Consider the following 56650-nt stretch of genomic DNA (forward strand, 5'->3'; position numbering starts at 1 on the left):
GAAAAGGCGATCTCGCCGGTCAGCGCGACATTGCCATCCTCGGCCCTGCGGCAGGCCGGATCGAGCCGGCCGCCTTGACCAAGCTGCTGCCAGCCGTCGGAGACGCCGACATAGCCGGCCGAGCACGCCTTCCACGGCAACGACGAGGCGAGCGCCAGGCAGGTGCCGCGTCCCGATGCAAACAGGACAGGCTGTCCTTCATGGTCGTCGATCCAGGCGGTGTTGCCCATGCCGGCGTTGACGAGGTGCGGTGCCAGCAGCGCGTAGACGCGGTAGTCGGCGGCCGCGCCTTTGAGCGGCGTGAACATGATCTCCTGCAGCAAGACGGGACGTTCCGGATCCGTCAGGATGCGCTTTTCGATCCTGTAGGTTCCATCGCTTGCGGTGTTGACCAGCCGGTAGGCAGGCACCCCGTCCGCCAGGGGTTCGATACTGTGTTCGGCGTCGCGTTTTTCTTCCGAGAAATAGCCGTCGCGTCCGGTGACGATCAGCCCCAGATCGCGGGTGCAGGCGCTATCGAGGCGCGGGTAGTAGATCTCGTTGAGGATACCGTGGCTGATGGTGAACCAGATCGGGCAGGCCGGTGAGAGCGCGGTGCCGACGCCGCTCTTGGCGCTCGACGTCCAGCGTGCCGGAATGCCGGGTGCACCCGGGGCAAGGTTCGTTGCCATTCAATCGGTCTCCAGTGCCATCCCTAGACCAGGAGTCGAACCGGTTTCAATGATTGCACCGCAAGTTGATCGCCGGCCATGGTTTGATGTTGACAGCTTGCCGCCTATCTGCATTTGTCTGATAATAGATAAAAAACAAGATTGTGAGCGTATCAACCAATACCCACCAGCCAGCCATTAACCACCAGTAAGACAGCAACTCACGGGAGGAGTATGACATGAGGAAAATATTCGCTTTGGGGGCTCTTGCGGCGATGCTCGCCGCAGGTACCGCGCTTGCCGATACCAGCGGCAAGAAAATCGCCTTCTCCAACAATTACGCCGGCAATTCCTGGCGGCAGGCGATGCTGGACAGCTACGCCATCGTTACCAAGAAGGCGGTTGCCGACAAGGTGGTCGGCGCCGCGGACGTCTTCACGACGGCCGACAAGGAAGTGCCGACGCAAGCAGCCCAGGTGCAGAACCTGATCCTGCAGGGCTATGACGCGATCGTCATCAACGCGGCGTCTCCGGATGCGCTCAACGGCGCCATCAAGCAGGCCTGCGACGCCGGCATCGTCGTCGTCTCCTTCGACGGTATCGTCACCGAACCCTGCGCCTACCGCGTCGTCGTCGACTTCAAGGACATGGGCAAGCAGGAAGTCGAGCAGATGGCCAAGTTCCAGCCCAAGGGCGGCAACCTGCTGGAAATCCGCGGCCTCGCCGGCACCTCGATCGACGATGCCATCCATGCCGGCATCCTCGAAGGCGTCGCTGCCCATCCCGAGTTCAAGATCGTCGGCTCGGTGACCGGCGACTGGGACCAGACCACGGCACAGAAAGCCGTAGCGACGATCCTGCCTTCGCTGCCGGATGTTGTCGGGGTCGTCGACCAGGGCGGTGACGGCTACGGCGCGGCGCAGGCTTTCGCCGCCGCCGGCAAGCCACGCCCGACCATCATCATGGGCAATCGCCAGGACGAGTTGCAGTGGTGGAAGGAGCAGAAGGAAAAGGACGGTTACAAGACCTGGTCGGCATCGATCGCACCGGGCGTATCGACGCTTGCCTTCTGGGTGGCGCAGCAGGTGCTCGACGGCCGCACCGACGTGCCGCACGACCTGCTGGTGCCCTATCTTGCCTTCACCCAGGACGATTTCGAGGCCGCGCTGCCGAAGATTCCGAAGGGCGGCGTCGCCAGCCACGAATACACGCAGGAAGACGCCATCGCGGCGATCAAGGCCAACATCAAGTGAGCATGGCACTATTGTTGCCGCCACGGATAACCGGGTATCGTTGAGGGATGCCGGAGGCCAATGCAGACATCATCAGGCCGGACGGCGCCGAAAAGCTTTTCGGCGCCGTCAGTTTGGACATCATAAGACTGGTCGGAGCCGAAAAACATTTCGGCGCCGTCAGGGCGCTCGCCGGTGTCGATTTCAGCGTTCGTGCCGGAGAATGCGTCGGTCTCGTCGGCCATAACGGCGCCGGAAAATCGACGCTCATGCATATGGTGGCGGGCACGCTTGCCCCCGACAGCGGGCAGATCGCGGTCCGCGGCGGTGTCGAGGCAAGTTATTCGGTGCCGCGCGCGCAGCAGCTCGGCATACGCTGTGTGTTCCAGGAGCTGTCGCTCTGCCCGAACCTCAGCGTCGCCGAGAACACGCGGATCAACCACGCGTCGCTGCATGGCTTCGGCTGGCGGCGCAAGGCGGCCGATCTGATCGCCGCCAAGCTCGACGAGATCTTCCCCGGCCACAGCATCTCGGCATCCGACATCGTCGGTGATCTTTCCATCACCAGCCGGCAGATGGTGGAGGTGGCGCGCGCCTTCACGGTCACGCAGGAGCCGCTCGAGCTGGTTATCCTCGACGAGCCGACATCCTCGCTCGACGCGCATACCGCCGGCCAGCTGCTGGCGTTCGTGCGCCGCTTCATCGCCGCCGGCAAGAGCTGCATCCTGATCTCGCATGTGTTGGGCGAAGTGCTCGGAAATGCCGACCGCATCGTGGTGATGCGCGACGGCAAGGTGGCCGCCGCCGGGCAGGCCGACGCCTTCGACCGCGACAGGCTGATGACGGCGATGGGCGGAGCGGAGGCGCGCGAGAAGACCGCCGCAGAGATTGCGAGCGGCAAGCCGGAGCCCGGCCCGCTGCGGGTCCGGGCGCGTCCGGCGCGACAGCAGGACGGCAACGAGCTTGTCGCCCGTGCAGGTGAAATCATCGGCCTTGCCGGACTTGCCGGGCATGGGCAGACCGATCTTTTGCTGGCTATCTTTGCTGCAGCTTCCCGTGCCAAGACCGGCATCGAGGTCACCGCGCCGGTGGCGCTGGTTGCCGGCGACCGCCAGTCGGACGGGATTTTTCCGCAATGGTCGATTGCCGAGAACATTGGCATCCGTTCGCTGGCGCGATTGCGCAACGGCCTCTTGATCTCGCCGCAGCGCGAAGCCGAGCTCGCCGAGTTGTGGCAGCGGAAAATCGGCATCCGTACGCCCGACATGAACAACAACATCTTCTCGCTGTCCGGCGGCAACCAGCAGAAGGCGCTGTTCGCGCGGGCGCTCGGCTCCGACGCCAAGATCGTGCTGATGGACGATCCGATGCGCGGCGTCGACATTGGCACCAAGCTTGAAGTCTACGACCTGGTGCGCGAGGAGGCTCGCCATGGCCGCACTTTCCTATGGTACACCACCGAAACCGAAGAGCTCGACAATTGCGACCACATCTATGTGTTCAAGAACGGCCGGATCGTCGCCAACCTTCGTCGCGACGAACTGACGGAGGAAAAGATCATCCAGTCGTCGTTCGGCGATGCGGCCTGAGATGACAGCGGTATCCGTCGAGAATGGGCTAAAATCTTCGGCTCGCGCCACCAGGCGGGCGCGCATGCTGCGCAGCCTGCTGCCGGCACTGTCGCTGGCGCTGGTGCTCATCGCCATCGCCTGGCTCAACCCGCGCGCCATCAGCTATTTCGGTTTCAGCCTGATGCTCAATCTGGCGATCCCGATCGCTCTGGCGACGATCGCGCAGATGTTCGTCATCGCCGGCAACGAGCTCGATCTGTCGATCGGCACCTTTGTCGGCTTCGTCGGCTGCGTGACGGCGACATGGCTGAAGGACGCGCCGCTGCTCGGCGTCGTGATCCTGCTCGGGTCGATCGGCGTCTACGCGCTGCTCGGCGCGCTGATCCATCTGCGCAACCTGCCCTCTATCGTGGTGACGCTCGGCATGAGTTTTGTCTGGCAGGGCATGGCCATCCTCATCCTGCCCAAGCCCGGCGGCAAGGCGCCGGACTGGCTGCTGGCGCTGATGGCCTTCAAGCCACCCTTCATTCCGTTCCCGATCATCGCGGCATTGCTGATCGCAGCCGTCGTCCACTTTGGCCTGATGCGTACCTCCTACGGCGTCATCCTGCGTGGATCGGGCGGCAATTCAGCCGCACTCAAGCGCGCCGGCTGGTCGCTGCTGCGCACCAAGATCGCGCTGTTTGCGCTGACCGGCCTGTTCGGCGTTTTGTCCGGCATGGCGCTGATCGGCATCACCACCTCGGCCGATGCCAATATCGGCAATGGCTACACGCTGCTTTCGATCGCCGGCGTCATCCTCGGCGGCGGCGAGTTCGTCGGCGGCCGGGTGTCGCCGATCGGCGCCGTCATCGGCGCGCTGACGCTGGCGCTGGCGGCATCGCCCCTCTTGACGTTCATGCACATTCCGCCCGACTGGCAGGTCGCCGCCAACGGCGCCATCCTGATCATCGTGCTGGCGGCGCGGGTGCTGATCAGCCGCAGGGAGAGGTGAGCATGGCATCGCTGCGGGCACTGCTCGCCAGACCCTGGATCTGGTCGTTCTTCGGGGCGCTGCTGGTGTGGCTGGCAACCATCGCCTTCACCGGCGGCTATGGCGGCGGCGGCATGATCACGGCGGCGCTGTCGCTCGCCGTCTTCACCGTCATCGTCGGCGTCGGGCAGATGTTCGTCATCACGCTCGGGCCGGGCAATGTCGACCTGTCGCTGCCGGCCAATATCGGCCTTGCCAGCGCCGTCGCCATGAAGGTCATGGACGGCAATGATGCGATGATCGCGGTCGGGCTGCTGGCCGCGCTGGCCTGCGGCATGGCGATCGGCGCCGTCAACTATCTGCTGATCTGGGCGCTGCGCATTCCGCCGATCATCGCGACGCTGTCGGCCAGCTTCGTCATCCAGTCGGTCGATATCAGCTATGGGCGGGGCCTGCAGATCAAGCCGCCGCCGGGCTTTGCCGACTTCACCAACTGGCAGGTGTTCGGCATCCCGGTGCTGGCGATCCTCACCGTGCTGTTCACCATCGGCGCCGGCATCGTTTTGCAGCGCATGATCTACGGACGCTCGGTGCTGGCGATCGGCCAGAACATCCGCGCTGCCTGGCTGGCCGGCGTCAATGTCGGCCGCACCCGCTTCCTCACCTACACGCTGTCGGGCGCGCTCGGCGGCCTCGACGGCGCACTGCTCGCCGGCTATTTCCGCGGCGCCAATGTCGATATCGGCAATGAGTATCTGCTGGCCTCGATCGCCGTCGTCGTCATCGGCGGCACGTCGGTGGCGGGCGGCAAGGCTAATGTGCCGGGGGTCTGGGGCGCGGCGCTGTTCCTGGTGCTGCTGTTGACCATGCTCAACACGTTCGGCGTCAGCGTCGGCGTCCGCCTGGTGCTGACCGGGCTGATCATCGTCGGCGTCATCACCGCCGCCGGTGGGCAGAAGGCGCTGCGCTAAGGCAAGGCCACCCGGCGGCGAGGGGATATCGATGCGGCCCGCAAAACACGTGGTTCCCATCCGCATGCCAGCGCTGTAAATCCCGTCGCGCTATTGGCCAACATCATTGCGTGAGGTTTGCGTGTCCGATTTCGTCAGCACTACAAGGCACGGCAACGTCGCGGTGGTGAGCATCGACAATCCGCCGGTCAACGCGCTGAGCTTCCATGTGCGCGAGCCGCTGATGCAGGCGCTCTTTTCCCTGCGCGACGAGCCGTCGGTCGGAGCAATCGTGATAGCATGCGCCGGGCGGACCTTCGTCGCCGGCGCCGACATCACCGAATTCGGCAAGCCGGCGCGGCAACCGGACCTGGGCGCCCTAGTCGCCATGCTGGAAACCATCGCCAAGCCGACGGTCGCGGCCATTCACGGCACTGCGCTCGGCGGCGGCCTGGAACTGGCGCTCGGCTGCCATTTCCGTGTTGCCGACCGAACGGCAAGGCTCGGCCTGCCGGAAGTCAAGCTCGGCCTGCTGCCGGGCGGCGGCGGCACGGTTCGCCTGCCGCGCCTGGTTGGTCCGCTGAAGGCACTCAACATGATCGTTTCGGGAACGCCTATCGGTGCGGCCGAGGCGCTCGCCGCCGGCCTGGTGGATGCCGTCTTCGATGGCGACCTGACCGCGCAAGCGGTGAGTTTCGCCAACGAAACGGCCGCGAAAGGCGGTCCGTTCACGCCGGTGCGCGACCGCAATGATCGCCTCGACCAGGCCGACTTGCCGGCGTTCGACAAGGAAGCGGCAGTGCTTGCCGGCAAAGCACGCGGCCTCGAGGCGCCGATCGCCTGTGCGCAGTCGGTTCGCAACGCCCTGACGCTGCCCTTCGACGAAGCGCTGGCGGCGGAGCGCGACCTGTTCGTCAAACTTGTCGCCGGGGACCAATCACGCGCGCAGCGGCATTTGTTCTTCGCTGAACGTGAGGCGGCAAAGATTGCCGGCAAGGACGTCGTCAGGCGCAAGATCGCCCGGGTCGGCGTCATCGGCGCCGGCACGATGGGCGGCGGCATCGCCATGGCGTTCGCCAACGGCGGCGTCGCCGTGACCTTGCTGGAAGCGACACACGAGGCCTTGCAGCGCGGGCTGGCGACGATCAACAAGAATTATGCCGTTTCCGTCATCCGCGGCTCGCTGAGCGAAGACGCCAAGCGCCAACGGCTTGGGTTGTTCAAGGGTTCCACCGACTATGCCGATCTTGCCGATTGCGACCTGATCGTCGAGGCCGTGTTCGAGGAGATGGCGGTCAAGAAGGATGTCTTCGGCAGGCTCGATGCCGTGGCCAAACCGGGCGCGATCCTCGCCACCAACACTTCCTATCTCGATGTCAACGAAATCGCCGCTTCGACGTCGCGGCCGCAAGATCTCCTCGGCATGCATTTCTTTTCGCCGGCTAACGTCATGAAGCTTTTGGAAATCGTCCGCGCCGACAAGACTTCGCCCGACGTGCTGGCGACCATCGTCGATCTGGCACGGCGGATCGGCAAGGTGCCGGTCGTCGTCGGCGTCTGCCACGGCTTCGTCGGCAACCGCATGCTGGCGGCGCGCGGTGCGGAACTGGAGACGCTTCTGCTGGAAGGCGCAATGCCGCGCCAGGTCGACCAGGTGTTCACCGATTTCGGCTGGCCGATGGGGCCGTTCGAGATGAGCGATCTCGCCGGCCTCGACATAGGCTGGCGCAACCGCAAGGCGAGTGGCCAGACGGCCGTGATCGCCGATGCGTTGTGCGAACAGGGACATTTCGGCCAGAAGACCGGCAGCGGCTTCTATCGCTACGAAGGCGGTTCGCGCACGCCGCTGCCCGATCCCGATGTCGAGGCGCTGATCCGCAACAAGGCTGCCGAGCGCGGTATTGCACCGCGCGCGATCGGCGCCGAGGAGATCATCGAGCGGACGCTCTATCCGATGATCAACGAGGGCGCCAAAATCCTCAAGGAAAAGATTGCCGCCCGCGCCTCCGATATCGACGTCGTCTGGGTCAACGGCTACGGCTTCCCGGTCGGCAAGGGCGGGCCGATGTTCTGGGCGAGCCTCGAAGGCGTGGACAAGATCATCCAGCGGCTGGATCACTGGCACCAGCAGACCGGCAAGGATGTCTTTCGAGTGGCACCCCGGCTCAGGCAAATGGCCGAAACCGGTTCCTGGGACGGCGCTGCCGGCTGAACTTGGGACTACCGAATCCGTGCGTCCATGATCTCGACAAAACGCGCGAACAGACCCGCCTGCGACTTTATCTTGAGCTTGCGGTAAATGTTGCGGCGATGAACTTTTACGGTTCCCGGCACGATGCGCATCGCCCTGGCAATCGATTCCGTGGAATGGCCCTGAAGCACCAGATCGACGACATGCTGTTCGCGCGGCGTGAGCGAAAGGCTCTTCCAGATGTGAGCACGTTCGAACTCACTGACCGGAGTAATCGCCTCGTCTTGCTTCGTCCCAACCGGTCCGTCAGCCGGAAGGGTAGGCCAGCGTAGCCTGACGAGGCTGATCACCGCAGGCGCCATGTCGCGCAGCAACCTGGCATCGGCGGTTCCGAACGGCCCCGAAGCGCGCAATCGCATTAGCGAGACCACCAGCGCGTCCTTTCCCGGCAGCGGCACGAAAAAGCCGACCTCCTCCGCAAGCCTGGTCTGGCTGTAATAGGAGCGGTAATATTCGCTGGCATAGAAGCGATCCGGCGCCAATTCGCGCATGCGCCAAAAGCCTTCCTTGCGCTCGACTGCCGCATGGTGGAACGGATCGAGCAGATAAGGCCCTTCCTGATAGAGCGCAACGAAGACGTGGCTTTCGGCCGGCGAGAATGTCTCGAACAGCAGCGGCGGGCGTGAGGCGCCGCGATAGCCGAAGATCACGCAATGATCGAAGCTGACATGCTGGCGGAGCCAGGCGACCATCGCCTTGCCGAAAAGCTCGCCGCTCGTCTCCCGCGTCGCTGCGATGAGCGCAGCGAGCCGGCTGTATTCATCGCTGCGTGAAACGCCCAATTCATACCCCTCCATACGAGAAAATAGACGAAATATACCACCTGGGAGGTATATACTAGCCGCCATTGGCTCTGATAGCGTTTCGAGACCAACTAGCCGCTGGAGCCCGCAGCTTTGACCGCAGTGCCCGACATCGAGTTTCGCGGGGTCACCAAACGCTACGGCAGCGTGATCGCGGTCAGCGGCATCGATCTTGCCATCCCGCCGTCTGCCTTTGTCGCGTTGCTCGGGCCGTCCGGCTGCGGCAAGACAACCTGTTTGCGCATGATCGGCGGTTTCGAACAGCCAAGCGAAGGTGTGGTATTCATCCGTGGCCGCGACATGGCCGGCACGCCGCCCTATCGGCGGCCGGTCAACATGGTGTTCCAGCAATATGCGTTGTTTCCGCATCTGGATGTGGCGGACAACGTCGCCTATGGCCTACGCCAGGCGCGGCCGCGCCTGTCGTCGCGGGAGATCAGCCTGAAGGCAGGCGAGGCGCTCGCCATGGTTCGGCTTGCGGGCTATGGACGCCGCAAGATCCATGAGCTTTCCGGCGGCCAGCAGCAGCGTGTCGCCCTGGCGCGGGCGCTGGTCAACAAGCCGGCGGTGCTGCTGCTCGACGAGCCCCTGGCGGCGCTCGACAAGAAGCTGCGCACCGACATGCAGATAGAGCTGCAGAACCTGCAGCGCGAGATCGGCATCACCTTCGTCCTGGTCACCCACGATCAGGAAGAGGCACTGTCGATGAGCGATTTCGTCTGCGTCATGAATGGCGGGCGCATCGTCCAGCTTGGGCAGCCGAGCGAAATCTACGACGAACCCGCCGACCTCTTCGTCGCCGATTTCGTCGGCAAGACCAATCTCTTGAGCGGCAAGGTCGTCGGGCTCTCGGGCAAGCTCGTCGAGATAGCGCTTGCCGACGGCACCGTCATCGCCGCGCGCAAGCGCACTTCGCTAGCCCAGGGCGAAGCCGTCTCGGTCAGCCTGCGTCCTGAATCCTTAAGTCTCGGCGCGCCCGGAAGCGGCCGGCTGAACGGGCTTGTCCGCAACCGGATCTTTCTCGGTTCCACCGCGGAATATGCAATCGAGGTCCAAGGCATCGGGACACTGCTCGCCAAGGCCGATCATCTGGTTGGCGGTGGAAATCTCTTCAAGCCGGGTGAACCCGTCGCCGTCGGCTTTACAGCCGGAACGCCGCTGGCGTTTCCGGAGAATAACGGGACCAACCAGAGGGAAAACAAAAATGTCGAAATCGTATCGTGACGGACTGCCGATAAGCCCTGAAAAATTCGTCGACCAGTTGATGCGCCTCAAGCGCGGTTCCATCGGCCGCCGCGAGTTCCTTGGCCTCACCGGCCTAGGCATCGCAACGGCAGTAATGGCCCGCGAACTCGGCATCATGCCGTCGCCAGCCTTCGCCCAGGAGGGGCTTGGCGACCGCATGTCGATTGCCACCTGGCCCAATTATCACGACCCGGCGACGTTCGAGAATTTCAAGGCCGAAACCGGCGTTGCCGTCGAGGTGAACGTGTTCGGGTCAAACGAGGAGATGCTGGCCAAGCTGCAGGCCGGCGCCTCGGGCTGGAGCCTTTTCGTTCCGACCAACTACACGATCTCGACTTACAAGAAGCTTGGCATCATCGAGGCGCTGGATATGGCCAAGCTTGCCAATTATGACGGCTCGCAAGAAGACCCGCGCTTCACTGGGGAAGGCACGATCGATGGCGTGACCTACGCGGTGCCGAAGAATTGGGGCACCACCGGCTTTGCCGTCAACACCAAGAAACTGACCAAGCCGATGACAAGCTGGAAGGAATTCTGGGACACGGCCATGGCGGAGGGCGACGGCCGGACCATGGTTCATGATTACCAGCTGACCACGATCGGCAACGCGCTGAAATATTTCGGCTTCTCGTTCAACTCGCTGAAGCCGGACGAACTCGCCAAGGCGGAGGAATTGCTGCTGAAGGTCAAGCCGCATCTGTTCGCGGTCTCCAGCGACTACCAGCCGTCGATGCGTGCCGGCGACGCCTGGATGACGATGTGCTGGACCAATGACGGGGCGCAGCTCCACCGCGACATCCCCGAAATCGCCTACGTGCTTGGCAAGGAAGGCGGCGAGATCTGGACCGACTTCTACGCAATACCCAAGGATGCGCCGAACAAGCCTGCCGGCTATGCCTTGCTCAACTATTTGATGAACCCGAAAGTCGCGGTCAAGGAGCACCTGGCCAACGGCGCGCCTTCCACCGATGCGCGGGTCAACGCGCTGCTGCCCAAGGAGGTGCTGGACAATCCGATCCTCTATCCGGCGGCGGATCTGCTGAAGCCGCTCGAATTCGGTGCGGCCGCAACGCTAACCGATCCGGGCCGGGCCGAATTGATGGCACGCTTCAAGTCGGCTTGAACCTGGCAGGCTACAGGCTCGATGCAGGCAACTCCCCGGCGGACAGATGTCCGCCGGCACCGGGGCGGTTTTTTCAATGCGCAGCAATGTCCTTCGTCACAATCTCCTGACCGCCCTGCTGCTCGGTCCAGCAACTGCGTGGCTGGTGGTGTTTTTAGTTTTGCCGTTCGTGGCGATTGCCGTTTTCAGCGTCGGCGAGCGGGCGCCGGAAGGCGGCTATCAGGCCGCTTTCACCTTGGCGCAGTTTGCCAATCTTCCGGCGCGGGCGACCGCCTTCTGGAACACCATGGTGCTGGCGCCGGCGGGCGCACTGGCCTGTCTTCTCGTTGCCTATCCGGTCGCCTATTACCTCGCTTTGCGCGCGCCGGAACGGTGGCGGCTGATCCTGCTGGCGCTTGTCGTCATCCCGTTCTGGACCAGCCTGCTGATGCGAACCTATGCCTGGATGTATGTGCTTGGCGGGCGCGGCATCCCAGCTCTCCTGGCCTATGTCGGGATGGAGGACGTGCGGCTGATCAACACGCCGGGAGCGGTTCTGCTCGGCATCGTCTATGGTTATCTGCCGCTGATGATCCTGCCGATCTATGTCAGCCTCGAGCGGCTCGACCGCCGGCTGCTGGAGGCCTCCGCCGATCTCGGCGCGACGCCGATCTCGACATTCCTCGGCGTGACGCTGCGGCTGTCGCTGCCAGGTGTGATGACCGGCTTCTCGCTGGTCATGATCCTGCTGCTCGGCGAATATCTGATCCCGACGCTACTCGGCGGCGGCAAGGTCTTCTTCATCGGCAACGCGCTGGTCGATCTGTTCCTGCAATCGCGCAATTGGCCATTCGGATCGGCAATCGCCATCACACTTGTGGCGGTTTCAGTGGTCGTGCTGCTTGCCGCGAACCGCATTTCGATCCGGCTTTCGGGTGCCCGCCGGGTGGACCTGATCTGATGCGTGCCTTCGTCGTTGCGGTCTTTGCCTTTCTCTACCTGCCGATCGCGCTGGTAGTGCTGTTTTCGTTCAACGCCGGCCACCACGCCAGCGAGTTCATTGGCTTCTCGGTGCAATGGTACGGCAAGGCACTAGCAAACCCGTTCCTGGTCGAAGCGCTGAAGAACAGCCTGTTCATCGCCACGACCAGCGCCTTGCTGGCGGCGCTGTGCGGCACGGCCGCCGCGGTTGGCCTGGCGCGTGTCGGGGCGCGGACGCGAGCCGTGTTCGATGCGCTTTTGGGTGCTGCGATCGTCGTTCCTGGTGTCGTCATCGGCATCTCGACGCTGGTCGCGCTGGTCCAGCTATTCGGGGTGGTCAACCCGTTTGTCGCTTCGCTGTGGCCGAACGACCAGCCACCGCGCCTGGCGCTCGGCTATGGCTCGATCATCGCCGCGCACGGGCTGTTTTCGATGGCGCTGGTGGCGATGATTGTCGGCACGCGCCTCGGCAGCCTCGACCGCAATCTGGTCGAGGCCTCGAGCGATCTTTACGCCACCCCGCTGACGACGTTCCGCAGCATCGTGTTGCCGCAGATCATGCCGGCGGTGATCGCCGGCTTCCTGCTCGCCTTCACATTCTCCTTCGACGATTTCATCGTCGCGTTCTTCGTCGCCGGCGCACAGACGACGTTGCCGATCTATGTCTTCGCCTCGATCCGGCGCGGGGTCACGCCGGAGATCAATGCCATCGCGACGATCGTGCTCGTCGCCTCCGTTCTGCTCGTGGTGCTTGCCCAATGGCAACTGCGGCAACGAAAACCATCACACTGAAAGATAAAAAACATGATTCTGAGAGATCGCATCGCCGTGGTGACGGGTGCCGGGTCGGGGATCGGGCGTGCCGGCGCCATGATGATGGCCAGGGAAGGTGCGCTCGTGGTGATCGCCGACAGGGACCAGGCGGCGGGGGAAGCAACCGCCTCCGACATTCGTGCGGCGGGCGGTCGGGCCGAGGCCGTCGCCACCGACGTCGGCGAGGATGCGGCGGTCGAGCAGCTCATTGCGAGAACGCTGGGCCGGCATCGGCGGATCGACATCCTGCACAATCATGCCGGGATCCAGGTCGGCGGCACGCTGACCGAAGTCGGCGCCGACGGCATGGATGCCTCCTGGCGGATCAATGTGCGGGCGCAGTTCCTGGCGGCCAGGCTGGTCATGCCGTCGATGATCGCGCAAGGCGGCGGGGTGATCCTGAATACCGCCTCAAATTCGGGTGTGTTCTACGACCGCGAAATGATCGCCTACGCAACGTCAAAACATGCAGTGGTGGCGATGACCCGGCAGATGTCGCTCGACTATGCCAAACACAATGTCCGCATCAACGCGCTGTGCCCCGGCTGGGTCGATACGCCCTTCAACGAGCCGTTCATCGCGCAGATGGGCGGGCGGGCGGCGATCGAGAACTATGTCCGCACCAAAATTCCCATGCAGCGCTGGGCCAGCGCGGAGGAAATCGCCGAAGCGATCCTGTTCCTCGTCTCCGACCGCTCGTCCTTCATGACCGGCCAGGCGCTGGTGATCGACGGTGGAGAAAGCATCGGCTGATCCGCCGCTCCCGGCGGGCGGCAGCTGAAATTCTCTTTGGCCTAACGGCCGGCGGCGAGATGTGCTTTCGTCTCAAGGAGAATGCGGCCAACATGGCTGGGTCGGGAGCAGAAATCATCAGCGCAACCGGGAAGGCTGTATAATGGCCGAGGCCTATATCTGCGACTACATCCGCACGCCGATCGGACGCTTCGGCGGTTCGTTGTCGGCGGTCCGTGCCGACGATCTCGGCGCTATACCTCTGAAGGCGCTGGTCGAGCGCAATCCAAACATCGACTGGGCTGCCATCGACGACATCGTCTATGGCTGCGCCAACCAGGCCGGCGAGGACAACCGCAATGTGGCGCGCATGGCGCTGCTGCTGGCCGGCCTGCCGAAGGAGGTTTCGGGCTCGACCGTCAACCGTCTCTGCGGTTCGGGCATGGATGCGGTGATGATTGCTGCCCGCGCCATCAAGGCCGGCGAGGCGGAGCTGATGATATCAGGCGGCGTCGAATCGATGAGCCGCGCTCCGTTCGTGCTGCCGAAGGCAGAGACCGCCTTTTCGCGCAATGCCGAGATTTACGACACCACGATCGGCTGGCGCTTCATCAATCCGCTGATGAAGAAGCAATACGGCGTCGATTCGATGCCGGAGACCGGCGAGAACGTGGCGGAAGAGTTCGCTGTCTCCCGCGCCGACCAGGACGCATTTGCCGTGCGCAGCCAGGACAAGGCTGTAGCCGCACAAGCCAATGGCCGGCTGGCAAAGGAAATCACGCCGGTGACGATCGCGCAGCGCAAGGGCGATCCGGTCGTTGTCGACAGAGATGAGCATCCCCGCGGGGGCACGTCGATCGAAGCGTTGGCCAAGTTGCCGACGCCGTTCCGGCAAGGCGGCACGGTTACGGCCGGCAATGCCTCGGGCGTCAATGACGGCGCCGCGGCGCTGATCGTCGCCTCGGAAGCAGCCGCGAAAAGATACGGGTTGACGCCGATCGCCCGTATCCTCGGCGGTGCCACCGCCGGCGTCGCTCCGCGCATCATGGGCATCGGTCCGGTGCCGGCCACGCAGAAGCTGTGTGCCCGGCTCGGCCTGAAGCCACAACAGTTCGATGTCGTCGAGCTCAACGAGGCCTTCGCCTCGCAAGGCATCGCCGTGCTGCGCCAGCTCGGCATTGCCGAGGATGCGGAGCACGTCAACCCGAATGGCGGTGCCATCGCGCTCGGTCATCCGCTCGGCATGTCCGGCGCGCGCATCACCGGCACGGCGGCGCTGGAGCTGCGCGAACGCAGCGCCCGCTATGCACTTGCCACCATGTGCATCGGCGTTGGCCAGGGCATCGCCGTGGCGCTGGAGCGATTGTGAGCAAGCGTCGATTTGCCGGGCCATTTAATGGCGCGTTCCGCCCACTCAAATTTGACCATGTGGACAAAAGCCGGGCACCGTTCCATAGTTCCTTCGCCGATATTCCAGAGAAGAGAGCCGGCTCGACACGGCGCCAATCAGAGGGGCATGCAATGGACAACGGGAAGAGCAGAATCCAATCGAAACGCGAAGAGCTTTCGCGCCGCAACGTGCTGGAGCTGGGCGCGCTCGGCCTGGCGGCGGCGATGCTGCCGGGCAGCGCCTTTGCCAAGACCAAGAAGCTGAAAGTGGCGGCGATCTTCGCCACGCCGATCGAGGAGCCGTGGGACAACCAGATCCATGTTGCCCTGCAGAAGGCCGAGAAGGAACTCGGCATCGAATACAAATGGTCGGAGAAGGTGCAGACGGCCGATTTCAGCCGCGTCATGCGCGAATATGCGCAGGGCGGCTATGAGCTGGTGCTGGGCGATGCCTTCGCCGCCGAGCGCGAATCGCGCAGGACCGCCAAGCAGTTCCCGAAGACCGCCTTCCTGTTCGGCTCCGGCGCCGGGCCGGCCGAGCCGAATTTCGGCGTCTTCGACAACTGGATTCACGAGCCGGCCTATCTGTCCGGGATGATCGCCGGAAAAATGTCGAAATCGGGCACGGTCGGCGCCGTCGCGGCGATGGGCATTCCGGAAGTGAACCGGCTGGTCAACGCCTTCTTTGCCGGCGCCAGGGAGGTCAATCCCGACATCAAGAAGAAGGTCGCCTTCATCGGCTCGTTCTTCGATCCGCCAAAAGCAAAGGAAGCGGCCGTCGCCCAGATCGACGCCGGCGTCGACGTCATCTATGCCGAGCGCTTCGGCGTCATCGAAGCGGCGGCGGAGAAGAAGATCCTCGCCATCTCCAACATGTCGGACCAGTCGAGCCTCGGCCCCGACACCGTGATCACCGGGCCGGTCTGGGACATGTATCCGACCGTCGAGCAGGCGATCAAGCTGGTCAAGGCCGGCGTCTTCACCGCGCAGGATTACGGCGATTTCTCGCGCATGGCCAAGGGCGGCTCGTACCTCGCGCCCTACCACAAGTTCGACAAGACGCTGCCGGCCGAGGTCAAGGAACTGGTCGAGAAGAAGAAGGCGGAGATCCTCGACGGCAATTTCCGCGTCGACGTCGATGAGAATACGCCGGTCTCGGACTGAGCGCTGTCTTTTGGGGGTCTGGCGCTTGTCGCACCCCCCTCTGGCCTGCCGGCCATCTCCCCCTCAAGGGGGGAGATTAGCAGCTTCGCCGACAGCACCTCTTCTTCAGCGCTGACGATTTGCGAAAGCCGAAGTGACATCCGATCTCCCCCTTGAGGGGGAGATGGCCGGCAGGCCAGAGGGGGGTGCAGCGCATTCCCGTCGATCAAAGCTGAACCGTAAAGCCAATTCCGATCGGGAGCACCCTTGTCAACGCCTGCCCCTCTTATTGAAATGCGCGGCATCTCCAAGAGCTTTGGCGCCGTCAAGGCGAACGAGGCCGTCGATCTCAGCGTCGCGCCGGGTGAAATCCTCGGGCTGCTCGGCGAAAACGGCGCCGGCAAGACGACGCTGATGAACGTGCTGTTCGGCGCCTATGCGCCCGATGCCGGCGAGATCCTGGTGCAGGGCCGGTCGGTGGCGATCAACAGTTCGGCCGATGCGCTGGCCGTCGGCATCGGCATGGTGCACCAGCATTTTCATCTCGCACCACGGCTTTCGGTGCTGGAGAACCTCTTGATCGGCATTCCCGGCAGATCGGGCCGGATCGACCGCGCCGGCGGGCTGGCGCGGCTCGCCGAGATCGGCCGCCAGCACGGGCTGACGCTCGACCCGGACCTCCCCGTCTCGGCGCTGTCGGTCGGCGAGCAACAGCGGCTCGAAATCGTCAAGGCGCTGTTTCGCGGCGCAAGGCTGCTGATCCTCGACGAGCCGACGGCGGTGTTGGCACCAACCGAGGTCGACGGGCTGTTTTCGGCGCTGCGCTCGATGGCGGCACAAGGGCTCGGCATCATTTTCATCTCGCATAAGCTCAACGAGGTGCGAGCGCTGACGCATCGCTGCGTCGTGCTCCGGCATGGGCGCGTTGCCGGCCGCGTCGATGCGCCGGCCAGCACCACGTCCTCGGAGATGGCGCGGCTGATGTGCGGCCACGAGATCGTGCCTCCGGCCAGAGGACCGTCGATGCCGGGTGCGGCCGTGCTGACCCTCGACGGTATCTCGACATCGCATCATTCCGGCATGGCGCTGCGCGATGTTTCGCTGTCGGTTCGTGGCGGCGAGATCCTCGGCATCGCCGGCGTCTCCGGCAATGGCCAGCGCGCGCTTGCCGAGGTCATCTCCGGCGTGCGTGCGCCCGATGCCGGGAAGATGACCATAGCCGGCAAAACGGTTTCGCGGTTCTCGCCGAGCACAGTGCAGGCGCTCGGCCTCGGCCGCATCCCGGAAGACCGTATGACGACAGGGCTGGTCACCAATCTGCCGCTCGCCGATTCGATGGTGCTGCCGCGCATCGGCACGGCGGCGTTCAGCCGCAACGGCCTGCTCAAGCCGGATGGGATCCGCGCCTTCGCCGAGGCACAGATCAAAGCCTACGATATACGTTGCCCCGGGCCGATGACGCGCGCCGGGGCGCTTTCCGGCGGCAATCTGCAGAAGGCGCTTTTGGCGCGCGAACTCGCCTTCGATCCGAAGGTGCTGATCGTTTCGCAGCCGACTCGCGGCCTCGACATCGGCGCCGCGCGCTTCATCCACGAAAAATTCCTCGACATGCGCGCCAAGGGCTGCGGCATCATCGTCATCGGCGAGGATCTGGAAGAGTTGCTGATGCTCTCGGATCGTATCGCGGTGATGTATGAAGGCCGCATCGTCGGCACGCTGAACAGCGCCGACGCCAGCATCGCCAGACTCGGGTTGATGATGACCGGAGCGGAGGGCCATGCCTGATGTTCCGTCTCGAGGCCCGCACCTCAACGCCCGCCTGGTTCAATCTGGCGCTGCCGCTGCTCGCTATCGGCGCGACGCTGATCCTGTGCAGCGGCCTCATCGCACTGGCCGGCGCCGGCGTCGTCGAGGCTTATGGCGTTATGTTTTCGGCGTCTTTGGGCGACAGCTACGCCATCACCGAAACGCTGGTGCGTGCCGCGCCGATGATCTTCACCGGGCTGGCCGTGGCAGTCGCCTTCCGCGCCAAATTCTGGAACATCGGCGCCGAAGGGCAATTGCTGGCTGGTGCGGCGGCGAGCTGTGCCGTCGGTGCAATCCCGATGCCGGGGCCGCTCGCCATGCTGCTGATGGCGCTGGCGGGCGCTGCCGCCGGCGCGGCCGTCGCCCTGATCCCCGCCACGCTGAGGGTAAAATTCAGGGTCGATGACGTGGTCAGCTCACTGCTGCTCAACTCGGTCATTTTCTATGCACTGATGGCGCTGATCGAGGGGCCATGGAAGGACAGTTTCAGCGGCTACCCGATCTCGCCGCCGATCGAGGATACGGCCAATTTTCCGGTGCTGCTCGAAGGCACACGGCTGCATCTCGGCGTCGTCGCGGCGCTGGTCGCGGCACCGGTCATCTGGTTCGTGGTCGCGCGCACCACGCTCGGCTTCCGCATCAGGGTCACCGGCGAAAACCCGGAAGCGGCGCGCTATGGCGGCATCAATGTCGAGCGGGTGCTGATTTCGACGGCGCTGCTGTCTGGCGCATTGGCCGGCCTTGCCGGCGTCGGCGAGGTCGGCGGCGTGCATTTCCAGGTGATGAGCGACATCTCGCCGGGCTATGGCTATTCCGGCATCGTCGTCGCCATGCTGGCGAGGCTCAATCCGCTCGGCGTGGTGCCGGCGGCGATCTTCCTTGCCGCCGTCATGACCGGCGCCGAGGCGATGTCGAGGGCCACCGGCGTTCCGGCCTTCCTCAGCGATGTTATTCAGGGAACCGCATTGCTTGCCATGCTGGTGGCGCTGCTGTTCACCGCCTATCGCCTCCGTCGCGTGGGAATAGCCAAATGAGCGTGGTGCTGGAGCAGATATTCCAGGTCGGCTTCCTGGCCGCCATCATCCGCATCGCCACGCCCCTGGCCTTCGCAACGCTGGGCGAAATGTTCTCCGAGCGCGCCGGGGTGCTCAATCTCGGCATCGAAGGCATCATGCTTTTGTCGGCGATGACCGGCTTCACCGCGGCGAGCCTCAGCGGCAGCCTTTGGCTTGGCGTGCTCGCGGCGGTGCTGACCGGGGCGCTGATGGGCGCCGTGCACGCGCTGTTCACTGTAGCGCTCGGCCTCAGCCAGCATGTCTGCGGCATCGGCGTGACGCTGTTCTCGTCGGGCCTTGCCTATTTCCTCTACCGGCTGATCTTCGGACAGCAATCGGTGCCACCGAACATCAAGGGGTTCGAGACGCTGCCGATCCCGATCCTGTCCGACATACCGGTGCTTGGGCCGGCGGTGTTCAACCAGTTTTCGCTGGTCTACATGGCGATGCTGGCCATACCGCTGGCCGCCTTCGTGCTCTACCGCACGCCTTGGGGCCTAGCGGTGCGCATGGTCGGCGAAAACCCGCGTGCCGCCGATTCTGCCGGCGTCAGCGTCATTGCAACACGCTTCCAGGCGGTGATCCTCGGCGGTGCCTTGATGGGACTGGCCGGTGCCTTCCTGTCGATGGCGCAATTCAACGCCTTCACCTTCGGCGTGGTTTCGGGGCGTGGCTGGGTGGCAATCGCGCTCGTCGTTTTCGGCCGCTGGGATCCGTGGCGATCGGCAGGCGCGGCACTGCTGTTTGCCTTCGTTGACGCCTTGCAGTTGCGTATGCAGGCGAGCGGGCTTGGCCATATCCCCTACGAGGCCTTCCTGATGCTGCCGTTCATCTTCACCATCGTCGCTATGGCGGTGATGTCGCGCAATGCGGTGGCCCCGTCGGCGCTGCTCAAGCCGTTCCGGCGCGAAGAGCGGTAGCGGCGCTTCGCCTTTCATATCGCGGTGAAGCCGTTATCGACGAACAGATGGGCGCCGTTGACGAAGCTGGCCTCGTCGCTGGCCAGGAACAGGGCTGCCTTCGCGACCTCTTCCGGCTCGCCGATCCGCCCTTGCTGCGCCGCCATTGCCGCGTCGGAGACATCGACGCCGAGTTTGTCGAGATCGGCGACCTCGCGCAGGCCATGCGGTGTCCTGATGAAGCCTGGACAGACCGCATTGCAGCGGATGTTGCGGTCGCGGAACTCGACGGCGATGGCACGCGCGAACATATGGCAGGCGCCCTTGGTGGTGTCGTAAAGCACCTCCATCGGCGTCGCCGCCACCGCGGAGATCGACGAGGTGCAGACGATGGACCCGCCGCCGGCGGCGATCATGCCGGGCAACACAGCACGCGTCATCAGGAACATCGAACGCACATTGACGGCATGCAGCCAGTCCCATTCCTGCAGCGTGGTCTCCAGGAAGGGTTTGATGACGAGGGTGCCGGCGTGGTTGAACAGAACCGTGACCGGGCCGAATTTTTCCGTCGCGCCCTTCACCGCCGCTTCGACCTGCGCCTCATCCGATACGTCGGCGACCCAGTGTTCGGCGACATGGCCGCGTTGCCTGATTGCCGCTGCGGTGGCCGCCGCCGCTTCGCCGTTGCGGTCGACGATCGCCACCTTGGCGCCCTCGGCCGCGAAAAGCTCCGAGGCCGCACCGCCCATTCCTGTCGCGCCACCCGAAATGATGGCGACCTTGCCGGCCAGTCTTGTCCCCATGGTTTGCTCCCTGCTGCCTTGCCGTGACGTCGCGGCTTTCCGCTGAAGCGATGCTATCCCTCATCCATTGGATGGCCAAGGAGCCACAGACACATGGACCTGACGTTTCCTGCCGTCACCCCGGCATGCCGCAAAAGGCAGCGCTAAGCAGTAAAAGCACTAACTTGTCCGCCGTTTGGAGAAAATTGTTCTAAGGATCGCGCGAAAATAGCACTCGACAAAGTCTACTGATTTTATAGATTAAGCGCCGAGACGGAGGTCGATATGTCCTATAGCCAGAACGCTCAGACTGCCCGCAAAGGCCAAAGGCTGGGTTCCGACCAGGTGTGGCGGCCGGCCTATGCCGGTGCTTTCGCCTATCTCGTCTTTGCCCTTGCGTTTGTATTCACCGGGGCAGTGGTACTGGGGCTGATCCCCTGATTGTCAAGGCTCTGATCATCGAGGCTTCCTCGGGATAGCGGCCTGCCGTTTGCAGAAATTCCGGAGTTGATGAACCGAATGCCGGTGTGCATTTGCGCGCCCTGATTCCAACGTGATGGAGGAGATGGCAATGCCGATCGAGTTCACGCATGTTCCCGGTAAGATCCACGCTGCCGACGCCAGCTTTTTCTATGACTTTGTCGAGACCGCGACGAAGCTGTCACTGATCGAGGATGCTGGATTCCAGAGGATCGTCATCGACGACCAGGCCGGGCTGCTGACCAATATGGACCTTGCCGCCCAGACGCTGGACCGGACCTCGTCCCTGGAGGTCGTGCTCACGCATTGGGCAGGCGTGATCGAACCAACCGTGGCGGCGCGACAACTCGCTGCCCTCGACGCGAGAAGCGGTGGCCGGCTGTCGCTCAGGATGCTCAGCGAGCCGCTGAGCGACGACGATGCCGAGGCACGTCCGGCCGGCCACACAGTGGTCTGGCAACGCATTGATGAATATCTGGTGCTGCTGAAGCGGTTGTGGTCGAACGACAGGCCGTTCGACCATGAAGGCACCTTTTACAGCATCAAAGGCGGCTATGTGCCGCGCAAGGGGCCGCATGGTGCCGATGTGACCATCCGCATGGGCGGGCAGTCGGGCACTGCGCTCAGGGTCGCGGGCAGGCATGCGGACGTGTTCGAGCTGGCGCCTGGCTCGCTTGCAGAAATTCACCAGTCAATGGAGCGCGTACGCGGCGCTGCTGCCGAACACGGCCGGGCCGGCAAGCTGCGTTTCGCGCTTCCCGTCCGAATCCGTTCGGAAGACAAATCGGCCGCTTCCTGCCAGAAGGCGCTCGAACTTGCCGGGCCGCCGGCGCAGGTCGCGCTGTCGCTGCTTTCCTACGCCGCTTTGGGGATCAAGGAGTTCATGATCGTCGGCGTCGACAGGCCACGCGAGATTGCGACCGCCGGCCGCGAGGCGATCGCGCTCTTGCGCAATTCACTGGCACGGCGCGAGGCCGATGTCCCTCAGCCGGGGGCGTTTGTGTCACGCGCGACACAGGGCGCGCGAGCCGGCTGCTGAACCGTCGTCCCGCGCCTTGGTGACGGGTCTACCACCATTCCTGGAAAGCCGCGTGAGCCGCCCTGGCCAGCGTCGGTATTTCCTGATCGGGAACGGAGCTGTAGGGCCAGAGCAATCGCGGCCCGAGCGGCGCCCAGCCGCCAGCCGCCGCCATCGCCTTATCGAGTGCTGCATCACCGACATTGTAACGGGTGCGAAACGGTAGGACATGTACGGCCAGGAAGGCCTGTATGCGGGCCTCGAGTTCGGCAGCTGTGGCCATGTCGGTGCGGATCATCTGCCACCACTGCACCGCGCCCTTCGGGTTGAGGCAGGCAACGTTGGAGTAGCTGCCATGGGCTCCCCCGGCATAGCCTGTTGCCAGCGTGTGGCCGGGGACGAAGACGGAAAATCCGTCCAGTCTGCGGCGCGTGTCGGCATACCAGCCGGCGTCGCCGCCCGGCAGCTTGGCGCCGACCAGCGATGGCACGGCCGCACGCAGACTGGCGATGCCGTCGAGCGTCAGGCGGCGCTTGGCGTGCGGCGGGTTGTAGAGCACCAGCGGCGTTTCGGGCGCGGCCTCGCAGAGGCCGCCGGCAAAACGCATGATCTCGTCGTCACTGGGCGGCCACCAGTCGGGCAAGGTGAATTGAGCCGCCGTCGGGCGAAGTCCGGCGACCCGCGTCAGTCGCTCCAGCGCGACGCGCGGATTGGACTGGCTGATGCCGATCTGGAAAGGAAGGCGCGCGCGGCCGGCTATGGTTGCGACCAACTCACAAAGCCGGTCGAATTCGGGCTCGGTCTGGCAATGGAATTCGCAGGCCGTGCCATTGGAATAGACGCCGTCGACGCCTGAGGCGCAGAGCCGGGCGATCGTCTCTTCCGTCGCCTGCCAGTCGATCGCTCCGCGATCGTCGATGGCCAGCATCACCGCGCCCCAGATGCCGCGCGGTGCGTGTGCGGGCAAGCGGGCCAGATGGTCGTCGAGGTCAGCGTCCACCGGCGATCTCGTGTTCGCGGCGGGTTTCGTTCGACGCGAAGCCAGCCTCGATAATGGCGATGATCTTGCGCGCATAGATGCCGTCGACCGGCACCGGCGTGTCATCGGCAATGGCATCGCGCATTGCGCTCCATTCGCGCACCAGCGCGTTATGCATCCAGTTCGGCTCAAAGGACCCGGGCAGCTCGGTCCAGACCGTCTCGCGGCCAAGCATGGTGCCGCGGTCCATGTCGATGCGCAGCGTTCCCCGCTCGCAGACCAGATCCATGGCATAGGTGGTGGCGCCGGTGCGATAGCCGACGCTCTGCACCTGGCCGATGCCGCCGCCGGCGAAGCGCAATCCGAGCAGAGCGCTGTCGTCTGCTTCCTGGTCATGGAACTTGGCGCCGAGCATGCCGCTCACCGACACGACATCGTCATCCATCAGCCAGACCAGGCGATCGACCGCGTGGATGCCGGCCGTCAACAGCATGCCGCCGCCGGTCGCCTTGCGCAGATGCCAGTCGCGGCGATTGTGCTCCATCCACAGCTTGATGATCCAGCTCGATCCGGCGAGCGGCCGGCCGAGCTCGCCTTCCTCCAGAATTTGCCTGGCCGCCATGCAGGGCGGGGCGAAATGCATGAGGTGGGCGACCATCAGCTTGACGCCACCCTTGGCCACGGCGGCGTTGATCGCATCGCAGGCAGCCACCGTCGGCGCCATCGGTTTTTCGAGCAGGATATGCTTGCCGGCCTTTGCCGCGCCGATGGCCATTTCGGCATGGAGATGGTGCGGGCTGGCAATGAGGACCGCATCGACCTCCTTGTCGTCCAGCAGCCTTCGCCAGTCCGCGTAGCCGCGGCCGCCATGTTCAGCGGTGAATTGCTGCAGTGCGTCGGCATTTCCTCGAGAGGCGGCGGCGAGGCGAATACCGCCAACCTCACGGATTGCCCGCGCATGGGCTGCGCCGAAATCGCCGGCGCCGATAATTCCTATTCCAATCATGGTCCTGCCTTTTGATAAGCGGCGTCGATCAGCGACATCGCCGCAACATAATCCTCGATGGACACCGGCGGAGGCGCCTTTCTGGCCAGCCGGTCAAGCGTATCGCGCATGAACAGACGATAGCGCGTTGCCGGCAGTTCGACCGGCAAGTCGACGATTGCCGCGTCGTCGAGCGTTGCGCAGATAACATGGTCGCCATGATCGATGAGGGTGGCATTGGCACTGACGATGCGCCACTCGAAGTCACCGCCGGGGCGCATCGAAGCAAAGGTGTAACCGGCCTCGACGATGAACAGCGCGCCGGCCTCGTCTTCCAGCACCAGAAGTGCGTGATCCTCGACCGGGCCGGGATGGATGCGGTTCGCGATCGAAACGCCTTTCAGGCCGAGCTTGCCGGTTGCGAGGCTGAGTGCCGCGTCGACGCCGTGTATGCCGAGATTCCTCAACGCACCCCCGCCACCAACCGCCGGGTCGAGCACCCAGGCGACACCGTCGGCGATGTAGCGTTGCGGCGGGCCGTTGATCAGCCGGAACTGGCAATGCGCCACGGGGCCGGCGCGACCTTGCCGGCGCAGCCGTTCAAGGCCGGCAACGGCCGGCCCGAAACGGTTGGGCAGGGGAACAGCGACAAAAGCCTGGTACTGCCTGGCGAGGTCGCGCAGCGCCATCAGTTCCCTCGTATGGCTGGCCGCCGGCTTCTCCAGGATCAGCGGTATCCTTGCCGCGATGATCGCACGTGCCCGCGCCGGCACCATCGAAGGCTGCCCCATCAACAGGATCACATCCGGCCGGCTGGAGAGTATCTCCTTGAAATCTTCGATAAACGGCAGGTCGTGGTGCGCGGCGAACGCATGCGCTTGGCCAGGATTCTCGTCCCAGATACCGGCGATCTCCGCACCGTGAAAGCGTGCGGCGTCGAGGTGCATTTCGGCGTGCCAGTGGCTCGAGCCGGCGAGGATTATCTTCATTCGGAGGCAGCACGTTTGCTATGGGCTTGCAGGATATCCTACAAGTGGCTATACGACAAGCGGCGGGCAAGCTTCAGCGGATGATGAAAGCAGTGGGATGGCGGAACTGAAGTCGATCGAACCGTTGAGCAGACCACCGCTGCTGCACGTCACCGTGCAGGAAAGCCTCCGGGCCTATATCGAAAGCAACCAGCTCAAGGCCGGCGATCCCTTGCCGCCGGAGACGTTCCTGGCGCAGCGGCTCGGCGTCGGCCGCAACTCCGTGCGGGAGGCCATCAAGGCGCTGGAATCGATCGGCATCCTGGAGACGCGGCGCGGCATCGGCGTGTTCGTCAAGGAGTTCTCGTTCAAGCCGCTGCTGGATAATCTTGCCTACGGCTTGCAAGATTCGCTGCGCGATGTCGAAGAGCTGCGCGAAATCCGCCGCGTGCTGGAAACCGGCCTCATCGCCAAGACGATCGAGATGATCAGCGCCGAAGATATCGAAGCGCTGCGCCAGTTGACCGAGCGCATGCGGCAACGTGCCGAGCGCCATGAGAGCTTCGCCGAAGAGGACCAGCAATTCCATCAGCTGCTGTTCCGCTGCCAGAACAATCGCATGCTGAGCGCGCTGATCGACATCTTCTGGATGGCGTTCAACAAGGCCTCGAATTTCACCAATCTCGACAATCCGACGCCGCTGGCGACATGGCGCGACCATCACGAGATCGTCGAGGCTGTCGCCGCCAAGGATGTCGACCAGGCGCGTCGGCGGCTCGATGACCATTACCGGGGGATCCAGCAGGTTATCGCCAAAAACCGAGCAAGCTGAAGAACAACCTGACTATGCCAAGGGAGGAAACCATGCGCATCAGGACCATCGCATTCTCAGTCGCCGGGCTGCTGCTCGCCAGCATTGCCCCATTGACCAGTGTCCAGGCACAAAGCGCCAAGACCATTGCGGGCGGCTTCGACGTCGGTCCCGGCGGTTTTCCCAAGAACTTCAACCCGCTGGTGGCGACCGGCGGCTACACCTGGCTCAGCACCTATTTTGAACCGCTGGTCATCTACAATGCCGGGCTGGCCGATATCGAAGGCGACCTCGCCAAGGACTACAAGATCAGCGACGACCAGCTGAGCTATACGTTCAACCTGGTCAACGAGACCTGGCATGACGGCAAACCGTTCACCTCGAAGGACGTCAAGTTCACCCTCGAGCTTGCCAAGAACAAGGCCTCCGGCAGCCTGTTTGCGGCCCGCCTCGCCAACATCGCCTCGGTCGATGCCCCGGATGACCACACCGCAGTGGTGAAGCTATCGAAACCGAACGGCTCGTTTCTATCCATCCTCTCGCAGCTGATGATCCTGCCGGAGCATGCCCTGGCCGCTCTGCCGCCGGAATCGCTGGCGACAAGCACCTGGTGGTCGACCACTCCGGTCGGCACCGGCCCGTTCAAGTTCAAGCGCTACGTGACCGACCAATATGTCGAACTGGCAGCCGATGACGATTATCGCGGCGGCAAGCCGAAGGTAGACGTGCTCATCAACCGCTATTTCGAGTCGCCGGCGGCGGCCGTTGCCGCGCTCCGTGCCGGCGAAATCCAGTTCACTTATGTCGAGCCCGACGATGCGGCATCGTTCAAGAGCGACAGCAATTTCAAGGTGATCGAAGGTGCCTCGTACGTGGTCAACTATATCGGCCTGAACCAGAAGGTCGACCTGTTTAGGGATATCCGTGTCCGCCAGGCGATCATGTACGCGATCGATCGCAACGCCATCATCGACAGCCTCTACGGCGGTGCCGCCGAGCCAGCCAATTGCGGCTATGTCGCGCCGCATCTCGTTCCCGCAGGCCTCGAACCCTATGCCTACGATCCGGCAAAGGCCAAGGCGCTGCTGAGCGAGGCCGGCTGGGACAAGATCAACGGCGACAAGCCGATCACCTTGCTGACCTATTACGGCTCGCCGCAAGCGGCCAATGTGATGGCCGCTGTCCAGTCGATGCTGGCCGAGGTCGGCATCAATGTGGTGCCGCGGGTCGTCGATACGCCGACCTACAACGGCATCGTCTACAAGCAAGGCACGCCGGACTGGAACGCCTTTCCGATGGTCTATGCCGGCCTGCAGAACGGCCCCAACCCGGCCGGCCTCAATCCCGGCCTCAACAAGTCGCAGATCCCGCCGGCAGGCTTCAACACCATGCGCATCGAGTTCGACGATCTGAGCACCGCATTGGACGCCGCGCTAGGCCAAACCGATCCGGCCAAGCTCGATCAATCCTGGCAGGGGGTCTGCAAGGTCATGAACAAGGAGCTACCCTGGGCGACGTTGTGGGTGGCCAACCGCTATGGCGTAGCCTCCAACAAGCTGCATGACTTCGTCTGGACGCCGGCGCCGGGCGGCGGCCCCTACGCAGCTCACCCCGAGCGCTGGGACATCCAGTAAGAAACCCGCAACCAAGCGAGCAGGCGGGACCACTTTGGCGCCGCCTGCCACCGCCACGGAAAGCCCATGTTGAGCTTCATCGCCCGCCGCAGCGCCACAGGATTGCTGATGCTGGTCGCGCTCAGCGTCCTCATCTTCATCCTGTTGCGGCTGGCGCCGGGCGATCCGATCGACGCCTATATCAACCCATCGGTCCCCATGTCGGCTTCCGACCTCGAGGGCCTGCGCGAACGGCTCGGGCTCGATCGGCCGCTTCCCGTGCAATATCTCGCCTGGCTGCGCGCGGCGCTGAGCGGTGACTTCGGCTATTCGATCCAGCGCAGCGGCGTTGCCGTGCTGCCACTGGTCATGGAACGCATCGGCCCGACGGCGCTGCTGATGGGTACGGGCCTGGCGATCGCCATCGTGCTCGGCATTTCCGCCGGCATTTTCAGCGCGGTGCGCCGTAACGAACCATCCGACATCGCGCTGTCGGTGCTGTCGTTTATCGGTATCTCCAGCCCGGCTTTTCTGACAGCGCTGCTCGGTCTCTATTTCTTCTCGGTGCTGCTGCGCTGGGCGCCGTCCGGCGGCATGCAGACCGCGGGTGCGCCGTTCTCGGCGACGGATGTGCTTGCGCACCTCGTCCTGCCCGCCTGCCTGCTGTCCGTCGGCCATGCCGCGCTGATCATGCGTTACATGCGCGCCTCGCTGCTGGAAGTGCTCAACCAGGATTACGTGCGGACGGCGCGTGCCAAGGGCGTGCGCGAGTTCTGGGTTATCATCAAGCATGCAACCCGCAATGCGCTCTTGCCGGTCATTACCTTGATCGGCTCGACTGTCGGCATCGCCATCGGCGGCGCCATCTTCCTGGAAAGCGTGTTCAACTGGCCGGGCATGGGACTGCTTCTGGTCAACGCCGTCGGCACCCGCGATTACCCGGTGATCATGGGCGCTACCCTGGTGATCGGCGTTTGCGTCATCCTGGTCAACCTCTTGACCGACGTCGTTTATGCCGTCGTCGACCCGCGCATTCAGGTGGCATGATGGCAATCACGGCGCCAGATCCTACAGTTGACCCGACAGCCGTGCCGCAAACCAAAGGCCCGCTTCGCCGCGCGCTCGACCGCTTTTTTGAAAACCGCGCGGCGCGTGCCGGGCTTTTGATCGTCATCCCGATCCTGCTGGCGGTTTCGACGTATCCTTTGTGGTGGCCGTTCGGTCCTAACACCATCGACCTCCGAGCAATGAACAAGGCGCCGTCGGCCATTCATTGGCTGGGCAGCGACGGCGTCGGGCGCGACGTCATGGCCCGGCTGCTGCAAGGCGGACGGATCTCACTGCTGGTCGCCGTCTGCTCGGTCGCCATATCGACCGTCATCGGCTTCCTGGTCGGCGCCGTCGCCAGCTTTGGCGGGCGTCTTGTCGACGGCACGGTGATGCGCCTGGTCGACCTGGCGATGACGCTGCCGCCGGTGATCTTCCTGCTGGTGCTGGCTTCGATCGCCGGCACCGGCATCGCCCCGACCATCCTGGTGATCTCGCTGCTCTCCTGGCCGGTGCTGTCGCGCATGGTGCGCGCCCGGCTGCTCGAACTGCGCGAGCGCGATTTCGTCGTTGCCGCCCGCGGCATGGGCGCGGGGCTGCCGCATCTGCTGTTCCGGCATGGCCTGCCCAATTGCATCGATATCCTGGTCGTCTACGCCACCTTGCAGATCGCCAACGCCATCCTGCTCGAGGCCGGCCTGTCCTTCCTCGGCCTCGGCATCGCACCGCCCGAAGCCAGCTGGGGCAACATGCTCAATCTCGCCCGCTCCACCGTGGTGCTTGAAAATTACCCCTGGCAATGGATGTTCCCGGGCGCCGCACTGGTGCTCACCGTGCTCGCCATCAATTTCATCGGCGACGGCCTGCGCGACGCATTCGACCCCCGCTCCGATCTCAACTGACCTCAAAGGTTTATCAAAATGCCCCTGTTTACCGGCGTCGTGCCACCTGTCGTCACCCCGCTCAATGCCGATTTCAGCATCGACTTTCCGTCGTTCACCCGCACCATCGAGAACCTGCTCGACGGCGGTGTTCACGGGCTGTTCGTGCTCGGTTCGACCAGCGAGGTGGTCTTCCACGACGAGGCGGGCCGCAGGGCCGTCCTCGAGCACGCGGTCAAGGTCAATAACGGCCGGGTTCCGATCTTCGCCGGGGTCATCGACCCGACGACCGACCGCGTCATCAACCACGCCCGGATCGCCAGATCGGCCGGCGCCGACGCCATCGTCGTCACCGCGCCGTTTTATACCCGCACCAGCCAGCCGGAGATCGGCGACCACTTCCGCTATATCAAGGATGCGATCGACATTCCGGTCATCGCCTACGACATCCCGGTCTGTGTCCACGTCAAGCTGGAGCGCAAGACCATGGTCGGTCTCGCCAGGGAAGGCGCCATTGCGGGTATCAAGGATTCCAGCGGCGATGACGGCAATCTGCGTTACGTGCTCAAGGACATGGCCGACGATCCCAGTTTTTTCGGCATGACCGGTTCCGAGATCCTGGTCGACAGTGTGCTGGCGATGGGTGCGCATGGCGTCGTGCCGGGCCTCGCCAATGTCGACCCGCATGGTTATGTCAGGCTGTGGAAGCTGACGCAGGCGGGCCAGCATGCCGAAGCCCGCCTGGAGCAGGAGCGATTGTTGAAACTGTTCGAGATCGTCTGGATCTCGCTCGGCAGGACTAGCGCCGGCTCGGCCGGCGTCGGCGCCTTCAAGGCGGCGATGAAGAGCCTCGGCATCATCGCCTCGAACACCATGGCGCGGCCGCAACGCAGCCTGAACGAGGAAGAAACCGCGAAGGTCGACATGATCCTTCGCGACGTGGGGCTGCTCCGCTGAGTGTCGCGCCGATCCTCTCGATTTCCGGCCTGCGCGCGGTGTTCCGCATCGCGGGGCGCGACATCGCGGCGGTAACGGATGTCGACCTGACGATCGGCTCCGGCGAGACGGTGGCGCTCGTCGGCGAATCCGGGTCCGGTAAGTCCGTCACCAGCCTGTCGATCATCGGCCTGTTGCCGAAAAGGGTCGGACATATCGCCGAGGGGTCGATCGCGCTGCGGCGCAAGAACGGCACGGTCACCGAATTGACCAGCCTCGATGCCGAATCGCTGCGCAAGATACGCGGCAATGAGATCGGCATGGTGTTCCAGGAGCCGATGACCAGCCTCAACCCGGTCTACACGATCGGCGAGCAGATCGCCGAACCGATCCGCATCCATCTCGGCAAATCGCACCGCGAGGCAGAAGCAGATGCGGTGCGGCTGCTGGAACAGGTCGGCATTCCCGATCCGAAGCGGCGGGCGCGGCAATATCCGCACGAACTTTCGGGCGGGATGCGCCAGCGTGCCACCATTGCCATGGCCCTGTCCTGCGATCCTGGTTTGCTGATCGCCGACGAGCCGACAACCGCATTGGACGTCACCATCCAGGCCCAGATCCTCGATCTTTTGGCCGACCTGCAGGCGCAGCGCGGCATGGGCATCCTGTTCGTCACCCACAATCTCGGAGTCGTCGCCGAAATCGCCGACCGGGTGGCGGTGATGTATGCCGGGCGTATCGTCGAATCGGGTCCGGTGAGCGAGGTGTTCACCCGTCCGCGCCATCCCTATACGGCAGGGTTGATGCGCTCGGTGCCGCGGCTCGGCCAGGCCACGGCGCTGAAGGCGGCGGGAACGCCGCTGCCGACCATTGCCGGAAATGTTCCGTCGCTCGCCTTGCTGCCCATGGGCTGTTCCTTCGCGCCGCGTTGCCCGATGGCTATCCCTGCCTGCCGCGCCGCGGTCCCTCCATTGTTTGCGGCGACGCCGACCCAGCAAAGCCGCTGCCTGCGCTGGGAGGAACTCTGATGGCCGACGCCCCTTTCCTCGCTGTCAAAAACCTGACCAAGCATTTTGCGCCGACAGCGTTCTCGCGCGGACCCGTCGTAAGGGCGTTGGAGGATATTTCTTTCGATATCGGGCGTGGCCAGGTGGTCGGCCTGGTCGGCGAATCCGGCTCCGGCAAGACGACGATCGGCCGCTCGGTGCTGCGTCTTATCGAGCCGACATCCGGCCAAATCAACTATGACGGCACCGACATCACCAGGCTGGGTGCCGCCCAGTTGCGCCGCCAGCGCCGCAAGATGCAGTATATTTTCCAGGATCCCTTCGCCAGCCTGTCGCCGCGCATGACAATCGGGCAGATCCTCACCGAAGGCCTGGACATTCAAGGCATCGGCAAGAAGTCCGAGCGGCGGGCGAAGGCCGAGAAGGCACTTGCCGCGGTCGAGTTGCCGGTCGACGCCTATGACCGTTACGCCCATGAATTTTCGGGCGGCCAGCGCCAGCGCATCGGCATCGCCCGGGCGCTGACGCTCGAGCCGGAATTCATCGTTGCCGACGAGCCGGTCTCGGCACTCGACGTCTCGATCCAGGCGCAAATCATCAATCTGTTGCGCGACCTGCAGCTCCGGCTCGGCCTGACCATGCTGTTCATTTCGCACGATCTGGCTGTCGTCGAGTACATCTGCGACACGGTCATCGTGCTCTATCTCGGGCGCATCATGGAGGTTGCGCCGGCGGCCGAGCTTTATGCCCGGCCGCAGCATCCCTACACGCGCGCGCTGCTGTCAGCCATTCCGTCGCTCGATCCGCTGGCCAGGCAAAGCCGGCAGGTGCTCAAAGGCGATATTCCAAGCCCGGCAAACCCGCCGTCGGGCTGCGTTTTCCGAACCCGTTGCCCGTTCGCGCTGGAAGCTTGCGCCGGGGCTGTACCGCCGCTGAGGGCGACAGCCGAGGGCCATCTGAACGCCTGCATTCGCGACGACATCGCTTAGGTTTTCTGCCCTCGGCCTACGGGAGAACTTGGGCGAGATGGACAAGGTCGTCGGCCACAAAGTCCCAGCTCTCAAGAGGCGAGAGATCGGTCGTCTGCGCCGGGCCATGCTCTTTTGGCCGAGCAACAAAGGCGGTTCCGATACCGCACCTTCGTGCCGCGGCCAGGTCGTCATTGTGCGCGGCGATTAACACGGCCTCCGCAGGTCGCACCCCCAGGATCTCCACTGCGCGGAGATAAGCCTGCGGCGCAGGCTTGTAGGTGCCGAACACATCCGAGCCAAGGACGGTGTCCCAAGGCAGGCCGGCGCGCTTGGCCATATCCAGCAACAGCCGGGTATTGGCCCCTGATAAGGGCACGATGATGAAGCGTTCCTTTAGCCTCGCAAGGCCTTTCAGCGAATCGGGCCACGGCTCCAGCCGGTGCCAGGCGAGGTTGAGTTCCTCAAGTTCGGCGGTCGGCAGCTCGGATGGGGCCAGCCCGAACTGGACGAGGGTGGCGTCCAGATTCTCCCTGTTGATTACGTCAAGTGACACGAAAGGCCGCTGCCCCGTCCGCACCGCCTCGGTCGAGGCGTCATAGCGCGACGCCCACGCATCGGCGAATTCACCGGGATCGACCTGCTCTGCACCAACTCGCGCGAGGAAGGCGCCGGCCTCCCTTGCGATACCGCTGCGCCAATCAACGACGGTTCCCAGAACATCGAAGAATAGGACTCGAGTAGTGGTCATTGAGCTTTCCTCCGACCTCATTGAAACGTCGCCGACGCCAACCCATATGCAATGCGCGTCGGATGTTTCCTCCCATTCGTCCGGCGCGTTCCCCTCTGAAGGTTTTCGACCTTCACATCTGGCCGGGCTTTGCAGCCCGGCCTTTTTTTGCGGGTAAGTGAGCCAGCCGAGATCATGGCGCAGGTGTGCCCAGCGTATCGATGCGTTTCGCCAGCGCCGCGGGATCGCCAAGCACGCGCAGCGTCTTCAGCCGAGCTGTGCCGCCGGCAGCGATCGAGACGCCCGATGCCGGCACGCCAAGCGCCTTGGCTACCAGCCTTTCCAGCGCTCGATTGGCGGCTCCGTTTTCCGGCACGGCGCGGACGCGAGCCTTCAGATGGCTTCGTCCATCCGCCGATGTTTCGATGCCTTCCAGCCTGTCCATCGCTGATTTCGGCGTCAGCCGGACAAACAGGTCGATGCCGTCGGCGCGCGTGCGGAACGGCGCACTCATCGACGCCCTGGGCTCAGACGACCAGCGAAAGCACGGTGGTGAGCAGGAACTGCCGGATGAAGAACAGGATCAGCAGCAGGATGATCGGCGAGATGTCGATGCCGCCGAGGTCGGGCATGAAGCGGCGGATCGGCCGCAGCGCCGGCTCGGTCAGCCGATAGAGCATGTTGCTGATGGTGTCGACGAACTGGTTGCGGGAGTTGACGACGTTGAAGGCGTAGAGCCAGGAAAATATCGCCGAGGCGATGATGATCCACCAGTAAAGGTCAAGCGCCATGACAATGGTCTGAATGAGGGCGATCATGCCGGTCTCCGATTGTTGCCGACATGTAGCCACTGTAGGTGAAAGCGGCAAGAGCCGCCTTCTGCCGCATGGGCGAGGGCGCACGAACGGCCGAGCGGCATTTCGGCAGCAAGCGCAGCCTTGACAGGAAACCGCAGCGGCCGATAAAAGCCCCATCCGCTGGACGGGGCTGTAGCTCAGCTGGGAGAGCGCGTCGTTCGCAATGACGAGGTCAGGAGTTCGATCCTCCTCAGCTCCACCAGCGGATTTTTTCGGACCCTTTGCCTGGATGAATTCCAAGGAAATCCTCCTTGGATTCGCGGCGTCTCTCAGACGAAGCTCGCGAACGCATTGCAGGCCTCTGCCGGCTTGGCACTTATCGTTGCCGGGTGGATTCACATCGGCGACGTAAAGACCCTCTACACCAGTAGCGTATGCGGCCTATTGCCACTGCGCCTCGTCCTTGCCAGACTTGGTCCGTCTTCAAAACCGAGGGGAATTCACCATGACCAGCACGACAAGGCGTGATTTTGTAGGTCTTACAGGAATGGCAGCGACTACCCTGGCCGGTGCTGTTGCAACACGAGCTACCGCTGCGGAAAGCGACGTATCGCCATCGTTCGATGAGGTTCTTCAAGAGTACAATCAAAACAACACAGAAAGGACTAGATCAAAGCTGGCGATCTATGTGGTGCTTTCTCACCTGCACGCCAGTCTCGAGGAGGAATTTAGCGACCTTGGGCTAGAGCTGCCTTTAGGGAAAAAGGCCTTGCCATCGAACCTGCCGGCCAATTTCGCCGACGCGCAGGTTGCACCCCTTCCTTGGCTCTTCAAGCCCTCGGAAGTTACCGACCACGAACGAAACGGCTATGCGACGATTGCAATGCGAATGAACGCAGTGATGGCAAGACACACCGCCGACGTAAGTGTCGGGGTTTCGCATATCATGTCGCACAAGGGATAACCGCGACCTTGCCGGCGAGAACGGCACGTCAGGCGAGCACAACGCCGGCCGGCGATTTGTTGTTGCGGGCGAACCGATTACCTGTTTTGGCGAGGCGACTGCGCTGCGAGAGTCCTCACAATGGATAAATACTTCCGGGACGCGCCGCGCGAGATAGCAAAGCTCTCGGCACCCCGGCCAGTGGGAATTGTCAGCCGTCCGCGCGTAGTGGCGCTGCTTTCGCAGGCCCTCGACAGCGGTGCATGCTGGCTGGCGGCGCCTGGTGGATACGGCAAGACGACCGCGGTGATCGACTTTCTGGAACACGGCGGGCTGGAACAAGGCGGCCTGAAGCAAGGCGAATCGGCGTACAAGTGGTATCGGGTCGACACCGAGGACCAGGACGTTGCGCGCCTTTTCCACTATCTGACGCTGTCGCTCGACGGCAGGCATGCCGGCATGCCGGTCTTTGGTCCGGAATATGCCGACAATTCCGACGATTTCGCGCGGCTGTTCTTCCGCACCTATTTCTCGCGGCTTGATCCGGGCACGATCCTGGTCCTCGACGATCTGCATCGTGCCGATGCGCCAGGCTTTCGCCGGACGCTGGCGATCCTGTTGCGCGAACGCCCCAACACTGTCCGCTGCATCTGCACATCGCGGATGCTGCCTGAGGGCGACGTCGCCGACCTCGTGCTGTCGGGACAGTTGCCGGTGCTCAACCAAACGCTGCTGGAGTTTTCGCCTGGGGAGGCTCGCAACCTCGTCACCGCCCGCTCGCAATCGCCGTCCGAGGTCGGCGACATTTCGGAGGCGCGCGGCTGGGCGGTGGGCCTTCTCCTGCTGGCCAACGCCGGAATGTACTACCCGCTTTCGCAGACCGGCCTTGCCGGGGGCGCCGGCCTTCGGGAGATTGTCGGACGTTATTTCCTGCGCGACATCGCGCCGGAGGACCAGGATCTGCTTATCAGGCTCAACGTTCTGCCGGAGATCAGCACGGAGCTTGCCGATGCGTTTCTGGGCTCGCCGCAGGCTGCTCGCCTGCTGGTGCGGCTGCAGCATCGCCAGCTGCTGATCACGCGCGACGGTCCGGGCGGCGCCGCCTTCCAGCTGCATGACTTGTTGCGCGAATACCTTGCCGGCCTACTGGACCGGCGCGTGACGGAAGCGGACCGTTCCAGGCTGCGCGAGCAGGCAGCAAAGGTCCTGCACGAGGCAGACAAAACCGACGCGGCAATCGTGCTGGCGTTGCAGGCGGGCGCCTGGCCGCTGGCACGCCAGCTCATTCTGGAGTGCGCTAACGGCGTTCTCACGCAAGGGCGCAGGGCCAGCTTCGTCGAATGGTGCAACAGGCTGCCCCCCGAGCAGATGGACGGGTGGGTCCATTATTGGCTGGGCGTCGCCTTCGCATCGGACGATGCGAAGGCCGAACCGCACTTCTCCAAGGCATGGCAAGCATTCGAGAACACCGACATGCGCGGCCAATGCCTGACGGTCGCGCGAGCGGTCGTAGTCAAGACCGCCAGTTGGCGTACGCATGAGGGGCTGGCGGATTGGACGCGCCGAGCCTCACAGCTTCTTGCCAGGGGATTGCCGGAGTTGGATCCGGAGGAACTCATGATGGTCAGGCTCGGCATCCTGCGGGCCGTCGATTTCGCCGAACCTGGCGAATTCGACGCCCATGACGCGAAGCGCCTCGTGAATGATATCCAGCAGCGCCTGACACATCTGCCGATCGAGGATTCGGTCGAGTTGCGCCTGCTGGCAAGCGAAGCGCTCATCGACTACGCGACCTCGTCGGGGCAGCGCGACATTTTTGCCAATGCCGTGGACAGCGTTGCCGCCGATCTCGAACATCCGGATATCCCGCCGCTGGTGCTCGGCATGTGGCTGGTGTCCTTTGGCTCGGCCAGCGGCCGTTACTTCCCCTATTCGCGGCGCGGTTTTGTCTATGCCTCGGCCGAGGATGCGTTGCGACGCGCAACGGCGATAGGCGAGCAGCACGCCTTACGGGGCGTCGAGTTCAGCGCGCTCTATCAGCTTCAATTGCTGATGAAGCTTCACAACAGGTTCTCGGAATTCAATGCGCTCGTCTCCCGGCTGGGCGAGATCGCGGACAGCAGGTTCACAACCCAGGTCGCTGTAGTCGCCGACTGCCACGCGGCGATGCACACGCGCAACGGCGACTTCGTCAAGGCTTATCTCGACTGCGATGCCTTCATGGATGCGATCGAGCGGGCGAATGAGCCGATGATCGAACGCTGGCCGCATTACGTCACCAAATACCAGGTCCTGCTGGCCGATCGGCGTCCAGCGGAGGCCATTGCGCTACTCCAGGAGATCGTCGAAAGGCTGAGCGGCGGCCCTCGCCAGCGGGTCGAACTCAACATTCTGGCCGCTCGGGCCCTGGAGCAGAAGTGGAAAGGCGGCGCGTCCTATGGCACTCGTCTGGCTGAATTCATGGAGGTGTTGCGCCAGGTCAACCCCTCCGCAATCCTGCTCAACCTGCCGGACCTATTGGCCGATCTGGTCGCCGATGCGCTGGAGCGAAAGATCGACGTCGATCTCTGCCGCCGCGTCGTTCGGGCGCGATATCTGGTCCCGCCCGCTGGCCGACCCGTCCAGTGGCCTTGGCCGCTCAGGATCCACTTGATGGGAGGCTTCCGCCTCGAGATCGATGGTGCCGAGGTCGCGCCCGGTGCCAAACCTACCCGCGCTCTCGACATATTGCGCATTATCTGCCTGTCGAGGGATCAGGTCTGTTCGGTGGAAACCCTGCAGGATTGGCTCTGGCCCGACCTCGACGGCGACCAGGCCAAAGCGGCCTTGGAGCAGGCGCTGCATCGTCTGCGCAAATTGCTCGGGCAAGGCGAGCTCGTAACGCTGAGAGAGGGCCGTTTGCGGCTCGCTGCCGACAAGGTCTGGATCGATCTGCAGGATTGGGAAGACCGGCTGAAACCCGTTCTGTCGGGCCAAAGAGACAGCGCAATCGAGGAGCAGGAGAGACTGCTGGAAGGCTTTGTCGGCCCGCTTTTCTCGAATGGCCCGACGCCCGCCTGGTCGAACGCCGCGGCCGACCGGGTGCGGGACGGGTTGGTCGAGCTTGCCGTGCGGGTCGCCAAACACTGGCAGAGCCAAGGCAACGCAGATCGGGCACGCCAGGCGTGCCGGCGTGCGCTCGATTTCTACCCGGAATCGGCCAAACTCCATGGCACGCTCATCCAGGAGAGCCTCTCCAGAAACGACCATGCCGGCGCCATCGAGGATTACCGGCGCTATGAACGCGCGCTCGCTTCGACCGGCGATGACGAGCCCTCGCCTTTGCTGCGTTCGCTCGTGCGCCCGTTTCTCTAGACCGGTCATCGTTTCACCGAAACGCCGAACCGCTCTATCTCTTTATTTTTATTTTTGCGCAATTCCGGACGGAAAACCGTTCCACACTTTTCCTGGAATTGCTCTGGCGCAGCTCGGAACTCTGTAAGCCGTCCGTAAGTCGCGGTCTGGGAACCTCGGCTCGTCGATCAAAACCGATCGCCGGAGGCCTGAAGCCCCCGATACCAACACTCACAGGAAGGAAAAGGTCATGCCGTATACTGCCAGAGCAACTTCGAGAGTGCGTGCCGGTACCATCCGGGCTGGAGCCACAAGACTTTCCGACCAGCTCAGGATCGGGCCTTGGTCGCTCCTCTCGCCCGAAGCTGTCATACAGCAAAAGTACAACTCCCTTGGAGGCGCCGGCTTCGCCGAGATCGACAGGAAGGACACTGGAAAAGCCTGGTATCTCAAGAACGGCTCATGCATTTGTTACAACGATGCCATGCACGACGCCTTTGAGATCCATGGCGAAATCTACAGGAAGTGGATTGCGCTTGGCGGTCTCGCGTGGGGCATTCCCTGCACCGACGAAACCGGAACTCCCGACGGCGTCGGCCGATACAATCACTTCAACAACAATACCGCTTCGATCTACTGGACACCGAATACCGGTGCTCAAGCGATTTGGGGGGCAATTCGCGGCAAATGGGCAGCAATGGGCTGGGAGCGCTCGGTTCTCGGCTATCCGGTCACCGACGAAACCGGAACTCCCGACGGCGTCGGGCGCTACAACCATTTTGCCAATGCCGGCTCGATCTACTGGACACCGAACACAGGAGCCAACGTGGTGTACGGTGACATCCGCAAGAAGTGGGAGAGCCTGGGCTGGGAACAGTCATATCTGGGATATCCCACGACCGACGAGACCGAATTTGCCGATGGTGGCCGTGCCAATCTGTTTGAAAACGGCGGCATATACTGGTGGCCCGACACCGGCGCGATCGACCTTCGAGATGTCGTCGTCCACTATACCGGCCTCCATTGCTTCGGCGAGACCGACTGGGATCAGGGATCGAGTGCGGACGAACCCTATGTCATCGTCAGCGTGACAACGCCGCAGATCGCCGACACCAAGCGCAGCCAGGTCTATGGCGACGTCGATGCCGGAGATACAAGACCCGACCTTATGGAAATCTATCGAGGCAAGCCTTACGGCATCAATATCGGCACGGTGCTGATGGAAAACGATTTTGGCGACCCCAACAAATACAAGGACGAGGTGCAGAAGATCGTCATGGGCGTCCATACGGCGGGCACGCTCGCTTTGGGCCTCATTCCGGTGGCAGGACCTATCATTGCCGCGATAGCCGGCCCGGCCCTGGGATCCTTGATGCCATCGATCGGCGGCGCCATCAGCGATCTCTTCGATTGGGGCGATGACAGGATCGGGAGCGCGACAGTAACCATCTCCGCAAAACAGATGGTGTTGCTCGCGGCACGCACGAACAATACCACCTTCAGCGGGATTGGGTTCAAGGTGGAAACGCCCCTGATTTCCGGCGATGGGGCTTCCTACAAAGCCTATTTTGGCTTTGTGCCTGCCTAGGCCAATCGCCCTGGCAAAAAAGCTTGCCGGGACAATCAACTTACCAGCCCCGCCTTCCGTTGGCGGGGCTGCCAGTTCGCGACAGAGAGTTTCCGTAGCGGTCGTCGCAAGGTGCGGTCCGGATGCGGCAGCGGCCGATCAGCATAGCGGGCAAGCTGTCGTTGCCTAACCCCGCACAGCCCGTAGCGCCGCCATGAACGCGGCTCCTTCGGCCGGAACGATGGAGACCGCATTAAGTGCGGTCACCTCAACGACGCGGCCGCAGCCAACGAGGCCGAACGGGACCGGCGGAAACCGGATCAGGCGGTGCGCAACCCGCCGCCATGACAGCCGAGATCAATCAGGATGGAAAGAGAACGGTGACAAGAGCGGGCATGCATCACACCAGCCCGCGCTTGGCCATCATCGCTTCCGGGGAAGGCATCTTGCCGCGGAAGGCGGTGTAGAGTTCTTCCGGGTCCTTTGAACCGCCGGCGGCGTAGATGTTCTTGCGCAGCCGCTCGGCCAGCGCCGGATTGAAGGGATCGCCTGTTTCCTCGAAGGCGGCGAACGCGTCGGCGTCGAGCACTTCCGACCACATGTAGGAGTAATAGCCGGCAGAATAGCCATCGCCGGCGAAGATATGGCCGAAATGCGGGGTGCGGTGACGCATGGCAATGGTGTCAGGCATGTCGAGCTTTTCGAGCGTCTCGGCTTCGAAACGAAGCGCCTGTTCCGGTGCATCCGGCCGGGCGTGGTAGGCCATGTCGACCAACGCCGAGGCGGTGAACTCGACGGTGGCGAAGCCGGCGCCGAAGGTGCGTGCCGCCAGCATCTTGTCGACCAGCGCCTTTGGCATCGGCTTGCCGGTCTTAATATGCAGCGCATGCTTTTCCAGCACCGCCGGCACCGTCAGCCAGTGTTCATAGAGCTGCGACGGCAGCTCGACGAAATCGCGGCTGACCGAGGTGCCAGCGACCGATGGCCAGGTAACGTCGGTCAGCATGCCGTGCAGCGCGTGACCGAATTCGTGGAACAGGGTCTTGGCCTCGTCGACCGACAGCAAGGCTGCCTCGCCGGCCGGCGGCTTGGCGAAATTCATGATGTTGTAGATGACCGGCTTGGAGCCAGGACCAAGCTTGTAGCCGGATTTCAGCGCGCTCATCCATGCGCCGGAGCGCTTCGAGGGTCGCGCGAAATAATCGGCGAGGAACAGGCCGCGCTCGCTGCCGTCGGCATTCTTCACCACGAAAACACGGGCGTCCGGATGCCAGGTGGCAATGCCCTTCTTTTCTTCGAAAGAAATGCCGAACAATCGTGTTGCCACGTCGAAACAGGCGTCGATGATGCGGTCTAGCTGCAGATACGGCTTCAGCTCGGCCTCGTCGAAGGCGAATTTCTCTGCGCGCAGCTTCTCCTGATAGAAGCGCCAGTCCCAGGCAGCGAATTTCTCGTTGCTGCCGGCCTCGGCCGCCAGCCGCTGCAATTCGGCCTGGTCGCTTGCGGCCTTTTCCACCGCCTTTTCCCAGACCGGATCGAGCAGCGCGTGCACCGCCTCCGGCGTCTTGGCCATGGTATCGTCGAGCTTCAATGCGGCATAGGAAGGATAGCCGAGCAGCTTCGCCTTCTCGGCGCGCAGGCGCAGCATGTCGCGCACCACTTCCGTGTTGTCGGTAGCGCCGCCATTCTGGCCTCGCATGATGAAGGCGCGGAACGCTGTCTCGCGCAGGTCGCGGCGTTCTGAGAAGGTCGAGAACGGCTCGTAGATCGAACGCGACAAAGTGACGGCGTAGTGGCCCTTCTGGCCGCGCATCTCGGCGGCTTCCGCCATCGAGCTTTTCAGGAATTCCGGCAGGCCGGCAAGATCGGCCTCGTCGAGGAACAGCGCCCAGTCGCGCTCGTCGGCAAGCACGTTCTGGCCGAAATTGGTGCCGAGCGACGACAATTCCTCGTTGATCGAGGCGAGCCGCTTCTTGCCTTCGGCGTCGAGCCTGGCGCCGGAGCGGACGAAGTTTTTCCAGGTCTTTTCCAGTACGCGCAGCGTTTCGGCATCGAGCTTCAGAGTCTCGCGGCGTTGATAGAGATCGTCGATGCGGGCAAAGAGGCGCTCGTTCATCGAGATCGCCGAGAAATGCCGCGACATCTTCGGCGAAATGTCGCGCTCCAGCGCCTGGATTGCCTCGTTGGTGTGGGCGCCAGCGCGGCACCAGAAGATCGACGAGACATGGTCGAGAGCCTCGCCGGCGAGTTCGAGCGCGGCAAGTGTATTGTCGATGGTCGGCGTCCCGGTGTTGCCGGCAATCGCCTCGATCTCGGCCTCATGCGCCTTCAGGGCCGCGTCGAAGACCGGAGAAAAATCGCCGTCGCCGATGCGCGTGAAATCGGGCAGGCCGAGCGGCCCTTGCCATGCGGTCAGCGGATGGGCGGCGAGGTCGACGGTGGACGGCATGGGCAAACTTTCGCTGAGTGGCGGGAGAAGCGGATCGTCACCGATGTAAGGCGCCGGCCGGTTGCGCGCAACAGCGGGTCCCGTTCATGGTTCCGTCAGTAGCCGTCGCAGTTTTCGGCGATCGCGGCTTGCGAACTGGCGGTGATCTGGTCGTTGGCGACTGCAAAGGTCTCCTGCATCAGCATGTCGTTGCTGGGAAAATCATAGCAGGCGATCACAGTGGTGACGCCGCCCTCCGTCTTCTCGATCCGGTGGCGGATTTCGGCCCCGGCGACGGCGCCCTGCCACTCGGCGATCGAGGCGATGAATTCCTGCTTGCTTTGCACGACGCCGAGGTCGTCGAGCTTGATGCGGACGTTGTCGGCGAGCAGGTCCGACAATTCGGTGCGGTCGGCGATCAGTAGTGCCGAATACCAGCGGTCGATGATCGCGCTATCATCGGCGCGGGCGACAGTTATCGGGCACAGCAGTGCCGCCGCCGCGAACGCGATCCGAGCTCGCACCATGCCTCGTCTCCTACTCCGTCTCCGGCCGCTCGAAATCGCCGGTTTCCTTGTTCATCACCCAAAGCTCGCCGGTCGAAATATCGAACCAGGCACCGTGCAGCGACAGTCGCCCCTTGCCTTCGAGGATCGAAACACAAGGGAAGGTACGCAGATTGGCGATGGAATACCGGATCGAGATGCGCTCCAGCGCCGTCTGGCGCTCGGTCGCGGTCATGAAGGTGCTGGACGATACGGTCTCGGCCGCGGGCGCGATCAGGCTCATCCACTTGCCGATGAAATCGCCCGGCGACAAGGGTGCGGCCGTGGTGTCGAGTGCCGCGCGGATGCCGCCGCAGCGGCCGTGGCCCATCACCACGATGTTCTTGACCTTGAGGCTCTGCACGGCAAATTCGAGCGCCGCCGATGTCGAGTGGAACTGATCGTCTGGCGCATAGGGTGGCACCAGATTGCCGACATTGCGCAGCACGAACAGCTCGCCCGGCCCGGCATCGAAGATCGCTTCGGGCGCGGCCCGCGAATCGCAGCAGGCGACGATCATCGTTTCCGGTGCCTGGCCCTCTCGCGCCAGCGAGCGATAACGGCCGCTTTCGGTGAGATAGCGGCCGCTCATGAAACTGCGGTAGCCGGTGAGAAGATGCTCGGGAAGATGGGGCATGGGCAGCGGTGGGAGCCTTTCCGGGTTGAAGGCAGCTCGGTTCAATCCCGAAAGGCTCTAGCGCATCGGCCCGAAAATCGGAACCGATTTTCGGAAAGCGGGATGGCGTGGTTTCGACGTGCCAGCCCGTGTTTTGACACGGGTGAACGAACGCCGCCATTAATCGGCCTCAGAACCGCAGATTGGCGGTTCGACTATTCCGCGATGTCCAGCAGGGTCGATATCAGCAGCCGGCGCTCTTCGGCGGAGAGAATGTCCGAATCGAACAGGTTCATGCTGCGAAGCCCTTCGATGGCGAGATAGCAGACCAGTAGCGCTTTGAGGTTCGGCGTCTCCTGCTTCAGCCGCTCGAACAGCTGCCGCCTGAACGATTTTATCGGCGTCAGGAAATCGGGATCCTCGGCAATCGCCGAAAATATCCAGGATGCCGACGGTTTCGATTCCTCGGCATGCTCGGCCGACAGCTTGATGTAAGTTGCAAGCGGGCTTTCGCCGTTGACGCCGGCCGTGCGGGCGGACTCCAGGGCCTGCTCGAAGGCGCGCAGGTAATCCTCCACCAGCGCCTGCATCAATTTCGCCTTGGTCGGGAAATTGTAGAGAAGACCGCCCTTCGACACGCCGGCACGGCTGGCGACCGCATCCAGCGACAGGCTGCCAGGACCCGTCTCGCGCGCCACGGCGGCGGCGGCGGCGAGGATCTTCTCGCGCGAATTTGCTCTGCGGGCCTTCATCAAGCGTTCCCCATTCATTAGCTTAGGCGGAATTGACAAGACCGTCCAGACGGTACAGTAAGATCGCCGTCATTTGAAATTGGGACCAGGCACAGGTATGTGTTCCGGTCATCCGACCGTTATGCTGGGCCGTGGCCGAGGGACTGTTCGTGATCAAGCGCTTCATCATCGCCTTCATTCTGCTCGTGCTGGTGTGCGGCGGCATCGTCGGCTTCAACCTGTTTCGCGACAATGCGATCAAACAGTTCTTCGCCACCATGAAGCCGCCGGCCGCGACGGTGTCGACGGTCATCGTCAAACCGATGTCCTGGACGCCCGGCATCGAGGCGATCGGCACTGTCAGTGCCGTACGCGGTGTCGACCTCACGGTCGAAACCGCGGGCATCGTCAAGGACATCCTGTTCCATGCCAATCAGAAGGTCGCCGCCAACGCCGTGCTGCTGCAACTCGACGATGAAGTCGAGCGAGCCGACCTCGTCGCATCGAAGGCGCAAGCCACATCCGACCAGACCACGCTGATGCGCGCACTTGAGCTGCAGAAGCGCGGGGTGGGCACCGATGCTACGCTCGACACGGCGCAGGCAGCAGCATCGGTCTCCGCAGCGCAGGTAAACAAGCTGCAAGCGGTGCTCGACCAAAAGCAGTTGACGGCCCCTTTCAAGGGTACCGTCGGTATTCCGAAAATCGACCTTGGCCAGTATCTCACACCCGGCACCGCCGTGGTGACCTTGCAGGACATGGATACGATGCGTGTCGATTTCACCGTACCGGAGCAGCAGCTTCCGCAGCTGAAGATCGGACAGACGGTGCGGTTGGGCGTCGGCGGCGGCGACATGCCGTTCACCGGCAGCATCCGCGGCATCGATCCGAAGATCGACCCGACCAGCCGGCTGGTGACCGTGAGGGCGGAGGTCGGCAATCCCGAAGGCAAGCTGACGCCCGGCCAGTTCGTCCAGGTGCGCGTCGAACTGCCCGAGGAGAACGACGTGCTGGCGCTGCCGCAGACAGCGCTGACTTCCAGCCTGTACGGCGACTTCGTCTTCGTGGTGCGCCCGGCCAAATCCGCCGAAGCCAACGGCGCGGCGCCCGAGGCAAAGCCGGAAGAAAAGCCGGCTGCAGATGGTGCCAAGCCCGCGGCCGAAGCACCCGCGGCAAAACCCGACGAAAAGCCGGCTGCTACCCCAGCCAAACCGGCAGAGGAAGCCAAGCCGGCAGCGGAAGAACAGAAGCCGCAGCTCGTGCTCGCCCAGGTGTTCGTCAAGCCAGGCCGCCGCAACGCCGGCCTGGTCGAGATCCTGGAGGGCATCGCGCCCGGCGACCAAGTCGTTACCGCCGGCCAGAACCGGCTCTCCAACGGCATGTCCGTTGCCGTCGACAACACGATCGATCCGAGCAAGCCGGGCAACCAGCAGGCAGCCCAGCAATGAGCTTTTCCGACCTCTTCATCCGCCGCCCGGTCCTTTCGACCGTGCTTGCCTGCATGATCCTGCTTCTGGGTTTTCAGGGCATCTTCAACCTTTCGATCCGGCAGTATCCAGAGGTTGAAGAAACGGCCATCACCATCACCACGGCCTATCCCGGCGCCAGTGCCGACCTGATCCAGGGGTTCATTTCCGCGCCGATCGCGCGTGCCGTCGCGTCGACCGAAAACATCGATTATGTCACGTCGTCGAGCCGGCCGTCATCCAGCACCGTGACAGTGCAGATGAAGCTCGGCTCCGACCCCGACGTCGCGCTGAACGAAGTCTTGTCGAAGGTTCAGAGCGTTCGCGGCGATCTGCCGGACGAAACCAAAGACCCGGTGATCGTCAAGGGCACCGGCCAGCAGTTCGCGATGATGTACATCTCGATGCAGAACCCGAACATGACGCCGGAACAGCTCACCGAATATATCGAGCGCGTCGTACGGCCGCGTATCTCGACGGTCGAAGGTGTTGCCGACGTGCAGATTTTCGGCGCCGCCGAATATTCGATGCGCGTCTGGATCGACCCGATCAAACTGGCGGCGCGCGGCGTGACCGCGGCGGAAGTGCTGGCCGCCATCAACGAATCGAATTTCCTTTCCGCGCCCGGCGACACCGAAAACGAATATGTGGTTTCTTCGATCACCGTTCGCTCTACGCTGCAGACCCCGGAGGCTTTCGCCGCCCTTCCACTCCGGTCGAAGGACGGCAATGTGGTGAGATTGCGCGACGTGGCCCGCGTCGAACTCGCCGCGGCGAACACCGACACCAGGGTCAGCTTCAACGGCAAGCCCGGCATCTTTCTCGCTATCTTTCCGACGCCGGCCGCCAATCCGCTGACCACCGCGGCGGCAATCCACAAGATTGTGCCGACCATCCAGGAGACGCTGCCGCTCGGCATGACGATGGAGATCGTCTACGATTCAACCGAGCAGATCAGTGCGTCGATCGAGGAGGTGTTCAAGACCATCGGCGAGGCGGTCGCCATCGTCATCGTTGTTATCCTGCTCTTCCTCGGCTCGTTCCGCTCGGTGCTGATGCCGATCGTGACCATTCCGCTGTCGCTGATCGGCGTCTGTTTCCTGCTGTTTTCGGTGGGCTATTCGATCAATCTTTTGTCGCTGCTGGCCATGGTGCTGGCGATCGGACTTGTCGTCGACGATGCCATCGTGGTGGTGGAAAACATCCACCGCCACATGGAGGAAGACGGCTTGTCGCCGATGCAGGCGGCGTTCAACGGCATGCGCGAGATCTCGTCCGCCGTCGTCGCCATGACGATAACATTGGCCGCCGTGTTCGCGCCGCTGGCCTTCACCGGCGGCCTGACAGGCGCACTATTTCGCGAATTCGCGGTGACGCTTGCCGGCTCGGTGGTGCTTTCGGGTGTCGTCGCCCTCACCATCACACCGATGATGTCGGCACGTATCCTGAGGTCCGGCTCGCACAGCCGCTTCCAGCGCATTGTCGACAATACGTTCGGGCGCGTCGAACACATCTATGAGCGGCTCGTCACCGGTTCGTTGAACTATCGCCCGGTGACGCTGATGATCGTCCTCGCGCTGGTCGCCACGACCGGTTTCATGTTCACCAAGACCGCGAGCGAACTGGCGCCGGAAGAGGACCAGGGTTTCCTGCTTTCGCTGGTGACCGCGCCGCGGTACGCGACGTCGGACTATACCGAAACCTACGTCAATCAGATACTCGGCCTGGTCAAGGATCTGCCTGAGACGCGGGCACAGTTCTCGGCGGTCGCCTTCGGTGGTGGCCAGACGAACAGCGCTTTCGTCGGCTTTGCGTTCAAGGACTGGGCTGACCGCACGCGCAACTCGAAGGAAATCCAGCAAGACATTACGGGCCGCCTGAGCAAGGTGGCGGGCGTCGAAGCTTTCGTCTTCGCGCCGCCGACGCTGCCCGGCTCCGGCGGCGGCCTGCCGATAACGATGGTCGTGCGCTCGACCGGCGACGCCTCGCAGGTGTACGAGGCGGCCGAAGACATCAAGAACAAGGCGCAGGCCTCCGGCCGCTTCATCGTCGTGCAGAATTCGATGACCTTCGACGCGCCGCAAGTGACGGTGACGATCGACCGCGACCGCGCCGCCGCGCTCAACCTGCCGATAGCCGACATCGGCCGGACGCTGACGCTCCTGGTCGGTGGCGCCGAAGTGGCGCAATTCGACCGCGAATCCAACAGCTACGACATCATCCCGCAGGTGCCGCAGAGCTTTCGCGACAACCCTGAAAAACTGGGCGAGTATTTCGTGCGCAGCGTATCGGGCGAGATGGTGCCGCTCTCGGCGGTGGTGAAGATCTCGACCAACGCGTCGCCGGCCGCCATCGAGCAGTTCAACCAGCTCAACTCGGCGACGATCTCTGCCTTGCCGCGGCCCGGCATCACCACCGGGGATGGGCTACAGGCGATCGAGGACATTGCCAAGCAAAGCCTGCCCGACACCTTCTTCATCGACTATACCGGTCAATCGCGGCAGGAGAAGGAACAGGGCTACACGATCATCATCGCCTTCGCGGCGGCGGTGCTCGTCATCTATCTGGTGCTGGCGGCGCAATTCGAAAGTTTCCGCGATCCGCTGATCATCATGATGGCGGTGCCGCTGTCGATCTTCGGCGCGATCGTGCCGCTTAATGTCGGGCTCGGCACGCTCAACATCTACACCCAGGTCGGCTTGATCACGCTGATCGGCCTGATCACCAAGCACGGCATCCTTCTGGTCGAGTTCGCCAACCAGCAGCGTGAAATGCACGGCATGCGGCGGCGCGATGCGATCATCGCGTCGGCCAGGGTGCGGCTGCGGCCGATCCTGATGACGACGGCGGCGATGGCGCTCGGCGTGGTGCCGCTGATCATCTCCAGCGGCGCGGGTGCCGCGGCACGCTATTCGATGGGCCTGGTGATCTTCACCGGCATCCTGGTCGGAACCATGTTCACGCTGTTCGTGGTGCCGATGTTCTACACCTTCATCGCCAGCAAGGACCTGCCGCATCACGCCGAAAAGCCGGATCCGAAGCTGATGCCGGTAATGCCGGATTAGGCTGCGCTAATTTCCGGCCTTTTTTGAGAGCGACGAGAGCAGCATCGCTCATTTAACGATGACGATGCTGGTGTTGGCTGGGCCGAAGACCTCGACGAGCTGGTAGAAATCGGCGGCGTTGTCCGGATGCAGACGCACGCAGCCATGCGAGGCTGGCTGGCCGAGGCGCTTGATGGCGCTTGTCGCATGTACGGCGTAGCCGCCGCTGAAGAACACCGAATGCGGCATCGGGGCGTTGTCGTATTTCTTCGAATACCAAATTTCATGCATGCGGGTCGGCTTGAACGAACCGGTCGGCGTGACGTGCGTCCTGTCGCCGGTCGAGACCTTCCAGGCGAATGTCGGCCGGCCGTCGACCAGGATTTCCATGGTCTGCTGTGACAGTGATACCCGCGCGACGATCTTGTTGGCGGCGGCGTGGGCTGCGCCGTTGCCGGCACTGACAAGCAAGGCAGTACCGGTGATGACGGCGGCGGCGATGTTGATGAGCTTGGCGGAAATGGCAGTGCACATGATGTCTCCCCTATTCTGCCGGTCGGGACCGGCTCAATTCGATGACCGGCTTATCGGGGCGTCATGTTTCAAGCCGATTTCGCTAGATGCTCGTTTGTGTTTCGATTCTGTTTCCCCTGGTTAACAGAAAAGGTCCGCGCAAAGCAGCTTGCAGTTGCACGACGTCGTCATGACGGTGGCGTGTTTGCCTAGGCGGATCGGCCAAACCGCGGCGCGAATACGCGATTGCCTTTCGTTTGATAGGAAGTCACCTGACTCCGAAACCGAGCTGCAACAAAGCGCAGCCTCGGCGGCATGATCCGGATACAGCGAACAGGCAAAGTTGACCTAACGAAAACAGCGGTCAACGAACGATCGGAAGCCAACACTGTTTTCGCTACGGTCTGGATTGGTCTGGACAGTTTCCAGCCTGCGCGTCGACCGGCTCAAGCCCCTCTGGCGGGGGCGGCTTAGGGCCGTTGAGGATGCGCGGCGCCTCCGGCAACTTGCAGCCGAGAGGACCGAAGGCCCGCGCCGCAACGGGGGGCTCCGCTGGCGGCGCGGGCGCTTCGGGGGTTCCCCTGAAGTGCCCGTAAATTCCAATTTTGAGGAACGAACAGGATGAAAACGAAATTCGCCGCTTCCGTGCTTTCCGCCCTGCTCTACGTGCAGGGGCTGCTCGGCATTGCCGGCCTCGCCACCGTGCTGCTGAAGGAACGTGCCCATGCCGGCGAGGTCACCACGAACAGTGACATGCCGTCCGGCCCGTCGCTTCTCGTGGTGCGCTGAAGAGCATCGGACCCCAAAGTGGAAACCGGTTTTGGGAAAATCCGATGCTCAAGACAAAAGGGTGGCCGTTCTGCCTTCAATCGGCGAATTGCGTGGGCGGATCGAACCGGTAGCCCGCACCCCGTATGGTGGTGATGGTTTCGGTATCGAGCTTGCGGCGCAGCCGCACGATGCGCGAATCGATCGACCGATCGAAGGCTTCGGCATTTTCGGCGGGCGCGGCGGCGATGATGTCGTCCCGCGTCAGCACCTTGCGCGGGCTGGCCAGGAACAGCCTGAGCAGCGCCACCTGCCCGGGGGACAGCTGTTCTTCCGTGCCCGAGCGGTGCATGACGATGGCCGATCGGAGATCGACGGTCGCGTTCTCCAGCACGATCAGTTCCCCGGCGCTCCTGCCGCGCCGAGCCAGAAGGCCGCCGACGCGAGCGGCAAGCTCCCTGACATTGAGCGGGCTTTCGACGACGTCGGCGGCGCCGAGTTCGAGCGCCAGAACCTTGTCGACCAGATCGGCCGGGCGGCAGATCAGGATGAAATCCGGTCCACCTTCGCCGCCATGTCGCCTGAGCAGGTCGCGCCCCTCTGCCTGGCTGACGCTGTCGCCGACAACCACGACATCGATACCCTTTTCCGAAAGCAGCGATTCGGCCTCCCACGGCTGTCGCGCCGCGCGGACGTCATGACCGCGCCGCTCGAGATGATCGGCGAGATCGGTCGCAATTACTTCAGCGACGGAAACAAGCGCGATAACGGATCGTGCAGCCATGTTTTTCTACCCCGCATACGGCAACCCCAGAAGAGTGCTGGACATCATGTTTATACCCAATCTACTTTCCACTGAAAGCGGGAGCGAAAGCATCGTGCGGGCACGAATTGTCATTGTCGAGGACGAGCCCGACCTGAGGGATGCGGTCGCCGAGTATCTCGGCGCCAGCGGCTATGATGTGGCCACGGCCGAAAGTGCGGCGGCGGCGCGCGACCTTTTGGAAACCCAGTCCTTCCATCTGGCCATTCTCGACATCGCCATGCCGGGCGAGGACGGCCTGTCGCTCGGCCGCTGGATGCGGTCGAAAATGCCGATCGGCATCATCTATGCGACGGCCGCCGGTACCGCGCTCGACCGCATCGTCGGACTGGAGCTCGGCGCTGACGATTACATCGTCAAGCCTTACGAATTGCGCGAAGTGCTGGCCAGGGTGCGCAGCGTGCTGCGTCGCGTTCCTGAGCCGACCGAGCCACAAAAGGCCAAGACTGAAACATCCGGCGGCCGCCGGTCCGTGAGCTTCGGACCCTTTCACGCCGATCTCGACGGCAGGCTCGTCACCGGCGCCAACGGCGCGGTCATCGACATGGCCAAGAGCGAGTTCGACGTGCTGGAGGTGTTCCTGACGCGCGCCAACCGGCTGTTGACGCGGGCGGCGATCTCCGAGGCGATCGGTTTCGTCGAGGACCCGGAATCGTCCCGCGCGGTCGACATCCGCATCATGCGGCTGAGAAAGAAGATCGAAGCGGACCCGGCCAACCCGAAATTCCTGCGCACGGTGCGCGGCGAAGGCTATATCTTCTCGCTGCCGGCCGGTGAAAATAACTGAGGCCTGGCGGCTTGAGCAAGCCAAGGCCAGGAAATGACCATGACGGCTGAAACAGCACGCGCGGACACGCAGGGCGCCAGGCAGGGCGCGGCGATGGTGGCCGTGCATGTGGTTCGCCGCTTGCGCGAAGCCGGCGATTGGCAGCGCGAGATGGAAGGTATCCTCCAGACGCTTTGCGAAGCCATGGATTGTCACCGCGGCATCCTGTTTCGCCTGCGCGAACTGCCCGGCCAGGGTTTCGCCCAGTCGGTCGCCGCTTATTGGATCGCCCCCCGGTTTGGCGGTGAGCTGGCGTCACCTACCGTCATCGTGCAGTCGGTCGTCGATTCGGACCCATTGCTGGAACGGCTGGCGGAGGACGAGCGTCAAGGCAAGATCTTCGCCGGGCACACACGCGATCTCGAAGGCTTTCTGCGGACCGATTTCGAAAAGCAGAACATCAAGTCGTTCCTGTCGGTGTCGGTCTTTTCGCACGGCAATTTGTGGGGCACGCTGGCGGTCAACGATTGCGTCAACGAACGCGAATGGACCGACCAGGAAGAGGCGGCGCTGCACATGGTGGCACTCGCCATCGGCGATGCCATCGAACGATCGCCCTCCGACGCGCATGCCAGCGACGTCATTCGCCGCACCATGCTGCAGGCCTCGCTCGACGCCATCATCGTCATCGACGAGACCGGGTCGATCATCGAATTCAATCCGGCCGCCGAGAAGATGTTCGGCTATCGGCGCAGCGATATCCTCGGCAAGGACCTGCTCGACACGGTCGTGCCGGAATATTACCGCAAGGGCTATGCGTCCGGCGCCGAATATATGTCGGGCCGCGGCGCGCCGATGGTCGGCCAGCGGCTCGAAACGGTCACCCAGAACGCCGCCGGCGAGGTTTTTCCGATCGAGCTGACGGCAACCGAGATGCGGGTCGCCGATCGCCAGCTGATCTTCGGCTCTATCCGCGACCTGCGCGACAGATTGCGCGCCGAGGAGGAAATCAACCGCCAGCGCGAAAAACTGCACCAGAACGAGAAGATGGCGGCGATGGGCTCGCTGCTTGCCGGCGTTTCGCACGAGCTCAACAACCCGCTGGCCGTGGTCGTCGCCCAGTCGACGCTGCTGCATGAATTCGCCGCCGATCCGCAGACAAAGGTGCGCGCCGAAAAGGTGCGCGCCGCTGCCGAGCGCTGCGGCCGTATCGTCAAGAGCTTCCTGTCGATGGTCCGCCTGCACCCGGCCGCACAGGCCGAAACCGACCTCAACCAGGTGATCCGCGCCGCACTCGAAGTGACCGCCTATGGCGCACGGTCGAGCGGCATCATCATCGACACCGATTTCGCCAGCGGCCCGTTGCTGGCCATGGCAGATGCCGACCACGTGACGCAAGTGGCCGCCAACTTCCTCATCAACAGTCAGCACGCCTTGGCCGGCGTTGCCGGCGACCGCCGGATCAAGGTCCGGACGTTTCGCAGCGACCGCGGCAATCCCGGATTCTCGGTCGAGGACAACGGACCAGGCGTGCCGGAAGCGATACGCTCACGCATATTCGAATCCTATTTCACCACCAAGCCGGTCGGTGTCGGTACCGGCATCGGCCTGTCGATCTCGAAATCGATCATCGAGCGGCACAATGGCAATATCTGGTTCGAGGAGGTTTCGCCGAGAGGTGTGCGTTTTGTCGTGCACATGCCGGCGATCGCTGCTGGCGCCGCCGCCGCTAGCGACAGTCCGTCGCGGTCGAGCGGCTTGCGTCACGCGCTGATCATAGACGATGAGCCGGATGTCGCGGCGTCGCTGTCCGACATTCTGGAGTTGATGGGCATCAAGTCAAGGATCGTGCCGGCCTGGGTCTCGGCCGCCGCGACGCTGAGCGGCCATATCCCGCCGGACATCGTGTTTTCCGATTTGCGCATGCCCGGCACCAGCGGCATAGCCGCCTATCGCGAGCTACTCGCCGAAATGCCGGGTCTGGCGCGGCGCTTCGTGCTTGTCACCGGCGATCTGATCGGCGCGAAAGGCGAGATCGAGGCGCTGCCGGCGCCGCAGCGGCCGCCAATCCTCGAAAAACCGTTCAGCACGCTGGATGTGCGCGGCGTGCTCTCGGCCATTGCCGAGCAGGCGGCTCTGGGCGGCTAGACTCCGAGATCTCTCCCGGAAGAAAAAGGCTCCCGGCCGACATTGCGGCGGGAGCCTGACTGGAGTGCTGGAGGGCGCTCGCAAAAAGTCAAAAAACGTTCGGCGTATCGGCCAGTGGTGCGGCGTTGGCGATCATGCGGACCGGCCGTGCCTTGCCCGACTGGGCGGCGATGACGCGCAGGCAGTCCAGGCTCTCGGCGCCCCAGGCCTGCCCCTTGCAGGCAAAATCGATCTCCGGCGCCGGCAGGCGCGCCGTCTTGGTGGTGGTCGTCGCGCCATCGATGAGGTTGGCCGGCGGGTTCAGTGAGGCGAAGGCCGGACCGACGGTCGGCGTCAACGCCATGCCGGCAAATGCGGCAGCCGCCAGCAGCATGAACATCGCCATTGGATGATCACTGGCGCGCTGGCGCAGCGCCAGCTTCGGGCGCCGGTGGTTACGCTGGGAACCCTGCTGGCGAAGGTCGGTATCGGTGATCTGGATTTTCGTACGCATCGTCGTTTCCTTCGGTCTTCTTCTTTTCTCTGTTGAAACGAACCTAATCGCACCTTGTAACCGGCCAACGATGATGAATTAACGATTGTGTAACCGGCATGAAACCAAGCCCGCGGCCATTCCTGGGCAAACCGATCCGGCGTAGCTGGCAGCACCGGTGGCATTCTCTGCTCGTTTTCCGCTACCCACGGCACCAGATCCACGTCGCCTTTCCAGGCCCACGGAGCGTCGGGCGCTCAACAAGTGTAAGGGGATTAACGTCTGGAATTCCCGGGATTTTCCCGGCTTCGATCGTTCGGACTGGGCTCTCGAATCCCGTTCGATTTCCCGTCAAGACTTCGCCCCATTTTTCCAAGCCATTGCATTTCAATGGAAAATATGCTTTTATTGAACGACCATTCAATAAATAAAGAGCCTTTATGAACCCGCATCTGCGTGACGTGGCAATCCCCAACGATTGGGATCGGCGGGGGCTGCCGGGCTGGAGCTATCATTCCGACGCCTTGCTCGAACTCGAGAAAGAGCACGTCTTCCGCAACCATTGGCAGATCGCCGGCCATGTCTGCGACGTGCCGAACGCCGGCGACTATCTGACGATGGATGTGGTCGGCGAGCGGGCGCTGATCGTGCGCGGCAAGGATGGCGTTGTGCGCGCCTTCAACAATATGTGCCGCCACCGCGGCAGTCGCGTCGTTGCCGACAGCCAGGGCACTTGCAAGAATGCGCTGGTCTGCCCCTTTCATGGCTGGGTCTACAATCTCGACGGCACGCTGCGCGGTGCTGCCCGCCCCCGTTCATTCCCCGACCTCGACAAGACCGATTTCGGCCTGATGCCGCTCGAGCTCGAAATCTGGATGGGCTTCATCTTCATCCGTTTCCGCAAGGGTGGGCCGCAGCCATCGGTGGCCGAGCTGTTGAAGCCGATCGAAGCCGAGATTGCCCATTACGGCGTCGCCGAGATGGTGCCATCCTGGGGCATCTGGACCCAAAGGACGCCGGTCAACTGGAAGTCGGTGCGCGATGTCGACAATGAAGGCTACCACGTCGCCATGGCGCATCCGGCGCTGCAGGACCTTTACGGTGCGACATATTTCGACGAGCCGTTCGTCAACGGCGTGTCGCGCTCGTTCGCCACCTACAATCCGCATGCCGGACGGCGCTGGAGCGTCGCGCAGTACATCAAGCTCGCACCCGAGGCGAAGCACCTGCCGGAACACCTGCGCAAGGCCTGGATCTACTACGGCATCTTCCCGAACAACGTGCTGTCGATCATGCCGGAATCGGTGCAGTTCTATCAGGAATTTCCGCTGTCGACGGGTGAGACGCTGCTGCGCGGCGCCATCTACCGCTATCGCGACGAGACCAGGGAACAGGCGGCAGCCCGCTACCTATCCTACCGCATCGACCGCGACACGCTGGCCGAGGACGTGCAGCTTTCGATATGGTCCAACGAATCCATGCTGTCCGAAGCCTTCGGAGGTTTTTACCTCTCCGATCTCGAATATGGCGTGCGCACCCACCACGACCATTTGCGTAAGCAAGTTCCCGTGCTCGGATTGGAGACCGCGCCCGAGGAGAAGGATATGTGGGCACTCAACGAGGCGCTCAGATCACGCTCCTGACGCCCCGGTCCTCAGGCCCAAATGGCGACCGGAATGCCGAAACGATCGGCGAGCGGCGGATCCGGAAACGGCATTGCCTCGCCTCTGACGATGCGTCCGGCAACCGCCATCATCGCCGCGGCGTCGAGGAAATCGTCGGCGGCCGCGCCGCGCGGCGGCGTCTGGTCGAGAAAATCCTGGCTATAACCATGCTGGGCAAGCAGCGCCTTGCGTTCGGCCATGCCGGCCGGATTGATGTTGCCCCTGATCTTCTTCGGCAAGCGCATAGCGCGGTCGCCGTTCAGTTTGCAGAAGGCAACTTCCGGATGCGATTCGAAGACACGGCTGCGCAGTTCGGGCCGCGCGATCAGCAGCGAATCGATCTCGCGGATCTTGGCGAAGATGCCGAAGGCCTGGATCGAGACGCCGCGCGGCGGATCTGAGGTCGTCCTGGCCACCTCGCTTGCCTTGCGATGTGCGGCGTACCAGGCATCGACCGTGGTGAAGGCTTCGACCTCCGCGTAGAGCGCGGCGCGGGAGGGAATGGCAAAGACACTGGACTGCCGGGCCCCGAGCAGCGGCCGCACCAGCGCCTCCGGGCCGCGACCGCCTCGTTGCGAGAAATCGGGCAGGCCGATTGGCATATCGACCGCTACCAACGAGTCGGCGGGCAGTCGGTCGAGCAACGCCGCGAAGCTTGGGAAAACGGCTGTCGACGGTGCCGCATCGGGATCGCGGCGGACGGCTATCCAGCCGGCCTTGCAACCGTCGACGCCGACAAGCACAACGTTCTCGGGCACAACATGGTCGGGCGCAACATCCTTGGGCGCATCATCCTGGGGCACGGCGTCTTCGGCCTGCGTCACGCCCGGCGGTCCCGTTCCGGATGCAGCAGATGGCGAAGCTGCACCATCGCCATCGGGTGCGACAGGCTCTGGGCATCGGTCTCGAGCTGCAACTCGTCGCCGCCGCGCTTGGCGGTCCGCGCCAGGATCTCGTAGACCGCCGCCGTGGTCGATTGCAGCGCCTTGGCGGCCGGCTGGCCGGACAGGATCCGCGCCAGGTAGACGGCAGCCGTCAGGTCGCCGAGCCCATTCGGCGGCTTGTCGATAAGCCGGTGTTCGGCAAGCAGTGCCTCTCTGCCGGCGAGCAGCAAATTGCCGGTGCCGCCGGCCATCATCGCCGGCGCCGATGTGACCAGCATGGCCGGTGGGCCGGCCTGCAGGGCTGCAGCCATTGCCGATTTCAAGTCGGGCAGCGGCGCTCCG

The 56650-nt window shown here is 63.5% G+C and carries 51 protein-coding genes and 1 tRNA gene (2 of these 52 only partly in view); 34 read left to right on the plus strand and 18 right to left on the minus strand.

Annotated features, from left to right (window positions below; genetic code table 11):
- Positions 1 to 671, minus strand: the start of a protein-coding gene (locus tag NKH99_RS10140) for a glucan 1,4-alpha-glucosidase (protein WP_353013873.1). The gene continues 1741 nt to the left of window position 1, outside the view; 671 of the gene's 2412 nt are visible here — the first part of the coding sequence; its start codon is at positions 669 to 671; its stop codon lies beyond the left edge, outside the window.
- Positions 672 to 889: 218 nt separating this feature from the next.
- Here NKH99_RS10140 and NKH99_RS10145 point away from each other — a divergent pair, with 218 nt between their 5' ends.
- The 5 genes from NKH99_RS10145 (at position 890) to NKH99_RS10165 (ending at position 7588) form a co-directional block, all read left to right on the plus strand.
- Positions 890 to 1903: an ABC transporter substrate-binding protein gene (locus NKH99_RS10145; RefSeq protein WP_352481006.1), complete on the plus strand. Its 1014-nt coding sequence runs from the start codon at positions 890 to 892 to the stop codon at positions 1901 to 1903.
- Positions 1904 to 1950: 47 nt separating this feature from the next.
- The gene (locus NKH99_RS10150) at positions 1951 to 3471 is read left to right on the plus strand and encodes a sugar ABC transporter ATP-binding protein (protein WP_353013875.1); all 1521 of its coding nucleotides are present in this window, start codon (positions 1951 to 1953) and stop codon (positions 3469 to 3471) included.
- 1 nt (position 3472) lies between these two features.
- Entirely contained in the window at positions 3473 to 4447 is a 975-nt protein-coding gene (locus NKH99_RS10155; RefSeq protein ID WP_023678190.1) for an ABC transporter permease, read from the plus strand.
- 2 nt (positions 4448 to 4449) lie between these two features.
- A complete protein-coding gene (locus NKH99_RS10160) occupies positions 4450 to 5397 on the plus strand; it encodes an ABC transporter permease (RefSeq protein WP_352540864.1) in 948 nt (315 codons plus the stop codon).
- 121 nt (positions 5398 to 5518) lie between these two features.
- On the plus strand, positions 5519 to 7588 hold the full coding sequence (locus tag NKH99_RS10165; RefSeq protein WP_353013879.1) for a 3-hydroxyacyl-CoA dehydrogenase NAD-binding domain-containing protein: 2070 nt from the start codon (positions 5519 to 5521) through the stop codon (positions 7586 to 7588).
- 8 nt (positions 7589 to 7596) lie between these two features.
- Here NKH99_RS10165 and NKH99_RS10170 read toward each other — a convergent pair whose 3' ends face one another.
- The gene (locus NKH99_RS10170) at positions 7597 to 8409 is read right to left on the minus strand and encodes a response regulator transcription factor (protein WP_352470752.1); all 813 of its coding nucleotides are present in this window, start codon (positions 8407 to 8409) and stop codon (positions 7597 to 7599) included.
- A gap of 114 nt (positions 8410 to 8523) precedes the next feature.
- Here NKH99_RS10170 and NKH99_RS10175 point away from each other — a divergent pair, with 114 nt between their 5' ends.
- The 10 genes from NKH99_RS10175 to NKH99_RS10220 all read left to right on the plus strand — a co-directional run bounded on the left by NKH99_RS10175 (position 8524) and on the right by NKH99_RS10220 (position 19616).
- Positions 8524 to 9654 (plus strand): ABC transporter ATP-binding protein, encoded by a 1131-nt coding sequence (locus tag NKH99_RS10175; protein ID WP_352540866.1) that lies wholly within the window; start codon positions 8524 to 8526, stop codon positions 9652 to 9654.
- The gene (locus NKH99_RS10180; protein ID WP_352470751.1) at positions 9635 to 10798 is read left to right on the plus strand and encodes an ABC transporter substrate-binding protein; all 1164 of its coding nucleotides are present in this window, start codon (positions 9635 to 9637) and stop codon (positions 10796 to 10798) included. Before NKH99_RS10175 ends, NKH99_RS10180 begins: the two co-directional genes overlap by 20 nt.
- A gap of 76 nt (positions 10799 to 10874) precedes the next feature.
- Positions 10875 to 11738 carry an ABC transporter permease gene (locus NKH99_RS10185; protein WP_352613189.1) on the plus strand — a complete coding sequence of 288 codons (864 nt, stop codon included), beginning with the start codon at positions 10875 to 10877 and terminating at the stop codon, positions 11736 to 11738.
- Entirely contained in the window at positions 11738 to 12550 is an 813-nt protein-coding gene (locus NKH99_RS10190) for an ABC transporter permease (protein WP_353013882.1), read from the plus strand. The genes NKH99_RS10185 and NKH99_RS10190 overlap by 1 nt, the downstream gene beginning before the upstream one ends.
- Positions 12551 to 12562: 12 nt before the next feature.
- A complete protein-coding gene (locus NKH99_RS10195) occupies positions 12563 to 13324 on the plus strand; it encodes an SDR family NAD(P)-dependent oxidoreductase (protein ID WP_352540870.1) in 762 nt (253 codons plus the stop codon).
- 142 nt (positions 13325 to 13466) lie between these two features.
- Entirely contained in the window at positions 13467 to 14672 is a 1206-nt protein-coding gene (pcaF, locus tag NKH99_RS10200) for a 3-oxoadipyl-CoA thiolase (RefSeq protein WP_353013884.1), read from the plus strand.
- Between the two features lie 152 nt (positions 14673 to 14824).
- On the plus strand, positions 14825 to 15856 hold the full coding sequence (locus NKH99_RS10205) for a BMP family protein (RefSeq protein ID WP_353013887.1): 1032 nt from the start codon (positions 14825 to 14827) through the stop codon (positions 15854 to 15856).
- Between the two features lie 273 nt (positions 15857 to 16129).
- Positions 16130 to 17620 (plus strand): ABC transporter ATP-binding protein, encoded by a 1491-nt coding sequence (locus NKH99_RS10210; protein ID WP_502900019.1) that lies wholly within the window; start codon positions 16130 to 16132, stop codon positions 17618 to 17620.
- Positions 17620 to 18675, plus strand: a complete 1056-nt coding sequence (locus NKH99_RS10215; protein WP_352540873.1) for an ABC transporter permease — start codon at positions 17620 to 17622, stop codon at positions 18673 to 18675. Before NKH99_RS10210 ends, NKH99_RS10215 begins: the two co-directional genes overlap by 1 nt.
- On the plus strand, positions 18672 to 19616 hold the full coding sequence (locus NKH99_RS10220; protein ID WP_023678177.1) for an ABC transporter permease: 945 nt from the start codon (positions 18672 to 18674) through the stop codon (positions 19614 to 19616). Before NKH99_RS10215 ends, NKH99_RS10220 begins: the two co-directional genes overlap by 4 nt.
- Before the next feature lie 14 nt (positions 19617 to 19630).
- Here NKH99_RS10220 and NKH99_RS10225 read toward each other — a convergent pair whose 3' ends face one another.
- Complete coding sequence (locus tag NKH99_RS10225; protein WP_353013889.1) at positions 19631 to 20398, minus strand: SDR family NAD(P)-dependent oxidoreductase; 768 nt, start codon at positions 20396 to 20398, stop codon at positions 19631 to 19633.
- Between the two features lie 264 nt (positions 20399 to 20662).
- Here NKH99_RS10225 and NKH99_RS10230 point away from each other — a divergent pair, with 264 nt between their 5' ends.
- On the plus strand, positions 20663 to 20818 hold the full coding sequence (locus NKH99_RS10230) for a hypothetical protein (RefSeq protein ID WP_023678176.1): 156 nt from the start codon (positions 20663 to 20665) through the stop codon (positions 20816 to 20818).
- Between the two features lie 130 nt (positions 20819 to 20948).
- Entirely contained in the window at positions 20949 to 21896 is a 948-nt protein-coding gene (locus NKH99_RS10235; RefSeq protein ID WP_352681878.1) for an LLM class flavin-dependent oxidoreductase, read from the plus strand.
- A 28-nt stretch (positions 21897 to 21924) separates the two neighbouring features.
- Here the strand turns inward: NKH99_RS10235 and NKH99_RS10240 are convergent, their stop codons facing one another.
- From NKH99_RS10240 to NKH99_RS10250, 3 genes are read right to left on the minus strand one after another with little or no spacing between them, the layout of a single operon-like run.
- A complete protein-coding gene (locus NKH99_RS10240) occupies positions 21925 to 22875 on the minus strand; it encodes a dihydrodipicolinate synthase family protein (protein ID WP_353013891.1) in 951 nt (316 codons plus the stop codon).
- Positions 22865 to 23860, minus strand: coding sequence for a Gfo/Idh/MocA family protein (locus tag NKH99_RS10245; RefSeq protein ID WP_353013893.1), 996 nt, complete (start codon positions 23858 to 23860; stop codon positions 22865 to 22867). The genes NKH99_RS10240 and NKH99_RS10245 overlap by 11 nt, the downstream gene beginning before the upstream one ends.
- Positions 23857 to 24828, minus strand: a complete 972-nt coding sequence (locus tag NKH99_RS10250) for a Gfo/Idh/MocA family protein (RefSeq protein WP_352818321.1) — start codon at positions 24826 to 24828, stop codon at positions 23857 to 23859. Before NKH99_RS10250 ends, NKH99_RS10245 begins: the two co-directional genes overlap by 4 nt.
- 97 nt (positions 24829 to 24925) lie before the next feature.
- On the opposite strand from NKH99_RS10250, the gene NKH99_RS10255 reads away from it, so the two are divergent.
- From NKH99_RS10255 to NKH99_RS10285, 7 genes are all read left to right on the plus strand, one after another.
- Positions 24926 to 25639 (plus strand): FadR/GntR family transcriptional regulator, encoded by a 714-nt coding sequence (locus NKH99_RS10255; RefSeq protein ID WP_352470738.1) that lies wholly within the window; start codon positions 24926 to 24928, stop codon positions 25637 to 25639.
- 32 nt (positions 25640 to 25671) lie between these two features.
- Complete coding sequence (locus NKH99_RS10260) at positions 25672 to 27252, plus strand: ABC transporter substrate-binding protein (RefSeq protein WP_023678170.1); 1581 nt, start codon at positions 25672 to 25674, stop codon at positions 27250 to 27252.
- Positions 27253 to 27318: 66 nt separating this feature from the next.
- Positions 27319 to 28278 (plus strand): ABC transporter permease, encoded by a 960-nt coding sequence (locus tag NKH99_RS10265; RefSeq protein WP_023678169.1) that lies wholly within the window; start codon positions 27319 to 27321, stop codon positions 28276 to 28278.
- Positions 28275 to 29180: an ABC transporter permease gene (locus NKH99_RS10270; protein ID WP_502893704.1), complete on the plus strand. Its 906-nt coding sequence runs from the start codon at positions 28275 to 28277 to the stop codon at positions 29178 to 29180. The genes NKH99_RS10265 and NKH99_RS10270 overlap by 4 nt, the downstream gene beginning before the upstream one ends.
- A gap of 18 nt (positions 29181 to 29198) precedes the next feature.
- Positions 29199 to 30116, plus strand: a complete 918-nt coding sequence (locus tag NKH99_RS10275; RefSeq protein WP_353013896.1) for a dihydrodipicolinate synthase family protein — start codon at positions 29199 to 29201, stop codon at positions 30114 to 30116.
- A complete protein-coding gene (locus NKH99_RS10280) occupies positions 30113 to 31123 on the plus strand; it encodes an ABC transporter ATP-binding protein (RefSeq protein WP_353013940.1) in 1011 nt (336 codons plus the stop codon). Before NKH99_RS10275 ends, NKH99_RS10280 begins: the two co-directional genes overlap by 4 nt.
- Entirely contained in the window at positions 31123 to 32091 is a 969-nt protein-coding gene (locus NKH99_RS10285) for an ABC transporter ATP-binding protein (RefSeq protein ID WP_353013898.1), read from the plus strand. The genes NKH99_RS10280 and NKH99_RS10285 overlap by 1 nt, the downstream gene beginning before the upstream one ends.
- Before the next feature lie 16 nt (positions 32092 to 32107).
- Here NKH99_RS10285 and NKH99_RS10290 read toward each other — a convergent pair whose 3' ends face one another.
- From NKH99_RS10290 to NKH99_RS10300, 3 genes are all read right to left on the minus strand, one after another.
- On the minus strand, positions 32108 to 32821 hold the full coding sequence (locus NKH99_RS10290) for a haloacid dehalogenase type II (RefSeq protein ID WP_353013900.1): 714 nt from the start codon (positions 32819 to 32821) through the stop codon (positions 32108 to 32110).
- 172 nt (positions 32822 to 32993) lie between these two features.
- Positions 32994 to 33314, minus strand: coding sequence for a DUF167 family protein (locus NKH99_RS10295; protein ID WP_352470731.1), 321 nt, complete (start codon positions 33312 to 33314; stop codon positions 32994 to 32996).
- A 13-nt stretch (positions 33315 to 33327) separates the two neighbouring features.
- The gene (locus tag NKH99_RS10300) at positions 33328 to 33618 is read right to left on the minus strand and encodes a YggT family protein (protein ID WP_023678162.1); all 291 of its coding nucleotides are present in this window, start codon (positions 33616 to 33618) and stop codon (positions 33328 to 33330) included.
- A 165-nt stretch (positions 33619 to 33783) separates the two neighbouring features.
- On the opposite strand from NKH99_RS10300, the gene NKH99_RS10305 reads away from it, so the two are divergent.
- From NKH99_RS10305 to NKH99_RS10320, 4 genes are all read left to right on the plus strand, one after another.
- Positions 33784 to 33859, plus strand: a tRNA-Ala gene (locus NKH99_RS10305).
- Between the two features lie 243 nt (positions 33860 to 34102).
- A complete protein-coding gene (locus NKH99_RS10310; protein WP_352767469.1) occupies positions 34103 to 34561 on the plus strand; it encodes a hypothetical protein in 459 nt (152 codons plus the stop codon).
- Positions 34562 to 34681: 120 nt separating this feature from the next.
- Positions 34682 to 37894: an AfsR/SARP family transcriptional regulator gene (locus NKH99_RS10315; RefSeq protein ID WP_353013902.1), complete on the plus strand. Its 3213-nt coding sequence runs from the start codon at positions 34682 to 34684 to the stop codon at positions 37892 to 37894.
- Positions 37895 to 38123: 229 nt separating this feature from the next.
- A complete protein-coding gene (locus NKH99_RS10320) occupies positions 38124 to 39461 on the plus strand; it encodes an LGFP repeat-containing protein (RefSeq protein WP_352540887.1) in 1338 nt (445 codons plus the stop codon).
- Between the two features lie 379 nt (positions 39462 to 39840).
- On the opposite strand, the gene NKH99_RS10325 is transcribed toward NKH99_RS10320, so the two are convergent.
- The 4 genes from NKH99_RS10325 to NKH99_RS10340 all read right to left on the minus strand — a co-directional run bounded on the left by NKH99_RS10325 (position 39841) and on the right by NKH99_RS10340 (position 43781).
- Positions 39841 to 41895, minus strand: coding sequence for a M3 family metallopeptidase (locus tag NKH99_RS10325; protein ID WP_352767472.1), 2055 nt, complete (start codon positions 41893 to 41895; stop codon positions 39841 to 39843).
- A gap of 89 nt (positions 41896 to 41984) precedes the next feature.
- The gene (locus NKH99_RS10330; protein ID WP_352470724.1) at positions 41985 to 42395 is read right to left on the minus strand and encodes a nuclear transport factor 2 family protein; all 411 of its coding nucleotides are present in this window, start codon (positions 42393 to 42395) and stop codon (positions 41985 to 41987) included.
- A gap of 10 nt (positions 42396 to 42405) precedes the next feature.
- A complete protein-coding gene (locus NKH99_RS10335) occupies positions 42406 to 43050 on the minus strand; it encodes a carbonic anhydrase (RefSeq protein ID WP_352451260.1) in 645 nt (214 codons plus the stop codon).
- Positions 43051 to 43244: 194 nt separating this feature from the next.
- Positions 43245 to 43781, minus strand: a complete 537-nt coding sequence (locus NKH99_RS10340; protein WP_352683701.1) for a TetR/AcrR family transcriptional regulator — start codon at positions 43779 to 43781, stop codon at positions 43245 to 43247.
- 131 nt (positions 43782 to 43912) lie between these two features.
- On the opposite strand from NKH99_RS10340, the gene NKH99_RS10345 reads away from it, so the two are divergent.
- Together NKH99_RS10345 and NKH99_RS10350 are read left to right on the plus strand one after the other, a co-directional pair.
- The gene (locus NKH99_RS10345) at positions 43913 to 45208 is read left to right on the plus strand and encodes an efflux RND transporter periplasmic adaptor subunit (RefSeq protein ID WP_502900021.1); all 1296 of its coding nucleotides are present in this window, start codon (positions 43913 to 43915) and stop codon (positions 45206 to 45208) included.
- A complete protein-coding gene (locus tag NKH99_RS10350; RefSeq protein ID WP_352767473.1) occupies positions 45205 to 48291 on the plus strand; it encodes an efflux RND transporter permease subunit in 3087 nt (1028 codons plus the stop codon). The genes NKH99_RS10345 and NKH99_RS10350 overlap by 4 nt, the downstream gene beginning before the upstream one ends.
- Before the next feature lie 48 nt (positions 48292 to 48339).
- On the opposite strand, the gene NKH99_RS10355 is transcribed toward NKH99_RS10350, so the two are convergent.
- On the minus strand, positions 48340 to 48804 hold the full coding sequence (locus NKH99_RS10355; protein ID WP_352834647.1) for a L,D-transpeptidase: 465 nt from the start codon (positions 48802 to 48804) through the stop codon (positions 48340 to 48342).
- A 600-nt stretch (positions 48805 to 49404) separates the two neighbouring features.
- Here NKH99_RS10355 and NKH99_RS10360 point away from each other — a divergent pair.
- On the plus strand, positions 49405 to 49572 hold the full coding sequence (locus NKH99_RS10360) for a hypothetical protein (protein WP_353013905.1): 168 nt from the start codon (positions 49405 to 49407) through the stop codon (positions 49570 to 49572).
- A 76-nt stretch (positions 49573 to 49648) separates the two neighbouring features.
- On the opposite strand, the gene NKH99_RS10365 is transcribed toward NKH99_RS10360, so the two are convergent.
- On the minus strand, positions 49649 to 50335 hold the full coding sequence (locus NKH99_RS10365) for a response regulator transcription factor (RefSeq protein ID WP_292663715.1): 687 nt from the start codon (positions 50333 to 50335) through the stop codon (positions 49649 to 49651).
- Between the two features lie 46 nt (positions 50336 to 50381).
- Between NKH99_RS10365 and NKH99_RS10370 the strand changes: the two genes are divergently transcribed.
- Positions 50382 to 51161, plus strand: a complete 780-nt coding sequence (locus NKH99_RS10370; protein ID WP_352978931.1) for a response regulator — start codon at positions 50382 to 50384, stop codon at positions 51159 to 51161.
- 39 nt (positions 51162 to 51200) lie between these two features.
- Positions 51201 to 53288 (plus strand): PAS domain S-box protein, encoded by a 2088-nt coding sequence (locus NKH99_RS10375; protein ID WP_353013908.1) that lies wholly within the window; start codon positions 51201 to 51203, stop codon positions 53286 to 53288.
- A gap of 88 nt (positions 53289 to 53376) precedes the next feature.
- Here NKH99_RS10375 and NKH99_RS10380 read toward each other — a convergent pair whose 3' ends face one another.
- Positions 53377 to 53781, minus strand: coding sequence for a hypothetical protein (locus tag NKH99_RS10380; RefSeq protein WP_353013910.1), 405 nt, complete (start codon positions 53779 to 53781; stop codon positions 53377 to 53379).
- 419 nt (positions 53782 to 54200) lie between these two features.
- On the opposite strand from NKH99_RS10380, the gene NKH99_RS10385 reads away from it, so the two are divergent.
- On the plus strand, positions 54201 to 55403 hold the full coding sequence (locus tag NKH99_RS10385; protein ID WP_352470716.1) for an aromatic ring-hydroxylating oxygenase subunit alpha: 1203 nt from the start codon (positions 54201 to 54203) through the stop codon (positions 55401 to 55403).
- Between the two features lie 11 nt (positions 55404 to 55414).
- Here NKH99_RS10385 and NKH99_RS10390 read toward each other — a convergent pair whose 3' ends face one another.
- On the minus strand, positions 55415 to 56182 hold the full coding sequence (locus tag NKH99_RS10390) for a DUF429 domain-containing protein (RefSeq protein ID WP_353013944.1): 768 nt from the start codon (positions 56180 to 56182) through the stop codon (positions 55415 to 55417).
- A gap of 62 nt (positions 56183 to 56244) precedes the next feature.
- Positions 56245 to 56650 carry the 3' portion of a pyridoxal kinase PdxY gene (pdxY, locus tag NKH99_RS10395; protein ID WP_352470715.1) on the minus strand. It continues 479 nt past the right edge of the window, so only the last 406 of its 885 coding nucleotides appear in the window; its start codon lies beyond the right edge, outside the window — the gene reads right to left on this strand; the stop codon is at positions 56245 to 56247.

The organism is Mesorhizobium sp. M0854, from assembly GCF_040319815.1.
Classification (GTDB): domain Bacteria; phylum Pseudomonadota; class Alphaproteobacteria; order Rhizobiales; family Rhizobiaceae; genus Mesorhizobium.

What these genes read in the sequence shown, in the direction of transcription:
- NKH99_RS10300 (WP_023678162.1), bottom strand. Translation starts at nt 33,618, where the DNA reads ATGATCGCCCTCATTCAGACCATTGTCATGGCGCTTGACCTTTACTGG.
- NKH99_RS10245 (WP_353013893.1), bottom strand. Translation starts at nt 23,860, where the DNA reads ATGATTGGAATAGGAATTATCGGCGCCGGCGATTTCGGCGCAGCCCAT.
- NKH99_RS10310 (WP_352767469.1), top strand. Translation starts at nt 34,103, where the DNA reads ATGACCAGCACGACAAGGCGTGATTTTGTAGGTCTTACAGGAATGGCA.
- NKH99_RS10360 (WP_353013905.1), top strand. Translation starts at nt 49,405, where the DNA reads ATGAAAACGAAATTCGCCGCTTCCGTGCTTTCCGCCCTGCTCTACGTG.
- NKH99_RS10335 (WP_352451260.1), bottom strand. Translation starts at nt 43,050, where the DNA reads ATGCCCCATCTTCCCGAGCATCTTCTCACCGGCTACCGCAGTTTCATG.
- NKH99_RS10315 (WP_353013902.1), top strand. Translation starts at nt 34,682, where the DNA reads ATGGATAAATACTTCCGGGACGCGCCGCGCGAGATAGCAAAGCTCTCG.
- NKH99_RS10340 (WP_352683701.1), bottom strand. Translation starts at nt 43,781, where the DNA reads ATGAAGGCCCGCAGAGCAAATTCGCGCGAGAAGATCCTCGCCGCCGCC.
- NKH99_RS10330 (WP_352470724.1), bottom strand. Translation starts at nt 42,395, where the DNA reads ATGGTGCGAGCTCGGATCGCGTTCGCGGCGGCGGCACTGCTGTGCCCG.
- NKH99_RS10190 (WP_353013882.1), top strand. Translation starts at nt 11,738, where the DNA reads ATGCGTGCCTTCGTCGTTGCGGTCTTTGCCTTTCTCTACCTGCCGATC.
- NKH99_RS10355 (WP_352834647.1), bottom strand. Translation starts at nt 48,804, where the DNA reads ATGTGCACTGCCATTTCCGCCAAGCTCATCAACATCGCCGCCGCCGTC.
- NKH99_RS10220 (WP_023678177.1), top strand. Translation starts at nt 18,672, where the DNA reads ATGAGCGTGGTGCTGGAGCAGATATTCCAGGTCGGCTTCCTGGCCGCC.
- NKH99_RS10350 (WP_352767473.1), top strand. Translation starts at nt 45,205, where the DNA reads ATGAGCTTTTCCGACCTCTTCATCCGCCGCCCGGTCCTTTCGACCGTG.
- NKH99_RS10290 (WP_353013900.1), bottom strand. Translation starts at nt 32,821, where the DNA reads ATGACCACTACTCGAGTCCTATTCTTCGATGTTCTGGGAACCGTCGTT.
- NKH99_RS10225 (WP_353013889.1), bottom strand. Translation starts at nt 20,398, where the DNA reads ATGGGGACAAGACTGGCCGGCAAGGTCGCCATCATTTCGGGTGGCGCG.
- NKH99_RS10255 (WP_352470738.1), top strand. Translation starts at nt 24,926, where the DNA reads ATGGCGGAACTGAAGTCGATCGAACCGTTGAGCAGACCACCGCTGCTG.
- NKH99_RS10285 (WP_353013898.1), top strand. Translation starts at nt 31,123, where the DNA reads ATGGCCGACGCCCCTTTCCTCGCTGTCAAAAACCTGACCAAGCATTTT.
- NKH99_RS10370 (WP_352978931.1), top strand. Translation starts at nt 50,382, where the DNA reads ATGTTTATACCCAATCTACTTTCCACTGAAAGCGGGAGCGAAAGCATC.
- NKH99_RS10375 (WP_353013908.1), top strand. Translation starts at nt 51,201, where the DNA reads ATGACGGCTGAAACAGCACGCGCGGACACGCAGGGCGCCAGGCAGGGC.
- NKH99_RS10260 (WP_023678170.1), top strand. Translation starts at nt 25,672, where the DNA reads ATGCGCATCAGGACCATCGCATTCTCAGTCGCCGGGCTGCTGCTCGCC.
- NKH99_RS10265 (WP_023678169.1), top strand. Translation starts at nt 27,319, where the DNA reads ATGTTGAGCTTCATCGCCCGCCGCAGCGCCACAGGATTGCTGATGCTG.
- NKH99_RS10145 (WP_352481006.1), top strand. Translation starts at nt 890, where the DNA reads ATGAGGAAAATATTCGCTTTGGGGGCTCTTGCGGCGATGCTCGCCGCA.
- NKH99_RS10150 (WP_353013875.1), top strand. Translation starts at nt 1,951, where the DNA reads ATGCCGGAGGCCAATGCAGACATCATCAGGCCGGACGGCGCCGAAAAG.
- NKH99_RS10380 (WP_353013910.1), bottom strand. Translation starts at nt 53,781, where the DNA reads ATGCGTACGAAAATCCAGATCACCGATACCGACCTTCGCCAGCAGGGT.
- pcaF (WP_353013884.1), top strand. Translation starts at nt 13,467, where the DNA reads ATGGCCGAGGCCTATATCTGCGACTACATCCGCACGCCGATCGGACGC.
- NKH99_RS10180 (WP_352470751.1), top strand. Translation starts at nt 9,635, where the DNA reads ATGTCGAAATCGTATCGTGACGGACTGCCGATAAGCCCTGAAAAATTC.
- NKH99_RS10210 (WP_502900019.1), top strand. Translation starts at nt 16,130, where the DNA reads ATGCGCGGCATCTCCAAGAGCTTTGGCGCCGTCAAGGCGAACGAGGCC.
- NKH99_RS10385 (WP_352470716.1), top strand. Translation starts at nt 54,201, where the DNA reads ATGAACCCGCATCTGCGTGACGTGGCAATCCCCAACGATTGGGATCGG.
- NKH99_RS10320 (WP_352540887.1), top strand. Translation starts at nt 38,124, where the DNA reads ATGCCGTATACTGCCAGAGCAACTTCGAGAGTGCGTGCCGGTACCATC.
- NKH99_RS10155 (WP_023678190.1), top strand. Translation starts at nt 3,473, where the DNA reads ATGACAGCGGTATCCGTCGAGAATGGGCTAAAATCTTCGGCTCGCGCC.
- NKH99_RS10160 (WP_352540864.1), top strand. Translation starts at nt 4,450, where the DNA reads ATGGCATCGCTGCGGGCACTGCTCGCCAGACCCTGGATCTGGTCGTTC.
- NKH99_RS10195 (WP_352540870.1), top strand. Translation starts at nt 12,563, where the DNA reads ATGATTCTGAGAGATCGCATCGCCGTGGTGACGGGTGCCGGGTCGGGG.
- NKH99_RS10295 (WP_352470731.1), bottom strand. Translation starts at nt 33,314, where the DNA reads ATGAGTGCGCCGTTCCGCACGCGCGCCGACGGCATCGACCTGTTTGTC.
- NKH99_RS10365 (WP_292663715.1), bottom strand. Translation starts at nt 50,335, where the DNA reads ATGGCTGCACGATCCGTTATCGCGCTTGTTTCCGTCGCTGAAGTAATT.
- NKH99_RS10185 (WP_352613189.1), top strand. Translation starts at nt 10,875, where the DNA reads ATGCGCAGCAATGTCCTTCGTCACAATCTCCTGACCGCCCTGCTGCTC.
- NKH99_RS10205 (WP_353013887.1), top strand. Translation starts at nt 14,825, where the DNA reads ATGGACAACGGGAAGAGCAGAATCCAATCGAAACGCGAAGAGCTTTCG.
- NKH99_RS10230 (WP_023678176.1), top strand. Translation starts at nt 20,663, where the DNA reads ATGTCCTATAGCCAGAACGCTCAGACTGCCCGCAAAGGCCAAAGGCTG.
- NKH99_RS10250 (WP_352818321.1), bottom strand. Translation starts at nt 24,828, where the DNA reads ATGAAGATAATCCTCGCCGGCTCGAGCCACTGGCACGCCGAAATGCAC.
- NKH99_RS10275 (WP_353013896.1), top strand. Translation starts at nt 29,199, where the DNA reads ATGCCCCTGTTTACCGGCGTCGTGCCACCTGTCGTCACCCCGCTCAAT.
- NKH99_RS10235 (WP_352681878.1), top strand. Translation starts at nt 20,949, where the DNA reads ATGCCGATCGAGTTCACGCATGTTCCCGGTAAGATCCACGCTGCCGAC.
- NKH99_RS10215 (WP_352540873.1), top strand. Translation starts at nt 17,620, where the DNA reads ATGTTCCGTCTCGAGGCCCGCACCTCAACGCCCGCCTGGTTCAATCTG.
- NKH99_RS10270 (WP_502893704.1), top strand. Translation starts at nt 28,275, where the DNA reads ATGATGGCAATCACGGCGCCAGATCCTACAGTTGACCCGACAGCCGTG.